The organism is Georgenia satyanarayanai, assembly GCF_900116375.1.
Classification (GTDB): domain Bacteria; phylum Actinomycetota; class Actinomycetes; order Actinomycetales; family Actinomycetaceae; genus Oceanitalea; species Oceanitalea nanhaiensis.
The window spans coordinates 57672-114702 of sequence record NZ_UETB01000008.1 but is presented as its reverse complement, the minus strand read 5'-3'; the positions used below and the strand labels follow the sequence as shown (position 1 = coordinate 114702).

The 57031-nt window shown below is 73.7% G+C and carries 50 protein-coding genes (2 of these 50 only partly in view); 19 read left to right on the top strand and 31 right to left on the bottom strand.

All coding sequences use genetic code 11. The features are described from left to right. Positions 1 to 126, top strand: the 3' portion of a protein-coding gene (locus DSZ44_RS11740) for a glutamate-cysteine ligase family protein (RefSeq protein WP_110852817.1). It extends 1353 nt beyond the left edge of the window; only the last 126 of its 1479 coding nucleotides appear in the window; the start codon falls outside the window, past its left edge; the stop codon is at positions 124 to 126. 96 nt (positions 127 to 222) lie between these two features. Here DSZ44_RS11740 and DSZ44_RS11735 read toward each other — a convergent pair whose 3' ends face one another. The 3 genes from DSZ44_RS11735 to uxaC are packed head-to-tail and all read right to left on the bottom strand — an operon-like array spanning position 223 to position 4552. Beyond that, complete coding sequence (locus DSZ44_RS11735; RefSeq protein ID WP_110852816.1) at positions 223 to 1743, bottom strand: gluconokinase; 1521 nt, start codon at positions 1741 to 1743, stop codon at positions 223 to 225. A gap of 2 nt (positions 1744 to 1745) precedes the next feature. Beyond that, entirely contained in the window at positions 1746 to 3125 is a 1380-nt protein-coding gene (locus DSZ44_RS11730) for a mannitol dehydrogenase family protein (RefSeq protein ID WP_110852815.1), read from the bottom strand. Further along, a complete protein-coding gene (gene uxaC, locus DSZ44_RS11725; protein WP_110852814.1) occupies positions 3122 to 4552 on the bottom strand; it encodes a glucuronate isomerase in 1431 nt (476 codons plus the stop codon). The genes DSZ44_RS11730 and uxaC overlap by 4 nt, the downstream gene beginning before the upstream one ends. A gap of 142 nt (positions 4553 to 4694) precedes the next feature. Here uxaC and DSZ44_RS11720 point away from each other — a divergent pair, with 142 nt between their 5' ends. After that, positions 4695 to 6011, top strand: coding sequence for a nickel-dependent putative hexonate epimerase (locus tag DSZ44_RS11720; protein ID WP_110852813.1), 1317 nt, complete (start codon positions 4695 to 4697; stop codon positions 6009 to 6011). A gap of 79 nt (positions 6012 to 6090) precedes the next feature. Here the strand turns inward: DSZ44_RS11720 and DSZ44_RS11715 are convergent, their stop codons facing one another. The 4 genes from DSZ44_RS11715 to DSZ44_RS11700 form a co-directional block, all read right to left on the bottom strand. After that, a complete protein-coding gene (locus DSZ44_RS11715) occupies positions 6091 to 6387 on the bottom strand; it encodes a glycosyl hydrolase family 28-related protein (protein WP_181424621.1) in 297 nt (98 codons plus the stop codon). A gap of 124 nt (positions 6388 to 6511) precedes the next feature. After that, a complete protein-coding gene (locus DSZ44_RS11710; protein WP_110852811.1) occupies positions 6512 to 9136 on the bottom strand; it encodes a glycoside hydrolase family 3 protein in 2625 nt (874 codons plus the stop codon). 243 nt (positions 9137 to 9379) lie between these two features. Then, complete coding sequence (gene gnd / locus DSZ44_RS11705; RefSeq protein WP_110852810.1) at positions 9380 to 10831, bottom strand: NADP-dependent phosphogluconate dehydrogenase; 1452 nt, start codon at positions 10829 to 10831, stop codon at positions 9380 to 9382. A gap of 96 nt (positions 10832 to 10927) precedes the next feature. Beyond that, positions 10928 to 11959 carry a LacI family DNA-binding transcriptional regulator gene (locus DSZ44_RS11700; RefSeq protein ID WP_110852809.1) on the bottom strand — a complete coding sequence of 344 codons (1032 nt, stop codon included), beginning with the start codon at positions 11957 to 11959 and terminating at the stop codon, positions 10928 to 10930. A 104-nt stretch (positions 11960 to 12063) separates the two neighbouring features. On the opposite strand from DSZ44_RS11700, the gene larE reads away from it, so the two are divergent. From larE to nhaA, 7 genes are all read left to right on the top strand, one after another. Beyond that, positions 12064 to 12918, top strand: coding sequence for an ATP-dependent sacrificial sulfur transferase LarE (larE, locus tag DSZ44_RS11695; RefSeq protein ID WP_110852808.1), 855 nt, complete (start codon positions 12064 to 12066; stop codon positions 12916 to 12918). Then, positions 12911 to 13588 carry a nickel pincer cofactor biosynthesis protein LarB gene (gene larB / locus DSZ44_RS11690; RefSeq protein WP_110852807.1) on the top strand — a complete coding sequence of 226 codons (678 nt, stop codon included), beginning with the start codon at positions 12911 to 12913 and terminating at the stop codon, positions 13586 to 13588. Before larE ends, larB begins: the two co-directional genes overlap by 8 nt. 71 nt (positions 13589 to 13659) lie before the next feature. Beyond that, positions 13660 to 14679, top strand: coding sequence for a TRAP transporter substrate-binding protein (locus DSZ44_RS11685; protein ID WP_110852806.1), 1020 nt, complete (start codon positions 13660 to 13662; stop codon positions 14677 to 14679). A gap of 231 nt (positions 14680 to 14910) precedes the next feature. Further along, entirely contained in the window at positions 14911 to 15930 is a 1020-nt protein-coding gene (locus tag DSZ44_RS11680; protein ID WP_110852805.1) for a TRAP transporter substrate-binding protein, read from the top strand. A gap of 38 nt (positions 15931 to 15968) precedes the next feature. Then, positions 15969 to 16589 (top strand): TRAP transporter small permease, encoded by a 621-nt coding sequence (locus DSZ44_RS11675; RefSeq protein ID WP_110852804.1) that lies wholly within the window; start codon positions 15969 to 15971, stop codon positions 16587 to 16589. Further along, positions 16586 to 17896: a TRAP transporter large permease gene (locus DSZ44_RS11670; RefSeq protein ID WP_110852803.1), complete on the top strand. Its 1311-nt coding sequence runs from the start codon at positions 16586 to 16588 to the stop codon at positions 17894 to 17896. Before DSZ44_RS11675 ends, DSZ44_RS11670 begins: the two co-directional genes overlap by 4 nt. A gap of 134 nt (positions 17897 to 18030) precedes the next feature. Next, positions 18031 to 19245 carry a Na+/H+ antiporter NhaA gene (gene nhaA / locus DSZ44_RS11665; RefSeq protein ID WP_110852802.1) on the top strand — a complete coding sequence of 405 codons (1215 nt, stop codon included), beginning with the start codon at positions 18031 to 18033 and terminating at the stop codon, positions 19243 to 19245. 11 nt (positions 19246 to 19256) lie between these two features. Here nhaA and DSZ44_RS11660 read toward each other — a convergent pair whose 3' ends face one another. Then, entirely contained in the window at positions 19257 to 19643 is a 387-nt protein-coding gene (locus DSZ44_RS11660; RefSeq protein WP_110852801.1) for a hypothetical protein, read from the bottom strand. A gap of 78 nt (positions 19644 to 19721) precedes the next feature. Between DSZ44_RS11660 and DSZ44_RS11655 the strand changes: the two genes are divergently transcribed. The 4 genes from DSZ44_RS11655 to DSZ44_RS11640 all read left to right on the top strand — a co-directional run bounded on the left by DSZ44_RS11655 (position 19722) and on the right by DSZ44_RS11640 (position 23317). After that, the gene (locus DSZ44_RS11655) at positions 19722 to 20951 is read left to right on the top strand and encodes an amidohydrolase (RefSeq protein WP_110852800.1); all 1230 of its coding nucleotides are present in this window, start codon (positions 19722 to 19724) and stop codon (positions 20949 to 20951) included. 126 nt (positions 20952 to 21077) lie between these two features. After that, entirely contained in the window at positions 21078 to 22109 is a 1032-nt protein-coding gene (locus tag DSZ44_RS11650) for a glutathione S-transferase family protein (RefSeq protein WP_110852799.1), read from the top strand. 90 nt (positions 22110 to 22199) lie between these two features. Continuing rightward, entirely contained in the window at positions 22200 to 22547 is a 348-nt protein-coding gene (locus tag DSZ44_RS11645) for a PadR family transcriptional regulator (RefSeq protein ID WP_110852798.1), read from the top strand. 17 nt (positions 22548 to 22564) lie between these two features. Then, positions 22565 to 23317, top strand: a complete 753-nt coding sequence (locus DSZ44_RS11640; RefSeq protein ID WP_110852797.1) for a TMEM70/TMEM186/TMEM223 family protein — start codon at positions 22565 to 22567, stop codon at positions 23315 to 23317. Between the two features lies 1 nt (position 23318). Here the strand turns inward: DSZ44_RS11640 and DSZ44_RS11635 are convergent, their stop codons facing one another. Continuing rightward, positions 23319 to 25043 (bottom strand): hypothetical protein, encoded by a 1725-nt coding sequence (locus DSZ44_RS11635; protein ID WP_110852796.1) that lies wholly within the window; start codon positions 25041 to 25043, stop codon positions 23319 to 23321. A gap of 92 nt (positions 25044 to 25135) precedes the next feature. Here DSZ44_RS11635 and DSZ44_RS11630 point away from each other — a divergent pair, with 92 nt between their 5' ends. Beyond that, on the top strand, positions 25136 to 25468 hold the full coding sequence (locus tag DSZ44_RS11630) for a TlpA family protein disulfide reductase (protein ID WP_220035174.1): 333 nt from the start codon (positions 25136 to 25138) through the stop codon (positions 25466 to 25468). Here the strand turns inward: DSZ44_RS11630 and DSZ44_RS11625 are convergent. Further along, positions 25465 to 26565: a DNA glycosylase AlkZ-like family protein gene (locus tag DSZ44_RS11625; RefSeq protein WP_110852795.1), complete on the bottom strand. Its 1101-nt coding sequence runs from the start codon at positions 26563 to 26565 to the stop codon at positions 25465 to 25467. The two genes, DSZ44_RS11630 and DSZ44_RS11625, sit on opposite strands and share 4 nt — an antisense overlap. 40 nt (positions 26566 to 26605) lie before the next feature. After that, positions 26606 to 27655: a cation diffusion facilitator family transporter gene (locus tag DSZ44_RS11620; RefSeq protein ID WP_110852794.1), complete on the bottom strand. Its 1050-nt coding sequence runs from the start codon at positions 27653 to 27655 to the stop codon at positions 26606 to 26608. Between the two features lie 56 nt (positions 27656 to 27711). Between DSZ44_RS11620 and DSZ44_RS11615 the strand changes: the two genes are divergently transcribed. Beyond that, a complete protein-coding gene (locus DSZ44_RS11615; protein WP_220035173.1) occupies positions 27712 to 28083 on the top strand; it encodes an ArsR/SmtB family transcription factor in 372 nt (123 codons plus the stop codon). Between the two features lie 121 nt (positions 28084 to 28204). After that, entirely contained in the window at positions 28205 to 28576 is a 372-nt protein-coding gene (locus DSZ44_RS11610) for a GntR family transcriptional regulator (RefSeq protein ID WP_110852793.1), read from the top strand. Here DSZ44_RS11610 and DSZ44_RS11605 read toward each other — a convergent pair. After that, on the bottom strand, positions 28573 to 28980 hold the full coding sequence (locus tag DSZ44_RS11605; protein ID WP_110852792.1) for a MarR family winged helix-turn-helix transcriptional regulator: 408 nt from the start codon (positions 28978 to 28980) through the stop codon (positions 28573 to 28575). The two genes, DSZ44_RS11610 and DSZ44_RS11605, sit on opposite strands and share 4 nt — an antisense overlap. Before the next feature lie 163 nt (positions 28981 to 29143). On the opposite strand from DSZ44_RS11605, the gene DSZ44_RS11600 reads away from it, so the two are divergent. Continuing rightward, complete coding sequence (locus DSZ44_RS11600; protein WP_110852791.1) at positions 29144 to 30967, top strand: ABC transporter ATP-binding protein; 1824 nt, start codon at positions 29144 to 29146, stop codon at positions 30965 to 30967. A 100-nt stretch (positions 30968 to 31067) separates the two neighbouring features. On the opposite strand, the gene DSZ44_RS11595 is transcribed toward DSZ44_RS11600, so the two are convergent. The 6 genes from DSZ44_RS11595 to DSZ44_RS11570 form a co-directional block, all read right to left on the bottom strand. Further along, entirely contained in the window at positions 31068 to 31841 is a 774-nt protein-coding gene (locus DSZ44_RS11595; RefSeq protein ID WP_110852790.1) for an HAD-IIB family hydrolase, read from the bottom strand. Positions 31842 to 31870: 29 nt separating this feature from the next. Next, positions 31871 to 32692: an aldo/keto reductase gene (locus DSZ44_RS11590; RefSeq protein ID WP_373681250.1), complete on the bottom strand. Its 822-nt coding sequence runs from the start codon at positions 32690 to 32692 to the stop codon at positions 31871 to 31873. A 191-nt stretch (positions 32693 to 32883) separates the two neighbouring features. Beyond that, positions 32884 to 33855 (bottom strand): NAD-dependent epimerase/dehydratase family protein, encoded by a 972-nt coding sequence (locus DSZ44_RS11585; RefSeq protein WP_110852860.1) that lies wholly within the window; start codon positions 33853 to 33855, stop codon positions 32884 to 32886. Between the two features lie 47 nt (positions 33856 to 33902). Then, a complete protein-coding gene (locus DSZ44_RS11580) occupies positions 33903 to 36563 on the bottom strand; it encodes an alpha/beta fold hydrolase (protein ID WP_110852859.1) in 2661 nt (886 codons plus the stop codon). Continuing rightward, positions 36560 to 37594, bottom strand: coding sequence for a 3-oxoacyl-ACP synthase III (locus DSZ44_RS11575; RefSeq protein ID WP_110852788.1), 1035 nt, complete (start codon positions 37592 to 37594; stop codon positions 36560 to 36562). Before DSZ44_RS11575 ends, DSZ44_RS11580 begins: the two co-directional genes overlap by 4 nt. A 75-nt stretch (positions 37595 to 37669) precedes the next feature. Beyond that, positions 37670 to 38314, bottom strand: coding sequence for a DUF4282 domain-containing protein (locus DSZ44_RS11570; protein ID WP_110852787.1), 645 nt, complete (start codon positions 38312 to 38314; stop codon positions 37670 to 37672). A gap of 115 nt (positions 38315 to 38429) precedes the next feature. Here DSZ44_RS11570 and deoD point away from each other — a divergent pair, with 115 nt between their 5' ends. Both deoD and DSZ44_RS11560 read left to right on the top strand, forming a co-directional pair. Then, positions 38430 to 39146 (top strand): purine-nucleoside phosphorylase, encoded by a 717-nt coding sequence (deoD, locus tag DSZ44_RS11565; RefSeq protein ID WP_110852786.1) that lies wholly within the window; start codon positions 38430 to 38432, stop codon positions 39144 to 39146. Between the two features lie 197 nt (positions 39147 to 39343). Next, the gene (locus tag DSZ44_RS11560) at positions 39344 to 42487 is read left to right on the top strand and encodes an AfsR/SARP family transcriptional regulator (RefSeq protein ID WP_110852785.1); all 3144 of its coding nucleotides are present in this window, start codon (positions 39344 to 39346) and stop codon (positions 42485 to 42487) included. On the opposite strand, the gene DSZ44_RS18320 is transcribed toward DSZ44_RS11560, so the two are convergent. The 13 genes from DSZ44_RS18320 to DSZ44_RS11495 all read right to left on the bottom strand — a co-directional run. After that, positions 42408 to 44051, bottom strand: coding sequence for an NADase-type glycan-binding domain-containing protein (locus tag DSZ44_RS18320; RefSeq protein WP_181424620.1), 1644 nt, complete (start codon positions 44049 to 44051; stop codon positions 42408 to 42410). The two genes, DSZ44_RS11560 and DSZ44_RS18320, sit on opposite strands and share 80 nt — an antisense overlap. Then, the gene (locus DSZ44_RS11545; protein ID WP_258369450.1) at positions 44035 to 44553 is read right to left on the bottom strand and encodes a phage tail protein I; all 519 of its coding nucleotides are present in this window, start codon (positions 44551 to 44553) and stop codon (positions 44035 to 44037) included. The genes DSZ44_RS18320 and DSZ44_RS11545 overlap by 17 nt, the downstream gene beginning before the upstream one ends. 40 nt (positions 44554 to 44593) lie before the next feature. Continuing rightward, positions 44594 to 46540, bottom strand: a complete 1947-nt coding sequence (locus DSZ44_RS11540) for a putative baseplate assembly protein (protein ID WP_110852782.1) — start codon at positions 46538 to 46540, stop codon at positions 44594 to 44596. A 5-nt stretch (positions 46541 to 46545) separates the two neighbouring features. Further along, positions 46546 to 46950, bottom strand: coding sequence for a GPW/gp25 family protein (locus DSZ44_RS11535; RefSeq protein ID WP_110852781.1), 405 nt, complete (start codon positions 46948 to 46950; stop codon positions 46546 to 46548). A gap of 9 nt (positions 46951 to 46959) precedes the next feature. Continuing rightward, positions 46960 to 48789 (bottom strand): VgrG-related protein, encoded by a 1830-nt coding sequence (locus DSZ44_RS11530; protein ID WP_110852780.1) that lies wholly within the window; start codon positions 48787 to 48789, stop codon positions 46960 to 46962. Continuing rightward, a complete protein-coding gene (locus DSZ44_RS11525) occupies positions 48776 to 49543 on the bottom strand; it encodes a CIS tube protein (RefSeq protein WP_110852779.1) in 768 nt (255 codons plus the stop codon). Before DSZ44_RS11525 ends, DSZ44_RS11530 begins: the two co-directional genes overlap by 14 nt. A 9-nt stretch (positions 49544 to 49552) precedes the next feature. Then, on the bottom strand, positions 49553 to 49993 hold the full coding sequence (locus tag DSZ44_RS11520; RefSeq protein WP_110852778.1) for a phage tail protein: 441 nt from the start codon (positions 49991 to 49993) through the stop codon (positions 49553 to 49555). After that, the gene (locus tag DSZ44_RS11515) at positions 49990 to 53631 is read right to left on the bottom strand and encodes a hypothetical protein (RefSeq protein WP_110852777.1); all 3642 of its coding nucleotides are present in this window, start codon (positions 53629 to 53631) and stop codon (positions 49990 to 49992) included. Before DSZ44_RS11515 ends, DSZ44_RS11520 begins: the two co-directional genes overlap by 4 nt. Positions 53632 to 53634: 3 nt before the next feature. Continuing rightward, positions 53635 to 53793 carry a DUF6760 family protein gene (locus DSZ44_RS18315; protein WP_181424619.1) on the bottom strand — a complete coding sequence of 53 codons (159 nt, stop codon included), beginning with the start codon at positions 53791 to 53793 and terminating at the stop codon, positions 53635 to 53637. Continuing rightward, positions 53790 to 54236 (bottom strand): hypothetical protein, encoded by a 447-nt coding sequence (locus DSZ44_RS11510; protein ID WP_110852776.1) that lies wholly within the window; start codon positions 54234 to 54236, stop codon positions 53790 to 53792. The genes DSZ44_RS18315 and DSZ44_RS11510 overlap by 4 nt, the downstream gene beginning before the upstream one ends. Then, complete coding sequence (locus DSZ44_RS11505) at positions 54236 to 54685, bottom strand: phage tail protein (RefSeq protein WP_110852775.1); 450 nt, start codon at positions 54683 to 54685, stop codon at positions 54236 to 54238. The genes DSZ44_RS11510 and DSZ44_RS11505 overlap by 1 nt, the downstream gene beginning before the upstream one ends. Before the next feature lie 33 nt (positions 54686 to 54718). Next, positions 54719 to 56269 carry a phage tail sheath family protein gene (locus tag DSZ44_RS11500; protein WP_110852774.1) on the bottom strand — a complete coding sequence of 517 codons (1551 nt, stop codon included), beginning with the start codon at positions 56267 to 56269 and terminating at the stop codon, positions 54719 to 54721. Positions 56270 to 56399: 130 nt separating this feature from the next. Then, positions 56400 to 57031: the 3' portion of an eCIS core domain-containing protein gene (locus DSZ44_RS11495; RefSeq protein WP_110852858.1), read on the bottom strand. The gene runs 49 nt beyond the window's last position; 632 of the gene's 681 nt are visible here — the last part of the coding sequence; its start codon lies beyond the right edge, outside the window; it ends in the stop codon at positions 56400 to 56402.

Below are 57031 nucleotides of genomic sequence, written 5' to 3'. Positions count from 1 at the left end.
GCCGCCGTCAAGGCCCACGAGGCGCGCGGGAAGGACCGCCGCGACGCCCTGCACCTCATGCTCGCCGACTACGTCCGCCACATGAACCTCGGCGACCCGGTCCACACCTGGCCCCTCCCCTCCTGATCCCCTCCCCCGAGCTGCGCAGCTGGTGAGCTGGCCGACGCGTCGGGTGCGACACCCGTCGGTCGACTCACCACCTGCGACGTTGAGGGGGGAGCGTCAGAGGCGGGGTTGGGTCTCCAGGGTCTCCAGGTAGGACTGGAGCTCGTCGTAGGCACCGAGGAGGTGCGCGGCTCGGGCTCGCAGGCCGGAGTAGGTCGCGCGGTCGGCCTCGGAGACACCGATCGGGTCGGCGACCTCGCCGGCCGGGCTGAGCAGCTCGAGGCCCGCGGCGAGCGAGCCGACCTGCTCGGTGGCGTACAGCGCGAGGATCGCCGAGCCGAGCGCCGAGCCCTCGGCGTCGTCCGTGGGGACGAGCGGACGACCGATCGTCGCCGCCATCACCTGGCGCCACAGGTCGGCGCGGAAGACGCCGCCGGTGCACCGCACCTCGGTGACCGGCGTGACGGTGTCGAGGACGTCGACCAGGCTGGACATCTGCAGCGCGACACCCTCGATCGCGGCACGGATGAAGTGACCACGGCCGTGGCCGTGCCGCACCCCGAGGAAGGAGCCGGTGAGCTCGGGGTCCCACAGCGGCGCCCGCTCACCGAGGAGGTAGGGCAGCATGATGAGGCCCTCGCTGCCGGCCGGCACGCCGCCGGCCATCGCCATGATCTGGACGTCGCGCAGCGGCCCGGCCGGCACGTCCGGGGCGAAGACGTCACCCGCCCAGCGGGCCACGACTCCCCCGTTGCTGATCGCCGCGCCGAGCACCCAGGCATCGTCCGTCAGCGCGTAGCAGAACAGGCGCCCGCCCTCGTCGAGCTTGGGCTCGTCGACGACGGTGCGCACCGCGCCGCTCGTGCCCATCGACAGCCCCGCGATCCCGAGCTCGATCGCGCCGGTGCCGAGGTTGCCCAGCGGCCCGTCGGTCGCGCCCGTGTTGACCGGGATGCCCGCCGGGAGACCCACGCGGCCGCCCGCCTCGCGGGACAGCTCGAGGATCGCCGTCGTCGGGAGCACCTCGGGCAGCTGCTCACGACGCACCCCGGCCAGCGCCAGCGAGGAGTCGGCCCACGTGCGGGTGGACAGGTCGAGCAGCCCGGAGGCGGAGGCCGTCGACAGCTCGGTGACGAGCCGGCCGGTGAGGTGCAGCAGGACGAGGTCCTTGAGACCGATCCAGCGGTGGGCACGGGCGGCCGTGGCGATGTCGTGGCGGGCGAACCACATGAGCTTGACGAGTGGGCTCATCGGGTGGACCGGCGTGCCGGACAGGTGGAGCAGCTCCCGGGCCCGGCCGGCGGCGCGCAGCTCGGCGGCCTCGGCGTGGGCGCGGGTGTCGGCCCACGTGATGATGTCGGTGATCGGGTGCAGGTCCTCGTCGAGCCCGATGAGCCCGTGCATCGCCGAACCGACGCCGATGACGTCGATGGCGCGTCCGGCGGAGGCGGCGACGACCTCGGCCAGCGCACCGTCGACGGCGTCGAGCACCATCCGCGGCCCCTGCACCTGCCAGCGCGGCTGCGGCTCGGCGAGCCGGTACTCGCGGAAGGCAGCCACCCGCCAGTCCGAGGCGGTGTCGACGGCGATGACCTTGGCGGTCGTCGTGCCGACGTCGATCCCGATGACGACACCCATGCTCAGCGCTCCGTGCCGGACTCGAAGGAACGAACCTGGTCGACGACGGCGGCGCGCAGCTCGGCGTCGTCGGCGAGGTCGGGGGCGAGCTCACCGAGGACGCTGCGCACGGCCTGCTCGTCGTCACCGGCCGCCAGCCGTTGCCACCGCTCGGCGGCGACGTCGCTGACCGGCACGCCCGCACCGCGCAGGTGCGCGACCCAGGCGGCGACGGCGACGACGGCGCCCTGCGGCAGCCGGCCGGCGCCGCGCTCGGCCCGCAGCACCGGGACGTGCCGCACCGGCAGCTTCTGGGAGCCGTCGGCGGCGATGCGGCCGAGGACGTCGCGCATCCGGGGGTTGGAGAACCGCTCGCGCAGCGCCTCACGGTAGGCGGCGACGTCCTCGGCCGGGACGTCGAGGCCGGCCTCCGCGTCGTCCCACAGACGCTCGACCCAGGTGCGGACCTGCTCGTCGGCGAAGGCCTGGTCCACGGTCTCGTGGCCGAGGACCGGCCCGGCGTAGGCCATGAGGGAGTGCGCGCCGTTGAGGAGGAGAAGCTTGCGGCGTTCGTAGGGCTCGACGTCGTCGACCAGCATCACGCCGGCAGTCTCCCACTGCGGACGGCCGGCGGGGAAGCGCCCGGCGACGACCCACTCGCTGAAGGGCTCCGTGGCGACGGGCGCGGCGTCGGTGACACCGAGCTCACGCTCGACGAGCTCGGCCGTCTCCGGGCCGACGGCCGGGGTGATGCGGTCGACCATCGAGCTGGCGAAGTCGACGTTCTCGTCGATCCACGGCAGGAGGTCCGGGTCGATGAGGGCGCCGAGGTCCCGCACGACGCGGCCGACGACCTCGCCGTTGCCGGGCAGGTTGTCGCACGGAAGGACCGTGATGGCCCCACCGTCGGCCGCCTGGCGGGCGATGAGCCCGGCGACGATCTTGCCGGGAACGGTCGCGACCGGCGCGACCGGGTCGCGGCGCAGGGTCTGGACATCGGCGAGGACGTCGGCGTCGTCGACGTCCAGCCCGCCGTCGGGGCCGCGCAGGTAGCCCGCCTCGGTGACGGTGGTCGTGACGACGGCGACGGCCGGGTCGCGCAGGTACTCGAGCCAGGCGGCGTGGTCGGCGGCGGCGTGGACGGCGCTGACCGAGGTGACGACCTCCAGCTCGTCCCCCTCCGGGCCGCGCACGACGAGCGTGTAGAGCCCGTCCTGGGGGGCCAGGGCGCGGGCGGCCTCCGGGCGGCGTCCGGTGAACGCGGCGATGCCCCAGCCGGCGCCGTCGGCCGCGTGCATCGTGTACCAGGCCTGGTGGGCGCGGAAGAAGTTGCCCAGACCGATGTGGGCGATCCGGACGGGTGGCGCCACCTCGTCGGGCCGGCGGCTGAGTCGCTCGCTCACAGCTTGAACACCTTCTTCGGGATCGTGGTGACGAGGTCGTTGGCGGTGGCCAGAGCCTCATCCTCGGTGAGCCGGTGCTGCGCGACCAGCTCGGCGAGGTACGCGGCGTCCAGGCGGCGGGACATGTCGTGGCGCGTGGGGATGGACAGGAACGCCCGGGTGTCGTCGATGAAGCCGGAGGTCCGGTAGAAGCCGGCAGTCTCCGTGACGGCACCGCGGAAGCGGCGGATCGCCTCGGGCGCGTCGATGAACCACCACGGCACGCCCACGTGCATCGAGCGGTAGAAGCCCGCCATGGGGGCCAGCTCGCGGGAGTAGACCGTCTCGTCGATGGTGAAGACGACGAGGGTGAGGTTCGGGTGGTTGCCGTAGCGGGCGAGCAGCGGCTGCAGCGCCTTGGTGAACTCGACCGTGACTGGGATGTCCGAGCCGGCGTCGGCGCCGTAGCGCTCGAGGTTGTCCGTGTCGTGGTTGCGGTAGACCGCGGGGTGGAGCGTCATGACCAGGCCGTCCTGCGTCGCCATCCGGGCCGTCTCGCTCATCATGTGGCGGTGGAAGGCGCGCCCCTCCTCGACGGTGACCTCCCCGCGCAGGGCGGCGGCGTAGATCCGCTCGGCCTCCGCCAGGTCGAGCGGCTGGGTGCCGGCGTCGAGGTGGGAGTGGTCGGAGGAGACCGCGCCGTGCTCCTTGAAGTAGCGGCGCCGGTTCTCGAGGGCGGCGATGTAGCCCGCGTAGTCCCCGGTGTCGACGCCGGCCACCTCACCGAGCTCGCGGGCGAGGTCGGCCCAGCCCGGGCGGGCGAGCTCGAGGAAGCGGTCGGGCCGGAAGGTCGGGATGACGCGTCCGGAGAAGGTGGGGTCCTCGGCGAGCGCCCGGTGCGGGGCGAGGTCGTCCAGCGGGTCGTCGGTGGTGGCGAGGACCGAGATGCCGAATCGCTCGAAGAGCGCGCGCGGGAGGAACTCGGGCCGGGTGAGCGCCTCGGCGACCTGGTCGTAGATCGCGTCGGCGGTCTCGGCGCTGGGCACCTGGGTGATGCCGAAGACCTCGACGAAGGTCGTGTCGAACCAGTACTTGACGGGCGTGCCGCGGAAGAGGTGGTAGTTCTCGCACAGGATCCGCCACGCCTTGCGGGCGGCGGCCTCGTCCAGCTCGACCGGCCCGTCGGGCCCGCGACCGAGGTCGCTGAGCTCGGCGCCGCCCGCGTGGAGCATGCGCAGCACGTAGTGGTCGGGGGTGAGGAGCAGCGAGGCAGGGTCCGCGAAGGGCTTGTTGTCCACGAGCCACTGCGGGGGCACGTGACTGTGGGGCGAGATGATCGGGAGGTCCTTCGTCGCGGCGTAGAGCCGGCGAGCCACGTCCCGCACCTCCGGCTGCGTCGGGAGGAGGCGGTCGGGGTGGACGTCGAGGGACGCCTGCGTAGCGCTCATGGCGCCCATCGTCGCGACACCCCCCACGGTCGGCAATGAAGTTGCCAGTGCTTGCCACCAGGTTGCCAGCGGTTGCCACCACACCGCCAGTTCCACGCCCTCCCAGCCGACCACCGACCCGCAGCAGGGCTACCGTCGAGCCATGACGTGGTTCAAGGAGGAGGCCCGGTTCATCTCCCGGCCCCAGATCGAGGCAATGTGCGACCGGCTGCTCGACGAGGCGAAGGAACGGCTCGGCATCGCCGAGTACCGCCGGGTCCTGCTCCTGCCCCCGGACCTCACCCGGGCCCACTCCGGCACCGGCTGGATGACCGAGTACCTCTACCACCGGCTGGACGCCGCGGGCACCGAGGTGCACGTCATCCCCACGCTCGGGCAGCACGTCCCGCACACCCGCGCGGACAACGAGTGGATGTTCGGCTCCATCCCCGAGGAGCGCATCCACGCCCACGACTGGAAGAACGGCGTGACGAACGTCGGCACGGTGCCCGCGGAGCTCGTGCGGGAGAAGACCGGCGGCGCCGTCGACTGGGAGATGCCGGTCGACCTCAACACCATGCTCGTCACCGAGCAGTGGGACCTCATCGTCAACGTCGGCCACGTCGTGCCCCACGAGGTCCTCGGCTTCGCCAACCACAACAAGAACTACTTCATCGGGCTCGGTGGCAAGCGCCTGCTCGGCGCCTCGCACATGGCCTCGGCCGTCTACGGCATCGAGAACAACCTCGGCAACCTCCTCACCCCGGTGCGCGCCTGCTTCAACTACGCCGAGGAGCACTTCCTCGGCCACCTGCCCGACGTCTACCTCCAGGTCGTCATGGACTACGACGACGACGGCAACCTCGCCCACACCGGCGTCTACGTCGGTGACGACGTCGAGACCTACTACGACGCCGCCCGCGCCTCCCGCGAGCAGAACTTCACCCTCTTCGACGAGCCGGCCGACAAGATCGTCGCCGTCATGCAGGCCGACGAGTTCCGCGCGACGTGGGTGGCCAACAAGGCGGTCTACCGCACCCGCATGGCGATCGCCGACGGCGGCGAGCTCCTCGTCATCGCCCCCGGTGTCGAGCGCTTCGGTGAGCAGCCGGAGGTCGACGAGCTCATCCGCACCTACGGCTACCTGTCCCAGGCCGAGGTCATCGACCTGTACCGGACACAGGCCGACATGCAGGACATCCCGCACGGCACCGCGCACCTCGTCCACGGCTCCAGCGAGGGCCGCTTCACGATCACCTACGCGCCCGGCCAGCTGAGCAAGGAGGAGATCGAGTCCGTCGGCTACCAGTACATGGACGTCGAGGAGGCCCTGCGCCGCTACGACCCGGCCGTCATGAGGGACGGCTGGAACACCATGCCCGACGGCGAGCGGGTCTTCTACATCTCCACCCCGTCCGCCGGCCTGTGGTCCACGCGGGACAAGCTCGAGAACCGCGACACCGAGCTGCACGACGCCTGACCGGGAACAACTCAGCGCTCGGCGGGAGGGGCGGGGGCGTCCGACTACCCCTCTCGCCGAGCGCTGAGTTGTTACTCGGTCAGCTCCGGTGGCGGCGCTGGGCCTCGTCGAGGTCGCGGACGGCGCGGGCGGTGACCCGGTAGCCGTCCTTGAGGGGGCGCGAGAAGTGCAGCACCGTGCTGCTGCGGCTCGCGCCGCGGAGCACGACGTTCGACCAGTGCATCCACACCGGCCCGCTGAGGTGGTAGGTCCCCGCGGGGACGAGGACGACGCCGCCGCCCTGCTCGCCGACGGTGCGGACCGCGTCGTTGAAGGCGGCGACGTCGTCGGTCGTGCCGTCGCCGACGGCGCCGAACCGGGTGACGTTCACCGTCACGGGGGGCCGCGGCGTCGGGGCGCCCTGCCAACCCGGGGAGCAGTGATGGGAAGACCGAGAGCCGGACCCCTCCGGCGAGGGATCCGGCTCTCGGCGCACGTGCGGCTCGGCGCGTGGCTGGGGGTCAGCCTCGGGCGCCACCGAAGCGACGCTGGAGGACCAGGGCCGTGCCGAGCAGCAGGACGGTCACCGCGACGAGTGCGAGCACCGTGACCGGCGCACCGGTCCGGGCGAGGTCACCGTCGGCCGTGTCGTCCGCACCGGCGGCGGGCGACGGGGTGTCGTCGGTGTCGTCGCCGTCGGTCACCGGCGGGGTGGTGCCGTCGTCGTCCGGTGTCGTCGGCTCGGGGACCGGCGTCGTCGGCTCGGGCTCGGGCGTCGTGGGCTCCTCGACGTCCGCGGCGTAGGTGAGGCCGTACCCGAAGGGGTACAGGGCACCGTCGTCGGTCTCCTCGTAGCCGGGGGTGTCGCTCTCCTGCTGGAGGATGGCCTCGCGGGTGCCGGCGAGCGCGAAGGGCATCCTGCCCTGCGGCGCGTAGTCACCGGTGAGGACGTCCATGAGCGCGGTGTCGCTCATGCCGAAGCCGGCGAGGATGGCGCCGGCGTCGCGCAGGCCGCTCTCCTCGTCCAGGACGTAGGGCTGGCGGAAGTAGACGTGGAGGATGACCTTGCTCGGGTCGTCGACCTCGGCCATGACCTGCTGGATGGTGTCCAGCGAGGGCACGACCTCCCACGACTCGGCCGCCTCCATGCCGGTGAAGTCGAGGATGCTCGACTCCCACGGGTAGGAGCCGCCGAAGCGCAGGCCGCTGTCCGTGCAGCTCTCGGCTCCCTGCGTGACGCAGGCGTCCGCCGCGCCCCACAGGCTCTCCCCGTCGAGACCGGGGACGCCGTCGATGACACTCGGGTTGACGCCGTTCTCGGGGTCGAGCCCGGACTCGGGGCTGTTGCTCACGTAGTCGCCGGCGTTGGTTCGCGCCGTCATCGAGATGAGGACGTAGTCGCTGTCCTCGGCGCTCGGGCGCTCCTCGCCCTCCTCGACGTTCCCGTCGGTGACGTCGAAGCCGTACCCGGCCACGGTCTCCTCGGTGAAGTCACCGAGGATGTAGACGTCGGAGTCCTCCTGGAGCGGCAGCACCGGACCCTCCTCGGTCTCCTCGTTCTCCAGGAGCACGAGGGACTTGCGCTGCAGGTCCAGGCCCACCTCGCGGTTGGCCTCCGCACCGATCGTCGCGTCGGCGACGGCGGGGTCGACGTAGGGGTTCTCGAAGAGGCCCATCATGAACATCGGCTCGAGCAGACGCTCGGCGGCGAGGTCCACGCGCTCCTCAGAGACGAGCGGCTCACCCTCGGCCGGCTCGACGAGGTCGATGATCGTCTGGACGTCGTTGAAGCCGGACAGGGTGTCGGTGCCACCGTTGATCGCGGCGGCGACGCGCTGCGGCACGGTCGCGTCCTCCAGGCCCCAGGCACGGTCGTTGATGATGCCGGTGTCGGAGTTGACGTATCCGGTGAAGCCGAGCTGCTCGCGCAGCAGGCCGTTGACGATCGAGTCGGAGAACGCGAAGCCGGTGAGCGGGTAGTCGCCCTCGCCACCGACCTCCGGCACGTCCACGGGCACGCCGTAGTACGGCATGATCGAGGAGACGCCGGCGTCGATCGCGGCCTCGAAGGGCAGCATGTGCTCCTCGAAGAAGCCGCCGGGGTAGACCTGCGCCTTGCCGAAGGAGTAGTGGGGGTCCAGGCCCAGCTCCTGCGGGCCACCGCCCGGGAAGTGCTTGAGGGTGAGGGCCACCCGGGTCTCCGGCGTGAGGGCGAGCCCGTGGGTGCTGCCGTCCTCGGGCACCGGGCCCTGGAGGGTCTGCACGAGCGTCTCCATGATCGCCGCGGCGTGCTCGGCGTCCTCGGTGAAGGTCTCGTGGGTGCGGTACCAGCGCGGCTCGGTGGACAGGTCGGCCATGTAGCCGTACATGCCGCGCAGGCCGATGGAGGCCCACTCCTCGCCCATGACACCGGCGAAGTCCTCGACGACGGACATGTCGCCCGTCGTCGGTGCCTCACCCGTCGCGAGCGACTCCTCGCCCAGCGCGGCGGCCGCGATCCCGGCCTCCTTGGGGAAGGCACTGAACGCACCGGCCGACTCGTTGATGCCCGCGCGGGCGTCGGGGTCGATGTGGTTGCGGGCGTTGGACTTGAAGAGTGCCGGGATGCCCAGACGCGTGGCCTCGCTCATCTCCTGCACCGCGTTGGTGAAGCTCGCGGCCTCGCCCGGTGTCACGGAGGTCGAGGCGCGGAAGCCACCACCGGACTCGCCGCACTCCGCGTCCTCCGGACCGGTCACCGTGTTGCGGAAGACGAAGCGGTGCATGTGCTGGGAGTTGATGAAGTTGTCCGCGGACTCCGGCACAGCGCCGCGCACGCCGTCGATGCACGCCGCGTTGAGCGTGTCGATGAGCATGAGCCCGGCCTTCTCCTCGAGCGACATCCGCGCCACCAGGTCGGCGACCCGGTCCTCGACCGGCAGGCGCCAGTCCTCGTAGGCGTCGAGCTCGCCGGTGCCGTTGAGGTCGCGGAACTCGTAGCCCTCGACCTCGATGAGCTCCTTGTCCGACCGCATCTCCAGCACGGGCTGCTCGATCTCGCCCGGGACGGTCGCCGCACCGGCACCGACCGTGAGCGTCAGTGCCAGTGGCGCCGCTGCGGCGACGGCCACAGCGGTCCGCAGCCCCACACGTGGGCTTCGAGACATTCTTCCTCCTCATGTGTACGTCGTCGTTGACGATGTCGTCATCGACGGGGCGTCGCGCCTCTGCGCGAGCCGGCCGGCGACGGCGCGTCCCCGCGCCCGTCGGCCATGGCTGATCGTGGCTGTGGCCCCCGACACCTCACGAGGAGTTGCCGGATGTTGCCGCCTGTCCAGACCAGCGGGCCGAGGAACGCCGACGGCCCCGCCGAGCGGGTGCTCGACGGGGCCGTGAGGAGGCGGGAGGGACTAGCCCTGGTCGCTCTCGCTGCGGTCGCCGGACCACTCGGTGTGGAACACACCGGGGCGGTCGACGCGGTTGTAGGTGTGCGCGCCGAAGAAGTCGCGCAGCCCCTGGACGAGGGACGCCGGCAGGCGCTCGGCCCGCACGGTGTCGTAGTACGCGAGCGCCGCGGAGAACCCGGGCACCGGCACACCATTGGCGACGGCGTGGGCGACGGCGGCCCGCCAGCCGTCCTGGCTCGACTCGAGCCCGGCGGCCACGGAGGGCGCCTCGAGCAGGGTGGTGAGGTTGTGGGCGGCGTACTCGGAGCGGATCCGCTCGAGGAGGCGCGCCCGGATGATGCAGCCGGCCCGCCAGATCTTCGCCACGCCCGCGATGTCGATGTCCCAGCCGAACTCCTCGGAGGCGGTGCGGATCTGGTCCAGGCCCTGGGCGTAGGCGACGACCTTCGAGGCCCACAGCGCCTGGCGGACGTTCTCCACGAGCGCGGCGCGGTCGGCGGCGTCGACGGCGGCGCGGGCGGGACCCTGCAGGGCGGCGCGGGAGGCCTCACGCAGCGCGATGTGGCCCGAGGTGGACCGGGCGAAGACGGACTCGGCGATCGTGTTGACCGGCACCCCGAGCTGGAGCGCGATCTGCACGGTCCACTGCCCGGTGCCCTTCTGGGCGGCGGCGTCGGCGACGACGTCGACGAACGGCTTGCCCGTCTCGGCGTCGACGTGGCGCAGCACCTCGGCGGTGATCTCGATGAGGTAGGAGTCCAGGTCCCCGGTGTTCCACTCGGTGAAGACCTCGGCGAGCTCGCCGGCCTCGAGGCCGGCAGCACGCAGGATGTCGTAGGCCTCGGCGATGAACTGCATGTCGGCGTACTCGATGCCGTTGTGCACCATCTTGACGAAGTGGCCCGCGCCGTCGGGGCCGATGTGGGTGCAGCACGGCTCGCCGTCGACCTTGGCGGAGATGTCCTCGAGGATCGGGCCGAGGGTCACGTAGGACTCGGCCGGACCACCGGGCATGATGCTCGGGCCGTTGAGCGCGCCCTCCTCGCCGCCGGAGATGCCGGCGCCGACGAAGTGCAGGCCCTTGTCGCGGAGGTAGGCCTCCCGGCGGCGGGTGTCCTCGTAGTGGGCGTTGCCGCCGTCCACGATGATGTCCCCCTCCTCCAGGAGCGGGATGAGGGACTCGATGACGGCGTCGGTCGGGCCCCCGGCCTTGACCATGATGATCATCTTGCGCGGGCGCTCGAGGCTGGCGACGAAGTCCGCCAGCTCCTGCGACGCGACGAAGGTACCCTCGTCGCCGTAGGCCGAGACGAGCTCCTCGGTCTTGGCGAAGGTGCGGTTGTACAGGGCCACGGTGTAGCCGTGACGTGCCAGGTTGCGGGCGAGGTTGCTGCCCATGACGGCGAGTCCGATGACTCCGATCTGCGCGGAGGCAGTCGCCTTGTTGTCAGTCACGTGCTGGTCCTTTCGTCGGCGGCTTGTGAGGCTACGGCCCCCAGTATGGCGGCAGGCCCGCGCCCGCCCGCAGTGGTGTCCACGAGTTGCCACGCCTCAGGACCGCATCAGCCGGCCCCTGCCCACCCGGGCGGTGGAGTCCCGTGCAACGAGCTTGACCGGCAGCACGACGGGCTGCTCGCTCGACCGTGCCCCACCGATGATCGCGATGAGGTTGCGCACCGCCGTGGCGCCCTGGAGGGACAGCGGCGAGGCGACGGAGGTGAGCGCGGGGACGGTGAGCGCACCGGTGCGGCTGTTGTCGAAGCCGACGACGCTCACGTCGGAGGGCACCGACACCCCCAGGGCGCGCAGGCCACGGACGAAGCCGACGGCCATGACGTCGTTGAAGGCGACGACGGCGGTGCTCGGGTTCTGCGCCCACCGCCGGGCCGCCTTGGCCCCGCCCTCGACGGTCGGGGAGTTGGGACCGATGCGGCGGACCCGCAGCTCCAGCTCCAGGCCGGCCTCCTCCAGCCCGCGCCACCGCACGCCGTCGGCCCACGACGCCTCGGGACCCGCGACGTAGGTGATCTCCCGGTGCCCGAGCTGCCCGAGGTGCTCGGCCGCGCGGCGCACCCCGCGCGCCCCGTCGGTGAGCACGCTCGGCAGCCCGCTGACGACGCGGTTGAGGACGATGACCGGCCGCTGCTTGGCGATGGCTCGGATGCCGGAGTCGGACAGCCGCGGGCTGGTGAGGACGAGCCCGTCGACGGCGCCGAGGAACGTCGAGGCGGCGTCCCGCTCCCGGAGGTAGGACTCCTGGGCGTCGAAGAGCAACATCGTGTAGCCGGCCGCCTCCGCGGCGGCGGACGCGCCCCGGATGACGTCGACGAAGAGCGGGTTGCCGATGTCCGCGACGACCATGGCGAGCATCCGCGTGTTGACCGTGCTGAGCACGGGGGCCACCGACGAGCGCCGGTACCCGAGCGCGGCAGCCGCGGCGCGGACCTTCTCCGCCGTCGCCGCGCTCACGCGCCCGGGCCGGGCCAGGGCCCGCGACACCGTCGACGGCGCCACCCCGGCCGCCTTCGCGACGTCGTAGATCGTCGGCGCACGACCGGTGTCGCCGCCTCCCTCGCTGTCCATAGCGGCCAACGGTAAGGTCACAGGGCAACCAGTGGCAACGAGTTGCCACGGCGCTGCCCGGCCTGTCCACACTGACAGCCCACGTTGCACGAAGGAGCAGCTCCATGACGACGACGACGGCGGTACCGGGCCTGACCGGGCCGGCGGCGCAGGCCGCGGCAACGGTCGCCGAGATGCTCGCCGGCCACGCACCGCTGGGCGTGGCCTACTCCGGCGGGGTCGACTCCGCCACCCTCCTCGCCCTCGCCGTGCGCACCCTCGGGGCGGGCAACGTCGTCGCCGTGCTCGGTGTCTCCCCCAGCCTCGCGACGGACGAGCGCGCGCGGGCCCACGAGACCGCCGCCGTCATCGGGGCGCGCGTCGTCGAGATCGAGACCCACGAGGGGCAGTCGGCGGCCTACCGCGCCAACGGGCCGGACCGCTGCTTCCACTGCAAGGACGAGCTGTTCACCCGGATCTCCGACGAGCTCGTCGCCGAGCTCGGTCTCGCGGCCGTCGCCTACGGCGAGAACGCCGACGACGCCAAGCGGCCCGACCGCCCCGGCTCACGCGCCGCGACCGACCACCGCGTGCTGCGCCCGATGGCCGAGGCCGGGATGACCAAGGCGATGGTCCGGGAGGTGGCCAGGGCCCTCGCCCTGCCGGTCGCCGACAAGCCCGCCGCACCGTGCCTGGCCTCGCGCATCCCGCACTTCGAGGAGGTCACCCCGGACAAGCTGCGTCAGGTGGACCGCGCGGAGGCAGCCCTGCGCCGTCTCGGCTTCACCGACTGCCGCGTGCGCCACCACGGCGACGTCGCCCGGATCGAGCTGCTGCCCGAGGAGCTCCTCACCGCCGTCCAGCGGCGCGAGGAGGTGGACGGCGCCGTGCGCGACGCCGGCTTCCGCTTCGCCGCCCTCGACCTGCGCGGCATCCAGTCCGGGGCCTTCACCCTGCCGCTGGTCTCCGTCCGTGGCTGAGGGTTGGGAGCCGGGCCCCGAGCTGGCCCGCATCGCCCACCTCGACCACGACCGCGCCGCCCGGCGCGGCTACCCCGAGGCCGTGCTCTGCGAGCCCAAGAGCGTCGAGCAGGTCGCACTCATCGCCGCCGAGGTCGCGGCGGCCGGTACGCCCACCCTGTTCACCCGCGCGACGCCCGAGCAGGCGGCCGCCGTCCTCGCCGCACTGTCCGACGCGCACCACGACCCGGTCGCCCGGGTGGTGGCCTGGCCTGCCGCGGCGCCGGAGCCCACCGGTGGCCTCGTCGTCGTCGTCAGTGCCGGCACCTCCGACCTGCCCGTGGCCCGCGAGGCCGAGCTCACCGCCCGCTACCTCGGCCGGCGGACCCAGCTCGTCGTCGACGTCGGCGTGGCCGGCCTGCACCGGGTGCTCGGGCACCTCGACCTCCTCCGCTCGGCACGCGTCGTCGTCGTCGCCGCGGGGATGGACGGCGCCCTGCCGAGCGTCGTCGCCGGACTGGTGAGCGCACCGGTCGTGGCCGTGCCGACCTCCGTCGGCTACGGCGCCGCCTTCGGTGGCGTCGCACCGCTGCTGTCGATGCTCAACGCCTGCGCCCCCGGGGTCGCCGTCGTCAACATCGACAACGGCTACGGCGGTGGCCACCTGGCCGCCCAGATCGCCTCCTCCTGAGGGGCGCACGAACGACGCCGATGGGCGAGAATCGACGATGAACGGGCCTGTGCCCGAGGGGGAGACACGGAATGTCCCGACGACTCACCACCGCTGCCGCCGCCGGCCTGGTGCTGACGGCCCTCGCGGCCTGCAGCCCCTCGCTCGAGCCGGGCACCAACGAGGGCGACGTCCTGCACCTCGCCCTGAACCAGACCGAGTCCCACCCCTCCTACATCGCGCTCACCGCCTGGGGCGACCACCTGGAGGAGCAGACCGACGGACGCTGGAGCATCGACGTCTACGCCAACGAGACCCTCGGCGCCCAGGCCGAGGCGATGCAGCTCGTCTCCGACGGCTCGGTGGAGATGGCGATCGTCTCCGGCCCGCAGCTGGAGAACCTCAACCGGGACTTCATCGCCCTCAACCTGCCGACGACCTTCGACGACATCGACCACCAGATGCGTGTGGTCCACGACCCCGCCATCGTCGGGGACCTGTACACCTCGCTGGAGGAGACGAACAACGTCACCGTGCTCGGCGGCTTCACGCAGGGCTCACGCAGTGTCTACACGACCTACGGGCCCGTCGAGACGCCCGCGGACCTCGCCGGCCAGAAGCTGCGGGTGCAGGAGTCCGAGCTCAACGTCGCCATGGCGCAGGCACTGGGCGCCTCCGCCACCCCGATGGCCTACGGGGAGCTGTACACGGGCCTGCAGTCCGGCGTCGTGGACGCCGCGGAGAACAACGAGGTCTCCTACGCCTCGCAACGGCACTTCGAGGTGGCGCCGCACTGGAGCTCCACCAACCACCTCGTGGGCCTGGACTACATGATCATCAACACCGACATGCTCGCCTCGATGACCGAGGAGGACAGGGCGGTCTTCGACGAGGGCTGGGAGCTGGCCCGCGCCGAGCACGTCGAGCTGTGGCTGCAGGCCACCCAGGACGCCGTCGCCACCGCTGAGGCGGGGGGCGCGACCTTCCACGACGTCGACGACGAGGTCTTCTTCGAGGCGCTCGAGCCGCTGGCCGACCGCTTCCTCACCACCGACGAGCAGTGGGCGATCTACGACGCGGCACGGGCTGCGTCGGCCGAGTCAGCGGACTGAGGAGGCGGGCCTGTCACGGCGGGGTCACGGACGGCAACTGGTGGCAACCGCTGCGTGCCCGAGGCCCCGACCTGAGTGAATGAGGCCACCCGAACGGGACCCCCCGTCGGCCGGCACGCCTCACGACGAGGCACGGCAGCGCCGCCCAGCCCAGAGGCTGGACCCCTCCCCCACACTGCACTGCGCAGCGCCGGACGACGAGGTCACTCAGACCGAAGGACGGAACACGCCATGAGGCACCGGAAGAACACCGTGGTCATCGCCGGAGCGACTGCTGCGACCCTGCTCCTCGCCGCCTGCGGCGGGAGCGACGAGGGCGGCGAGTCCGCCGGTGGCGGCGAGGGCCAGAGCATGCGCCTGGCACTCAACCAGACCGAGGAGCACCCCTCCTACATCGCGCTCGACAGCTTCGGGAGCTACCTCGAGGAGAACACGGGCGGCTGGGACATCGACGTCTTCCCCAACGAGACGCTCGGCGCCCAGGCCGAGGCCCTCCAGCTCGTCTCCGACGGCTCGGTGGACATGGCCATCGTCTCCGGCACCCAGCTGGAGAACCTCAACGAGGACTTCGTCGTCTTCAACCTCCCCCGCGTCTTCGACGACGTCGACCACCAGATGAGCGTCATCCACGACCCCGAGATCACCGGTGACCTCTACAGCTCGCTGGAGGAGTCGAACAACATCACCGTCCTCGGCGGCTTCACCCAGGGTGCCCGCTCCGTGTACAGCAGCGCCCCGATCGAGACCCCGGCGGACCTCGCCGGCCAGAAGCTCCGCGTCCAGGAGTCCGAGCTGCACATCGCGATGGCCGAGGCCCTCGGCGGCGCCGGCACCCCGATGGCGTACGGCGAGCTCTACACGGGTCTGCAGTCCGGCGTCGTCGACGCGGCCGAGAACAACGAGGTCTCCTACTTCACCCAGCGCCACTACGAGGTCGCTCCCTACTGGAGCTACACCAACCACCTCGTGGGCCTGGACTACATGATCATCAACACCGACCTCCTCGAGAGCATGTCCGAGGAGGACCGCGCCGCCTTCGACGAGGGCTGGACCGCCGCGCACGAGGAGCACACCCAGCTCTGGGCGGAGGCGACCCAGGAGGCCATCGACGGCGCCACGGCCGGCGGCGCCACGTTCTCCGAGGTCGACGACGCCGCCTTCGCCGAGCCCCTCGAGGCGCTGGCCGCGGAGTTCATCACCACGGAGTCCCAGCAGGCGCTCTTCGACGCGGCGCGCGCCGCAGCACGCTGATGAACCGGCCGAGCCACACACACAACTGGAGGTGAATCGTGGATAGCGCCAAGAAGGTCCTCGACACGGTCCTGTACTGGATCACCGTCGTCCTCTTCGCGCTGCTCGTCGTCATCGTGGTCTGGCAGGTCTTCAGCCGCCAGGTCCTGGGTGACCCGAGCACGTGGACCGAGGAGGGGGCCCGCCTCACCTTCGTGTGGCTCGGCCTGTTCGCCGCGGCGTTCGTCTTCGGCGAGCGCGGCCACATCGCGGTCGAGTTCGTCGCCCGGAAGTTCCCGCCGCGCGCCGAGACGGTGCTGGCAGTGGTCGTCCAGCTGATCGTCCTCACCTTCGCCGTGGTCGTGCTCGTCTGGGGCGGCTGGCGCGCGGCGGAGAACGCCTGGCTGCAGAACCTCTCGGCCCTGCCGTTCACGCTGGGCCAGATGTACCTGGCCCTGCCGATCTCCGGCGTGCTCATCGCGTTCTACGCCGTGTACTACGTCCAGGGCCTGGTCCGGGGGACGCGCTCCCCCTACCTCGAGCTCGAGGGCGAGGAGGCCCTGGCCGCCAACCCGCAGATCCAGGCCGACCGCCTCGGTGGCGAGCCGCTGCTCGTCCAGTCGGCCGACACCCCCGACAGCCCCGGGAGCTCCCCGGCCGGCCCGAAGACGGAGGCATGATGGACCCCGCAACCCTCGCCGGACTCATCCTTCTCCTCGGCGTCGTCGTCGGCATCGTGTTCTCCGTGCCGATCGCGATCGTCATCGGGAGCGCGACCTTCCTCGCCGCGATCCCGCTCCTGGGCATGGAGCAGGCCGTGCTCGTCACCGCCCAGCGCATGTTCACCGGGATCAACTCCTTCCCGCTGCTCGCGATCCCGCTGTTCGTGCTCGCCGGCGTCATCATGAACAACGGCGGCATCGCCGCCCGGCTCGTGGACGCGGCCAAGGTCCTCACCGGCCGGATGCCCGCCTCGCTGGCCCAGACGAACATCGTCGCGAACTCCCTCTTCGGCGCCGTGTCGGGCGCGGCAGTCGCCGCTGCGGCCGCCGTCGGGAACGTCATGAACGGACGCATGGTCACCGAGGGCTACGACCGGCGCTTCGCCGCAGCGGTCAACGTCGCGTCCGCACCCTCGGGCATGCTCGTCCCGCCGTCGAACACGTTCATCGTGTACTCGCTCGTCTCGAGCACCTCGATCGCGGCGCTGTTCATGGCCGGCCTGTTCCCCGGGCTCCTGTGGGCGATCGCCTGCATGGTCGTCGTCTACCTCTACGCCCGCAAGCAGCCCGGCAAGCTCAAGTCCACCGAGCGGGTGAGCGTCCGACAGGGCCTGCGCATCATCTGGCGCGCGGTCCCCTCCCTGCTCATGATCGTCATCGTCGTCGGGGGCATCCTCGGCGGTCAGTTCACGGCCACGGAGTCCGCGGCGATCGCCGTCGTCTACTGCCTCCTGCTCTCGGCGCTCTACCGCACCATCAAGGTGCGGGAGCTCCCCGGCATCCTCCTCGACGCGGGCCGCACGACCGCCATCGTCATGCTGCTCGTCGGCGTGTCGACGGCGCTGTCGTTCGTCATGTCCTTCGCCCGGATCCCCGACATCATCTCCGACGCCGTGCTCGGCTTCACCGACTCGAGCGTCGTCGTCCTCATCCTCATGATGGTCATCCTCATCGTCGTCGGGACCTTCATGGACCCGACACCGGCCATCCTCATCTTCGTGCCGATCTTCCTGCCGATCGTCACCGAGTTCGGCATCGACCCGGTCCACTTCGGCGCCATGGTCGTGATGAACCTGTCGCTGGGGGTCATCACACCGCCGGTGGGCAACGTGCTCTTCGTCGGTGCCCGGCTCGCGAACCTGCGGATCGAGCCGGTCATCACCAAGCTGTGGCCCTTCCTCCTGGCCATCCTGCTGGCGCTGTTCGTCGTCGTCTTCGTCCCCCAGATCTCCCTGTGGCTGCCGCAGACGATGGGGCTCATGTAGCACCACCGGTCCCCGTCGCACCCCGCTGTGGCCGGGAGGGCACCCGCCCTCCCGGCCACAGCGCGATCCGGGCACACCCGCCCGTAGAGTGACTCGCGGCCACCGCCGCGTCCGACCCGAGAAAGGCACGCCCCATGTCCAGCGCGTCCACCACCGCCAGCGGCCCGTTCGCCGCGTACCGCGAGAAGCTGGGCAACGAGACCTTCGCCGGGATGGTGCTGCTCGTCGGCGCCCTCGTCGCCCTCGTGTGGGCCAACTCCCCGTGGCGGGACGCGTACGTCTCCCTCTCGGAGGTCACCGTCGGCCCGGCGGCGCTGCACCTGGACCTCACGCTGGCCGCCTGGGCCTCGGACGGTCTGCTCGCCATCTTCTTCTTCGCCGTCGGCCTCGAGCTCAAGCAGGAGTTCGTCACCGGCTCCCTGCGCGACGCGCGCACGGCGGCCGTGCCCGTCATCGCGGCGTTCTTCGGGGTCGCCGGACCGGTGGCCGTCTACCTCCTCGTCCAGGCCGTCACCGGCTCGGGGATCTGGGACGGGTGGCCGGTGCCGGTCGCCACAGACATCGCCTTCGCCGTCGCGCTCCTCGGCATCTTCGGCCGAGGCTTCCCGGCGGCGCTGCGCCTCTTCCTCCTCACCCTCGCCGTCGTCGACGACCTCATCGGCATCGTCATCATCGCCGTCGTCTTCGCCGACGGCCTCAACTACCTCCTTCTCGCCGCCGCATTCCTCGCCGTCGTCGTCTTCGCGGTGCTCGTCCGCCGCCGGATCACCGCCTGGTGGGTGCTCATCCCCGTGGGCGTGGTCGCCTGGGCGTTCATGCACGCGTCCGGGGTTCACGCGACGATCGCCGGCGTGCTCCTCGGCATGGTGGTCCCCGCCGTCGCCCGGGCGGGCGAGGACGAGGACCTGTCCCACCAGTTCGAGCACAGGATCAGCTGGATCTCGGCCGGCTTCGTTTTGCCGGTCTTCGCCTTCTTCGCCGCCGGCGTGAACGTCGTCGACTCCGGCGGCCTGCTCGGCATCGTCACCGACCCCGTCTCCATCGGAATCTCCCTGGGGCTGCCGCTCGGCAAGCTGCTCGGCATCTGGGGCGGCACCGCCCTGCTCGTCACGCTCACCCCACTCGCCCTCGGCAAGGGGCTCAACCTCAAGGACATGGTGGGGATGAGCCTGCTCGCCGGCGTCGGCTTCACCGTCTCCCTGCTCATCGCCCAGCTCGCCTTCGAGCCGGGCTCCGTCGAGAGCAGCCACGCACGCGTCGGCGTGCTGCTCGGCTCGCTCCTCTCGGCCCTGCTGGGCGGCCTCGCGCTGCGGGTCCGGGCGCGCACCCGCGACGACATCGAGACCTGAGCCCGGCCGGCTCAGTACATGAGCCGCCCGATCCAGCCGGCGATCGCGACGATGAAGGCGTAGACCCCGACGGCGAGCGCGGCGACAGCCGGCCAGCGCGGGAGGACTCGCTGGGCGAGTGCGACTATGCCAAGGACGAGGGAGCCCACCGCGAGCACGAGGACGAGCATGAGCCCGATGGACTCGTAGGTGTCCCTGTTCGCCACGCTCTCCACGGTGATCGCGTAGACGACCTGCCAGGCCGTGAGCAGCCCCGCGACGGTGATGGCGATCCACCCCAGCCGGCTGCGCTCGCCCCGCTGCGGCTTGCGCGACTCCCGGCCCGCCGCCGAGCTCCCCTGCGGGCCTCCGGGTGCGCTGCCCTGTGACGTCGTGCTTCCCGTCTCACGTGCGGCCATGTCGCGCCTCCTCCCGAGGCGGCACCACGCCGCCTCGCTGCCAAGCCTGCCACCCCCGGCGGGTGATACCACTGGAACATGACGACCTCTTCCCAGCCCCGCCGCACGTCCGCCGCCTCCGTCGCCGTCACCGGCGGCTACGTCGTCCCCGTGGACGGTGAGCCGATCGAGAACGGCACCGTCCTCGTCCTCGACGGCGTCATCTCCGCCGTGGGCGCCGACGTCGAGGTCCCCGAGGGGGTACGCGTCGTCGACGCGAGCGGCTCGTGGGTGCTGCCGGGCTTCGTCGAGTCGCACGCCCACATGGGCGTCCACGAGGAGGGCGAGGGCTGGGCCGGTGCCGACGTCAACGAGATGACCGACCCGGTGGGCGCGGGCCTGCGCGCGCTGGACGCCATCAACATCGAGGAGGAGGGCTTTCGCGACGCCCTCCTCGGCGGGGTGACCTCCGCCGTCGTCAAGCCGGGCTCGGGCAACCCGATCGGTGGCCAGACGGTCGCGATCAAGACGTGGGGCGGGCGCACCGTCGACGAGCAGCTCCTCCGCGAGCGGGTGTCGGTGAAGTCCGCGCTCGGGGAGAACCCCAAGCGCGTGTACGGGGACAAGAAGGCCCTGCCCTCCACGCGCCTGGGCGTGGCCAAGGTCATCCGCGACGCGTTCGTCCGCGCCCAGAACTACGCCGCTAAGCGCGACCACGCGCTGTCCGAGGGCAAGCCGGTGGAGCGCGACCTCACGCTCGAGACGCTGGCGGCGGTGCTCGACGGCGAGCTGATCTGGGACCAGCACACCCACCGCCACGACGACATCGCCACCGCGATCCGGCTCGCCGAGGAGTTCGGCTACCGGCTCGTCGTCAACCACGGCACCGACGGGGCCCGCGTGGCGGACGTCCTCGCCGAGAAGGACGTGCCGGTGATCTTCGGCCCGATGTTCACCAGCCGCTCGAAGGTCGAGCTGCGCGACCGCGACATCGCCAACCTCGCCCGCCTCGCCGAGGCCGGCGTCAAGGTCGCCATCACCACCGACCACCCGGTCGTCCCGATCAACTTCCTCGTCCACCAGGCGTCGCTCGCCGTCAAGGAGGGGCTGGACCGGGGAGTCGCGCTGCGGGCGCTGACGATCAACCCGGCCGAGATCCTCGGGCTCGACGACCGCGTGGGGGCGCTGCGCCCGGGCCTGGACGGCGACGTCGTCATCTGGTCCGGCGACCCGCTCGACGTCTTCTCCCGCGTCCAGCGCGTGCTCATCACCGGCACCGAGGTGTACTCCAGCGAGCACGGGGTCCACGAGCGCAGCGAGCGCTTCTGAGGACGCGCCCGGGCCGGCGGCCCGCCGCGACGACGCGTCGTCCCTTCCACTCCTCCCAGGGCGACGGAAGGGGCGACGCCTGAGCGGAGAGGGCGGCCCGTCGCGGACGGGGATACGGTCGAGGGCATGGACGACGCGCACTCGACCGCCGGCAGCTACGTGACCTCCGGGCAGGAGTTCACGCGGGACACGAACTACATCACCACGCGCATCACCCGCGACGGCGTGGACGGCTACCCGGTCGAGGCCGGGCGCTACCGGCTCGTCGCCGCGCGGGCGTGCCCGTGGGCGAACCGGACGATCATCGTGCGCCGCCTGCTCGGGCTGGAGGGCGCGATCTCGCTCGGTCTGCCCGGACCGACGCACGACGCCCGCTCGTGGACCTTCGACCTGGACCCCGGCGGTAGGGACCCGGTGCTCGGCATCGAGCGGCTGCAGGAGGCCTACTTCGCCCGGTTCCCCGACTACCCCCGCGGGATCACCGTCCCGGCGCTCGTCGACGTGCCCACCGGGCAGGTGGTGACCAACGACTACGCCCAGATCACCCTCGACCTGTCCTCGGAGTGGCGCGAGCACCACCGCGAGGGTGCCCCGGACCTTTACCCCGAGCACCTGCGCGAGGAGATCGACGCCGTCAACACGCGCGTCTTCACCGAGGTCAACAACGGGGTGTACCGCTGCGGGTTCGCCGGCTCCCAGAAGGCCTACGAGAAGGCGTACGACCGGCTGTGGACCGCCCTGGACTGGCTCGAGGAGCGGCTCACCGGTCAGCGGTACCTCGTGGGCGACACGATCACCGAGGCGGACGTGCGCCTGTTCACCACGCTCGTGCGCTTCGACCCGGTCTACCACGGGCACTTCAAGTGCAACCGCACCACGCTGAGCGAGATGCCGGCGCTGTGGGGCTACGCCCGCGACCTCTTCCAGACACCCGGCTTCGGCGACACGATCGACTTCGTCCAGATCAAGCAGCACTACTACGTCGTCCACACCGACCTCAACCCGACCCAGATCGTGCCGGTCGGCCCGGACCTGTCCGGCTGGCTCACCCCGCACGGCCGCGAGGAGCTCGGCGGACGGCCCTTCGGTGACGGCACGCCGCCCGGGCCGGTGCCCGAGGGCGAGCGTGTGGACCCCGCCCACACGCCCCTGGCCTGAGCACGCGGCGGGCGCCCGCTCGCCTGCCGCCGTCCTACTACTCAGAGGGTCTACCTAGACAACCTGACTAGTTAGTGCCACGATCTACTCATGAGCGTGACACCCCACCGCAGCGAGTGGCTCCGCGGAGTCCTCGAGCTCTGCGTGCTCCGCACCCTCGCCGGCGGCCCCACCTACGGCTACGCCATCGCCGCCGAGCTCGCCGAGGCGGGCTTCGGCGACATCAAGGGCGGCACGCTCTACCCCCTGCTGGGCCGGCTGGAGAAGAACGCGCTCGTCACCGTCGAGTGGCGAGCGGGCGACGGCGGTCCCGGCCGGAAGTACTTCGCCCTCACCGACGCCGGGCGCGCGGCCCTGGAGCAGGGCACCACCCAGTGGCGCACCTTCGCCGCCACCGTCGAGTCCCACCTGTCCCCCACCCCGGCCGCGAGCCGGTGACACCTCAAGGAGACACCATGGAAAGCACCACGAACGAGGTCTGGCACCGGCCCTTCGTCAAGGAGCACCAGCAGTGGTGCGACGACTTCGTCGTCGAGCTGCGCCTGCTCGACGTGCCCGGCCCGGTGATCGGCGACCGGCTCGCCGAGGTCGAGGCGCACTGCACCGACACCGGCGAGAGCCCCGCGCAGGCGTTCGGCGACCCGGTCGGCTATGCGCGCAGCCTGGACGTGGACCGGTCACCCGCCCAGGCCGCCGGCGTCCGGCGAGTGGCCGTCGTCTCCGGCGTGCAGGTGCTCGCGCTCCTCGTCGGCACGTCGGCCGCCTTCGCGTGGGCACGCGGCGAGGACCTGTCCTACAACATCGTCCAGGTGGGCGCGACGGTGCTGTTCATCGGGGTGCTGCTCGCGATCCCGGCCCTCCTGCGCCACATCATCACCCACCCCTGGGCGGTGGGCATGCCCCTCATCGCGGTCGAGATGCTGCTCGGCGGCGGCGCCGCCCTGGCGGGACGGCTCGACCTGCCGGCCCTTCTCGCGCTGCCCCCTGCCGCGCCCGCGGTCGGGCTGTTCGTCGTCGTCGTCGCCCTGGCGGTGGTCGAGTACCGCGAGCTGACGAAGGACGGGGACGAGGACCTCGTCACCTCGCCGCTCAGTCCGGCTCCCGAGGCTCCCGCACCACGTCGCCGGTCCCTGGTGACGTTGATGCCGGCCGTCATGGTCCCGGCCTCCTACGTCGTCCTGTCGGTCCTGCCGTGGGTGGTGTCCTGACCTACTGGTAGGTGATGAAGTGGGGGACGGGGTCGACCTGGGAGATGGTCTGCTCCGGGGTGAGCATCGGGACGTCCTCGTCGTAGAAGTTCTTCCACCCCCACCACTGGATGTCCGGGCCGTACTCGTGGAGCGTGCGCCAGGTGTCCTGCTTCGCGCCCTGGCCGCCCTGGCCGTCGGCGTGGACGAGGACGGCGAGCTCGCTGCGCGACAGGTCCACCTCCGGCACGGTCTCGATCATCCGCACCTGGAACTGGTGCAGGACGAGCATCTTCTGCGGCAGGTTGCGTTCCCGGGTGAAGTCGGCGAGCCAGTCGACCACCTCGTTGACCTCCTCGGCGGTCACCGAGCCGATGCGCACCATGTGGTGCTCGTCGGGGCCCAGGTTCCACTCCGGGTCCAGCGCGAGGCCCACGTGGGGCAGCTCGAGGAGCTCGGCGTACAGCTGGGCCTGCTCGAGGAAGGAGGAGCGGCCGGGCTGGAGGTCCAGGACGACGTACTGGCCCGCCTCCCCCGCCGCCTCGACGAGCGGACGCAGGTCCTCGACGGGCCACTCGTTGGAGTAGTTGCCGTCGTCGCCGGCACTGGAGGAGGCGACCGTCGCGATGATCTCCAGGGCCGGCACCACCGTGTCGTCGACGAGGTCCTCGTACGGCTCGGCGTGCTCCTCCGCGCGGGCGATCGTCGCCTCGGTGCCCTGCTCGCCCAGCACGCCGAGCGCCGGCGTCACGGGGCTGCCGTACAGCGCGACGTAGCGCTTCCCGGGGAACACGAGCTGGCCGCCGCCGGGCAGCTCCACGCCGCTCGCCGCCGTCGCCGCGCGCCAGGCGAGCGTCTCGTCGTCACCGAAGGCGTCCCCGAGGCCGACGACGTGCTCGGCGCCCGCCTCACTCAGCGCGGACACCGACTCGCTCGTGGCCCGCGGGTCACCGCCGGGGACGACGGCGACGTCCGCCCCGGCAGCGCGTGCCGTCGCCGTCGCGAGCAGCTCCGCAGGCGCCCCCGTCGTGAGGGCCAGGGTTCCTGTCACGGGCTCGGGCAGCTCGGTCGCCGGCAGCTCCTCGTCCGCCGGCTCGGTCGTCGCCTCCGCGCTCGCGTCGTCCGTCGCCTCCGCGCTCGCGCCGTCCGTCGTCTGCTCGGCGGCGTCGTCCGCCGCCGCGTCCGTGGCGGCGGCGAGCGGGGTGAGCTCCCCGCGCTCGAGCCCGACGACGGCGGTCACCTCCTCGCCCTCGGCCACCTCCACGGCCTCGCCGACGGACAGGCCGAGGTCCTCGGCGAGCGCGGCGTCGTCGGCCGGCGCGGGGACGATGACGGCGTCGCCCACGTCCTGCGGCACCGTGGCGTCACCGACGGTGAGCACCCAGCCCGCCTCCAGGCGGCCGAGCTCCTCGGTGAGGGCGGCGGCGTCGTCGTCGAGGAGGACGGGTGCCCCGAGCGCCAGGCCCGCGGTGCTCGCGCGCAGACGGGAGGCCGGCTCGGCGTCGTCGGCGAGGACGACGACGGGTGCCTGGGTGAAGAAGGTGCGGCTCGCGGCCAGGGCGAGCTCCCCGTCGGCGCCGGTGAGGACCACGGCGGTGCCGGCGGGCTGCTGGACCTCCCCGCGCTCGGGGCTGGGCTCGGCGGTGGGGCTCTCGGAGTCGTCGGGGCCGTCCTCGCCGGAGCAGGCGGCAAGGACCAGGCACGCGCTCACGGCGAGGGCCGCGGCGCGGGTCGGACGTCGGCTCACGGGGAGGCCTCCAGCTGTCGGGTGCTCGACCACACTACGTGGGGCGCCGGGCCGCGGCGCGGGGCGGTGGGAGGCTCCGTAGAATCGGGAAGGTGACCTCCTCCCCTCTCACCGCGGACGCGCTCGGCCTCACCGGCCCGCTCGGTGAGCGGGCGACCCTGCTCCAGATCTCCTCGGGCTTCTGCGCGCCGTGCCGGGCGGCGCGCGGCCTGCTCGCCCGGGTGGCGGAGACGACGCCCGGCGTGCGGCACGTGGACGTCGACGTGGCACACGACACCGATCTGGCCGCCCGCCTCGCGATCACCCAGACGCCGACCGTCGTCGTCCTCGACGCCCACGGCACCGTCGTCACGCGGTACGAGGGCGTCCCGCGGCTGGCCGCCGTGCGCGAGCTGATCGACCGGCTCGCGCCCGCCGGCGCCTAGGCACGCTGGACGATCGCCCGCAGCGGCCGCTGGAGGAGCTCGGCGAGGCGGGCGACCTCGTCCTGGAGCTGTGGCGTGGGCGGCGGACCCGCGTCCACGTGCCAGGTGACGGTGACGTCGTCGGAACGGATCGTCCACGTCCCGGTGACGACACCGCCGGCGAGGACGAGGTTGGCGCCACCGGTGACGGCGGGGCGGCGGGCCGACGGGACGACGTGCGCGTCCGCGGTGCCGGGGCCGAGGACCCACTGGTCGTGGCCCGGGAGGAGACGGACGGCGTCCGTGGGCGCCGTCGCGCGCAGGTCCTCGAGGTCCTCGGCGAGGACGGCGGCACCCTCGCCCCCGACGTCCACGGTCGTCACGCCGTCGAGCCCGGCGAGCCAGTCACGCACCCGCCGGCGGCCGGCGCCCAGGCCCTCCCCGATCCAGTAGTGGACACGCTCGGGGGTGGCCGGGCCGTAGCTGCGCAGGTAGGCGCGCACGGCCCGGGGACCGGCGTCCTCCAGGTCGGGCAGGCCCGGCCAGCGGGGGTTCGCCTCGAGACTCGCGAAGGTGACCCGGCCGCCGCGCTCGGGTCCGAAGCACAGCACGCCCTGCCAGGCGAGCGGTTTGAGGAGGGTGTCGTTGCCCCGGGCGATCGAGGCGTGGAGCTGCGCGAAGGCCGGGGTGGCGGCGACGGCGTCGGCGAGCTCGGCGCGGGTGAGCGGTCCGTCGGCGAGCGCCTCGCGCACGACGTCGCGCAGGGCGGGCCAGTCCTCCGGCGCGAGCCCGTAGTACTCCTGCCAGCTCGGCAGCTCCCACATGCGGCTCGCCGTGCGCAGCGCGAGGTGGACGGCGGCCTGCTCGGGGGTCATGAGGTGGGTGGCGCCGCGGAAGGCGTAGGTCTTGACGAGCCGCCCGTCGGCCAGCGCCGCGACGAGATCGCCGGGTTGCGAGTGCTGCAGGCGCAGGCGGACGCTCAGCTCGGCGGCACCCAGGTCCTTCGCGACGACGGCGCCGAGCCGGCCGACGACGTCGTCCACCGTCCCGGCGCCGACGGGATCGAGAAGCTGTCGGCGCAGGCGCCAGGCGAGCGCCTGCGCCCAGGTGAGCGACATGGCAGCAGGGTAGGGCGCGGTCACCGTCGCGGCCGCCGCTTCACCCCGGCGGGACGGGGGCGGTGTCCTCCTCCTGGGCGGACCGCACCGCGGCCACGATCCGGACCGCCGCGCGCTCGAGGTGGGGCACTCGCGTCCGCAGCTGCTCATCGACCGCACGTGCGACGTCGATGCCGCGCGAGAGGGTGAGGTCGCTGCCCACCATGATCTCGATGTCGGCCTCGAGCCGGTGGCCAGTCCACCGCGCTCGCGCCGCGTCCACCGCGACGACCCCCGGCACCCTGGCTGCCTCGACCTCGAGGAGGTCGAGGGTGTCGGGCTCGACACCGTCCATGAGCCGGCGGACGACGGTGCGCATGGAGCTGACGAGCACTGCCACGATGACGGCCGCGATGACGAGACCGACGACCGGGTCCACCCACGGCAGGCCCACCCACGCTCCCACGACGCCGATGACGACGGCGAGGGACGTCAGCGCATCGGTCCGGGCGTGCTGCCCCTCGGCGACCAGCGCCGCGGAGCCGATCCGTCGGCCCGCACGGATGCGGTAGATCGCGACGACCTCGTTCCCGGCCGCGCCGACGAGGGCGGCCGCGAGCACCCAACCCAGGTGCGTCATGTCGCGCTCGGCACTGAGGGCGCGGACCGACTCCCACACGATGAGGACCGCGGACAGCGCGACGACCAGCCCGATGAGGAGCCCCACGAGGTCCTCGGCACGGCGGAAGCCGTGGCTGTAGCGCCGGGTCGCGGGCCGCCGGCCCAGCCGGAAGGCGATGATGAGCGGGATGGTCGTCGCGAGGTGGCCGAGGTTGTGGAGGGTGTCGGCGAGCAGCGCGACCGAGCCGCTGAGCCAGACGATGAGCAGCTGCAGCACCGCGGTGGCGCCCATGCCCGCCAGGCTCACCCACGAGGCGCGGATGCCGACGGCGCTGGCCTCCTCGGCGGTGCGGATGGCCTCGGAGTGGTCGTGGCTGTGCGGGACCAGGGCGTGGCGCAAGCGAGCCAACGGCCCGCTGTGAGCATGGCCGTGGCCGTGGCCGTGGCCGACGTGCGGGTCGTCGACCCCTGGCTGCAGTGATGTGTCCATGTTTTCAAACTACCTGCTCATCTATGCAGATAACGACACGGCGTTAGGGTGGTGACGTGCACGACGAGCCGGTACGTCCCGTCCCAGACGACGAGCACGCGCAGATCGCGGCGGACCGTTTCCGCATGCTCTCCGACCCCACGCGCGTGAAGATCCTCTGGGCCCTCTTCCAGGGCGAGTCCAACGTCAACACCCTCGCCGAGAACGTCGGGGCGACACCGGCGTCGGTGAGCCAGCACCTGGCGAAGCTGCGGCTCGCCGGCCTGGTGAGGACGCGGCGCGAGGGCACCTTCGTGTACTACTCCGCCACGGACACCCACGTCCACCGCCTGCTCGCCGAATCCCTCTCGCACGCGGAGCACGTCACCGGCGTGGCCGCCGGAGCTGACGCCCACAGCTACCGGGCCGCCGGCCCCGTGGGCCGCTAGGCGCAACGACGCGGGCGGGACCGCACCCCCACGAGCGGCTGAGCCTGCTGGCACCACCGCGGCCCGAGCCCTAGCGTGTGAGCGTGCCCCCTACAGCCCACCTTGCCCTCGCGAGTGCCGCATGACGTTGCGCCTGGACGCCGCCTCCCCCGAGCCGCCCTTCGCGCAGCTGCGCGCCCAGCTCACCGCCCAGATCGGTGACGGGACGCTGCGCCCGGGCGACCGGCTGCCCACGGTGCGGGCGCTGGCGGACGAGCTCGGCATCGCGCCCAACACCGTCGCGCGGGCCTACCGGGAGCTGGAGGACGACGGCCTCCTCGTCGGCCGCGGCCGGGCCGGCACCTTCGTCACCGACCCCGAGACGTCGCGCGGATCATCCGACGACCACGCGGCGGCCGAGCGGGCCGCCGCGGCCTACGCGGAGGCGGTGCACGCCCTCGGCCTGGACCCGCGAGAGGCGCTCACCGTCGTGCGCAGGGCGCTCGGCGTCTAGTCGACGAGCAGGCGCAGCAGCCGCGCGAGCTGCTCGCGCTCGTGCGCGTCGAGCCGACCGAAGAAGGCCTCGGCCTCCGCGCCGCGCAGCCGGTCGGCGGCCTCGTGGACCTCGCGCCCCTCGTCGGTGGCGACGACGAGCACGGCCCGCCGGTCGGCCGGGTCGGGCTGCCGCGCGACGAGACCGCGCGCCTCGAGGGAGTCGACCACCTCGGTGGCCGAGCGCGGGGCGATCCGCAGGTGGGCGGCCACCTCGCTGAGGCGGGCGCCGTCGTGCGCGCAGACGGTGCGCAGCGCGCGCGCCTGGTGCGGGGATAGCTCCCAGTCCTCCAGCGAGGACCACATGCGGCGGCGCAGCGCGCGGCTGGCGTGCATGAGTGCTTCGCTGAGCTCGGGGTCGGCCATGGCGTCTACAGTAGCGCGCACCCACATAGTGAGGTAACCTCGCTATTGCGTGCGGCGCGACGGTCACGGCGAGACATCGCGGGCCGGTCCCGCGCCCCGCCCCTGTACCGGTCCGACGGCACCCATCCTCCGCCGTCGCCTTTGAGAAAGCGAGGTGGCGCTCATGTCGAGCCCCTCCTTCCGCCCCCACGGCCCCGTTCGCCGCGACCCGGCCGACACGGCCCAGCTCGAGTCCCACCCCGTGAGCCTGCGGCGCATCGCGGCGCTCTTCGCGCCGCACCGGCGCCGGCTGCTCCTCGTCGTGGCACTCATCGCCGCCAGCTCCGTCATGGGCCTGGCCACCCCGTTCCTCACCCGGCACGTCATCGACGTCGCCCTGCCCGAGCAGGACGTGCACCTGCTGCTCGTGCTCGTCGGAGCGATGCTCGTCGTCACGGTGGTGACGGCGGCGCTCGGCGTCCTGCAGACGTGGCTCTCCACCGACGTCGGCCAGCACGTCATGCACCGGTTGCGCACCGACGTCTTCGTCCACCTCCAGCGTCAGCCGATGTCCTTCTTCACCCGCACCCGCGGCGGGGAGGTGCAGTCGCGCCTCACCCACGACATCGGCGCCATGCAGTCCGTCGTCACCGGCACCGCGACCGCGATCACGGCGAACGTCACGACGGCGATCGCGACGATCGTCGCCATGGTCGCGCTGAGCTGGCAGCTGGCCCTGCTCTCCCTCGTCGTCCTGCCGCCCGCCATCTGGCTCACCCGCCGGGTCGCGCAGCTGCGGCGAGAGGTGACGGCCCAGCGCCAGTCGGCGCTGGCCGGTCTGCACGGCCAGGTCGAGGAGTCCCTGTCGGTCAGCGGCGCGCTCCTCGCCAAGACCCTCGGTGCCGGCCCCGAGCTGAGCCGCCGCTTCGCCGACTCCTCCGAAGAGCTCGCCGACCTCGAGCTGCGCTCCGAGCTGGCCGGCCGCTGGCGGATGGCGACGACGAGCGTCATCTTCTCCGCGATCCCCGCGCTCATCTACCTCGTCGCAGGGCTGCCCGGCTCCGGCGACATCACGATCGGCACGCTCGTCGCGTTCATCGCGCTGCAGTCCGGGCTCTTCCGTCCCCTCATGGGCGTGCTCAACACCGGCGTGCAGGTCACCGCGTCCCTCGCGCTGTTCAGCCGGATCTTCGAGTACCTCGACCTGCCCGTGGAGATCGACGACCCGGTCGCGCCGGTGGCGCTACCCTCCGGCGGCGGCCCGGGCGCCGTGACCTTCGAGGACGTCTCCTTCCGCTACCCCGACGCGGACGCCGACGCCGTCACCGACCTCGACCTGCACGTGCCCGCCGGCACCCGGCTGGCCCTCGTCGGGGAGTCCGGGGCGGGCAAGTCGACGATCGCGGGCCTGGTCGCGCGGCTGCAGGACCCGACGTCCGGACGGGTGCTGCTCGACGGCGTCGACCTGCGCGACCTCACCCTCACCGACCTCGCCTGCCAGGTGGGTGTGGTTTCCCAGGAGACCTACCTCCTCCACACGACCGTGCGGGAGAACCTGCGCTACGCGCGGCCCGAGGCGACCGACGAGGAGATCGAGGCCGCGGCCCGCGCCGCCCAGGTGCACGACGTCATCCTCGCCCTGCCGCGCGGCTACGACACCGTGGTGGGCGCGCGCGGGCACCGCTTCTCCGGCGGTGAGAAGCAGCGCCTGGCCATCGCCCGGACGCTGCTGCGCGACCCCCGCGTCCTTGTCCTCGACGAGGCGACTAGTGCGCTGGACACCCGCACGGAGCACGCGGTGCAGGAGGCGCTCGACGTCCTGAGCCGCGGACGCACGACGATCACCATCGCCCACCGCCTGTCGACCGTCCGCGACGCCGACCTCATCGCCGTCGTCGACCACGGCGAGCTGGTCGAGGTCGGCAACCACGAGGACCTCCTCGCTGCGGACGGCCACTACGCGGCCCTGGTGAGGGCGGCCGAGCGCCAGCCCGCCCTCGTCCCCTGACCCCACCCCCTTATCCGCATATGCGCGACGTCTGCAGCGCGAAGCGCGGCTGGGCCGCAGATGTCGCCCACATGCACACCCGGGGGGCGCCTGGCTGGTGTCAGGCGTGGGTCGGCTCGAGGTTGGCGACCAGTCCCCGGACCGTCTGCGCCGTGGCCTCCCAGCCGTCGACCGCGATGCACGGGACTCCCATCGCCTTGACCGGGTAGTCGTTGCCGCCCTCGTCGAGGCGGTCACCGATGAAGATCATGTCGGCGAGGTTGATGCCGGTGTGCTCGGCCAGGCGGGTCATGCCGTAGGCCTTGTCCACGCCCTGGCGGGTGATGTCGATCGACGTCGAGCCGCCGGAGCGGACCTCGAGCTCGGGCAGGAGCGGCGCGACGGCGGCGCGGAGCTGCTCCTTCTTCTCCCCCGTCGGGTCCCAGGCGCGCTTGGCGTCCAGGGGCGCGTGCTGGCCGAGGGCGGAGAAGGTGATCTGCGAGCCACGGTCCTCCAGGACCGGGCCCCAGGTCTCCTCCTCCCACAGGCCCAAGCGGCGCGCCTCGCGCTCGACGACGGCCAGCGCCTCGGCGCGCTCCTCGGCGCTGAGGTCGTGGGCGTAGACCTCACGAAGCTCGCCGCCGTCGTCGTCGTAGCGGTAGTAGCGCGTGCCGCAGGTGGGCATGAGGTGCAGACGCGAGCGCGCGTCGTCGTCGAGGTCGAGACGGTCGGTCACCTGCGTGGTGAACTGCTCGAGCTGCCCGCCCGAGATGATGCACACCGGGACGACGCCGAGGAGCGCGGCGAGCGCCTCGGCCATCTCCGCGTGGATCGGGGACTTCGAGGGCGTGAGGGTGTCGTCGAGGTCGAAGGCGACCAGGCGCGGAGCGGGCATCGGCTCAGGATACAAGCGCACCCGCGGGGTCAGAACTCCTCGTGCGAGTCCGGGTCGTGGCTCTGCCGGCCGCGCTCGAGGCCGCTGATCTGCGCCATCTCCGACTCGCTCAGCTCGAAGCCGAAGACGTCGAGGTTGAGGCTCTGCCGGTCCGGGCTGGCCGACTTCGGGATCGGCAGGACGCCGAGCTGCACGTGCCAGCGCAGCACCACCTGCGCGGTCTCCACCCCGTGATGGTCGGCGATCTGCTCGAGCGCGGGCTCGGTGAGGAGCGAGGCGCTGCGCGCGAGCGGGCTCCACGACTGGGTGAGCACCGTGCGCTCGGCGTCGGCGGCGCGCATGTCGGCCTGGGTGAAGTAGGGGTGCAGCTCGATCTGGTTGACCGCCGGCGCCACGTCGGTCTCGGCGATGATCCGGTCCAGGTGCGAGGCGGTGAAGTTCGAGACCCCGATCGAGCGGACGACGCCGTCCTCACGGAGCTTGACCAGTGCGCGCCAGGAGTCGACGTACTTGTCCAGGCGCGGCAGCGGCCAGTGGATGAGGTAGAGGTCGACGTAGTCGAGGCCGAGCTTCTTGCGCGAGGTCTCGAAGGCGCGCAGCGCCTCCTCGTAGCCCTGCTCGCTGCCCCGGAGCTTGGTCGTGACGACGATCTGCTCGCGCGGCACGCCGGACTCGGCGATGCCGCGGCCGACGGCCTCCTCGTTCTCGTACTTCGCAGCGGTGTCGATGAGGCGGTACCCCATCTCGAGCGCCGTCCGCACGGCCTCGGGGGCCTCCTCGTCCATCGGCCAGCTGCCGAGGCCGATCGCCGGGATCCGGTTGCCGTCGTTGAGCGCGAGAGTCGGGATCATGGCGTCCATTGTGGCGGTGGTCCGCACTCCCCCGCACGCCGCGCTCTCTCGTGCCGCGAGCGCGACCTCCCCGGTTCTCCTCATGGCGACGCGCTCGGACAGGGGAACTCAGAGGACAACCGGGGAGCTCACGCGGCGCGGCAGGCAGGCGGGAGCCGGCAATCGGCGATGGTGAGGGCCGCGCCGTCGCCTCAGGTGCGGCGGTAGTGCTCGGCCAGCCTCGCCACGCCCTCGTCGATGCTGACGGCCGGCTCCCAGCGCAGCACCTCGCGGGTGCGGCGCTGGTCGAACCAGTGCGCGGTGGACAGCTGCTCGGCGAGGAAGCGGGTCATCGGCGGCTCGTCGCGGCCCGGGCGCACCGCCCACACCGCCTCGACCAGTCCCCCGGCCACCTTGGCCAGCCGCGCCGGCACCCGCCAGGCCGGGGCCGGCGCCCCTGCTGCGAGCGAGATGCCCGCGATGAGGTCCCCGATCGCTCGCGGCTCCCCGTTCGTCACGACGAGTGCCTGCCCGTGGGCCTGCGGCGCGCGCTCGAGCGCGGCGACGAGCGCGTCGGCCGCGTTGTCGACGTAGACGGAGTCGACGAGCACGGCGCCGTGGTCGAGCAGCGGGAGTCGCCCGGCGCGGGCGCGCTCGACGATCCGCGCGACCAGCTGCGTGTCACCCGGCCCCCACACGAGGTGCGGCCGGACAGCGACGACGGCGAAGTCGGGCCCGTCGGCCTCCAGCGCCAGCAGCTCCGCCGCCGCCTTGGTCCGCGCGTAGTTGCCGCGCGCGTGCTCCGGCTGCGCCGGGCCCGCCTCCTCGCCGACGAGCGAGCCTCCCGTGTGCGCGACCGACGGCGAGGACACCTGGACGAAGCGCCGCACCCCCGCCGCGCGGGCGGCCGCGAGCAGCGTGCGCGTGCCCTCGACGTTGACCTGCTCGTACTCCTGCCGCGGCCCGCTCACCGACACCTTCGCGGCGAGGTGGACGACGGCGTCGCGCCCCTCGACGGCGCGCGTCACCGCTTCCGGGTCGGTGAGCGACCCGAGCGAGTCCTGGGCGCCCCCGACGCCCGCCGGACGCCGCTGGAAGGTACGGACGTCGTGACCGGCGGCGACGAGCCGCTCCGCGGTGCGCCGTCCGAGCATGCCGCTGGCCCCGGTGACGAGGACGCGCAGCCGCCGCGAGGCGGCCTCGGCGGTGGCGGGCGCGTCCACGCGGCGGCTCACGGCTCGCCCATCCGCCCGCCCGCCAGGGCCCGCTCGGCCCACCGCCCGATACGCCCGCGCTCGATCTTCGCGTTGTGCCGCACGTCCGTGGGCAGCTCACGCACGCGCAGGACCGCGGCCACCGGGACGTCGCACGCCTCGGCGACGGCGCGGCGCACCGCGCGGGTGAGGCCGGGCGTGGCGAGCGAGGCGCCGGCGCGGGCACGGCGGTCGACGGCCGGGTCGGTCTCGAGGACGACGACGAGCTGCTGGGTGCCGGCGGGACCGACGCCCACGGCTGCCGCGCGCCGGACTCCGGGCACCCGCTCCGCGGCGTGCTCGACGGCGACGGGCGTGACGACGCCCCCGGGCGCGGTGACGATGTGCGACAGGCGCCCCTCGACCCACAGCCGCCCCTCGGCGTCGAGGTGCCCGACGTCGCCGGTGCGGTGGCGGCCGGGGTGGTCGGCGCTCGCCTGCTGGGTGGCCCACAGCCGGTCGTAGGTGCGCTTGAGGTGCGGCGCGGCGACGAGGATCTCGCCCGTCACGCCGGGTGCGTCGGTGGGCTCGCCGGTGGCGGCGCCGTCGTCGTCGAGCGGGAGGATGGTGACCTCGGTGCCGGGCACCGGGCGGCCCACGCAGGTGCCGCCGCCTGCGCCCGCCACGGTGCCGACGTCGGCGACGGCGCGGCGGATCTCCGCGAGGTCGATGTCGGTGACCGGCAGGACCTCGGTCATGCCGTAGGGCGTGCGGGCACTCGCGCGGGGCATGACCTCGGCGACGCGCGCGAGCAGCTCCGGCGGGATCGGCGCCCCAGCCGACAGGAAGAGCCCGACTCCGGAGAGCGCCTCACGGTGCTCGGCCGTCAGCTCCCCCGCGGTCGCGAGGACGTTGCGGAGCGCGGCGGGCGAGGTGAAGACGGCGGTCGCGCGGCCGGCGCGGACCGCCTCGGCGAGCGCGGCGGCGGTGAGGGTCGCCGGCGCGGTCACGTCCATGTCGGGGACGACGGCGAGGGAGCCCATCGCGGTGCCGAGCAGCGCGAACGGGGCGAAGCCCGCGACGAAGGAGGAGTCCGGACCCAGGCCGTAGGTGGTGGCGAGGGTGTCGCGCATCCCGGCCAGGCCGCGGTGGGTGTAGACGACACCCTTGGCGGGACCGGTGGAGCCGGACGTGAAGAGGATGGCGGCGTCGTCGTCCGGTCCGGGCAGGGGCGGCAGGTCGGTTCCGGCGCCCTCGAGCTCGGCACCGCGGGCCGTGAGCCCGGGCAGGGTGTCGGTGACGCCGAGCGCGCGGGCCTGCGCGGGCGGCAGCTCGCTCACCGCGACGCGGCGGCCCGGCCACGACAGGACCCGCGCACCGACGAGGCCTCGCTCGATGCCGATGACGACGTCCGGGGACGCGCCGCGGATCGCGCGGCTCATGCCGCGCAGGCCCAGGCCCTGGTCGGCGATGACGGCGACGGCGCCCAGGCGCAGGCACGCGAAGAGGGCGGTCGTGAGGCTGACGCCCGGGGTGACGAGGAGGCTGACGCGCTGGCCGGGCCGAACCCCGGCGTCGTGCAGGCCGAGGGCGAGGTGGCGCACGCGGGTGGCGAGGTCGCGCCACGTCACGGTGTCGGTCCCGCCGGGGTGGAGGGCGACGACGGCGGGGGCGTCGTCCTCGCGGCGCTCGTCGAGGACGGCGGCGAGCGGGCGGGCGGGAAGTGCGCTGTCGGCGGGAAGTGCGCTCTCGGCGGGAGGTGCGCTCTCGGCGGGAAGTGCGCTCTCGGCGGGGAAGGTGGACCGGAGCCAGCGGATGATGGTGCCGGCGACGTCGACGTCCTCGGCGAGGAGGTGGCCGGCGCCCTCGAAGCGGTGGACGTCGGCGTGCGGCAGGCGGCGCAGGAGGTCCTCGAGGTAACGGCGCTGGAAGACCGGGTCGCGCGGGCCCCACAGGACCAGGGCCGGGACCTCGAGGCGGGCCACGCCGGCGGCGACGGCGTCGAGGGCGGGGCGGCTGGGATGGCCGGGGTCGGCGGGGATGTCGGCGACGAAGTCAGCGACGGCGCGGCGGTCCTCGTCGTAGGGCGCGAGGTAGGCGGCGCGGACCTCCCGGCTCAGCGGCGGGTGGGCCAGGGCGAGGGTGGCGCGCAGGAAGGTGCGGGTGCCGCTCGTCGCCCAGCCGTGCACGCTCGGGTTGCCCGCCAGCCGCAGCAGCGCGGGGATCTGCGAGTCGTCGTCGTGGTGGACGGCGGTGTTCGTGACGACGACGCCGGCGAGCAGCTCGGGGTGCTGGACGGCCCAGCCGAGGGAGACCACCCCGCCCCAGTCGTGCCCCACCGTGACGACCGGGCCCGTGAGGCCGAGGTGGTCGGTGAGGTCGCCGAGCTCGGCGACACGGTCGGCGAGGCGGCGGAAGCGTCCGTCGCGCTGGGAGAAGCCCATGCCGAGCTGGTCGACGGCGACCACACGCCAGCCGGCGGCGGCTGCGGCCGGCAGCAGCGAACGCCACAGGTAGGACCACGTCGGGTTGCCGTGGACCGCGAGCAGCGTGCCGCGGACCTCGCCGGTGAGGTCGGGGGCGTTGTCGAGCAGGTGCCAGGTGACCGGCGGGTCCTCCCCGGTGCCGGGGACGGTGACGCGGCGGCTCCAGCGGCGGTCGAGGCCGGGGAGGTCGGGCAGGTCGCTGCCCGGGCTCACCACTGCAGCTCGAGCATCGCCGTGTTGAGGCCCGACCCCACCCCCAGGCACAGCACGCGGTCCCCCGGTGCGAGGGAGTCGGCCTGGGCCGCCAGGGTCATCGGCAGCGACGCCGGACCCACGTTGCCCCAGTAGCCGAAGCTGATCGGCACGCGGTCCTCGGGCAGGTCGATCGCGTCGATGACCGCCTTCGTGTACGGCGTGGAGATCTGGTGGGTGACGTAGCGGTCCATGTCGCCCCACTGGAAGCCCGCGCCGTTGTTCGCCTCGGCGAAGGCGGCGGTGACGAGCGGCAGACCGCCGTCGAGCAGGCCCTTGGTGTCGGTGAACATGCCGTCGAGGCTGCCCACGCACAGCTCGTGGTGCTCGGTGCCCGCGCGGGTGACACCACCGACGATGCGGTGGCCGCCGGGGTGGAGGTCGGCGCGGCCGATGACGGCGGCCGCCGCCCCGCTGCCCAGGGTGAGGGAGGCGAACTCGCGGCGGTAGTCCTCACGGGTGACCTCGGGGCCCGACAGCCGGCGCAGGGTGGTCTCCTGGGTGCCGCGGGCGTCCTCGCTGTTGACGATGACGGCGTAGTCGATCTGTCCCGCGTCGATCATCGTCGCCGCGAGCATGATGCCGTTGACGAAGCCGAGGCACGCGTTGGCGATGTCGAAGTTCAGCGCCGAGCTCGGCAGGGACAGCCCGTGGTGGATGCGCACCGCCACGGAGGGCTCCAGGTGCGTGCGGGTCACGGAGGTGTTGACGAGCAGTCCCACCCCGGCCGGGTCGACCCCGGCCTCGGCCAGCGCCTTGGCACCGGCCTCGATGGCCGGGTCGTCGAAGCGGGTGCCCGGCTCCCACCACCGCCGCTCGACGACCCCGGAGACCCGCTCGAGGAGGTTGTCGGGAAGACGCAGCCGCCGACGCGTCGGCGCCAGCTCCTCCTCGAAACGCGACGACGGCACCCGCACGGGAGCCTCGATGTGCGTGACAGCAAGGAGTGCCGCGTTGGAGTAGCGGAAGGTCGCGTTACCAGCGGGAGTCACCAGACGACTTTATCCGGAGCACGTCACGGGGCGCACACCGGGGCGACGGCCCCCGTCAGTGGGACCGCTCACCCCTCAGCGGCGCTCCTCGGCACGGTCGAGGAAGTACTCGAGCCAGAAGCGGGCGAAGGCGACGAGCACGAAGGCGCCGAGCGGTCCGGTGGCGAGGAAGAACAGGCCGTACAGGGTCCACTGGCTCCCGCCCATGAAGGGGTTCCTCGCCATCCCGAAGGCGCCGATCGCGCCGATGATCGCGACGATGAGGCCGAACAGCGCGAGGACGAGGACGGCGACGTAGACGATCCGTGCGAGGCCGGGCGTGATCCGGCGCGTGAAGCCGAGGTCGGCGAGCCCGCCGAGGCCGGAGGGGCGCTGCTGCGGCTGCGGGTAGCCCTGCCCCGGCCCGGCCTGCTGCGCCGGGTAGCCCGGCGCGTACCCCTGCTGCTGCGGGTGACCGGGCTGCTGCGGGTGACCGGGCTGCTGCGGGTACCCCTGCTGCTGCGGGTAGCCGGGATAGCCACCGGGCTGCGCCTGGCCGGGAGCCGCCTGGCCGGGAGCCGGCTGGGCCGGCTGGCCGACGGCCGGCTGACCGCCGGGCGGCTGACCGCCGGGCGGCTGACCGCCGGGCGGCTGACCGCCGGGCGGCTGGGCGCCCCAGGGCGCCGGCGGCGGGGGCGCCGAGCCGTCCTGGGGTCGGTGCTCGCTGTGCTGGTCGGACATCGTTGCCCCTGTCGTCGGCGGGTGGAGACACGGGCGAGCCTAGCCCCGGTCCCCCACCGCCGTGCGGGCGGCGTGGCAGCATGGGCCGCACCCGTCCGTACCCCTGGAGGTCCACGTGCCCACGCCCCACATCGCCGCCGCCGCCGGCGACTTCGCCCCCGCCGTCCTCATGCCGGGCGACCCCCGGCGGGCGCAGCGCATCGCCGAGCAGCTCATGCCCGACGCCCGCCTCGTCAACGACGTGCGCGGCATGCTCGGCTACACCGGCACAGTGGACGGCAAGCCGCTGAGCGTCATGGGCTCGGGCATGGGCCAGCCCTCGGCGACCATCTACGCCACCGAGCTCTTCCGCGAGTACGACGTCCAGCGCATCATCCGTGTCGGCACGGCCGGCGGCATCTCCCCCGACGTCCGCGTGGGTGACGTCCTCGTGGGCCTGGGCGCCCACACCGACTCCGCCATGAACCAGCACCGGATCCCGGGGATCAACTTCTCCGCCGTCGCGTCCTTCGAGCTGGCCGAGGCGGCCGTGCGCGCCGCGCGCGAGCAGGGCATCGAGCGCTACCACGTGGGCACGATCGTCTCCCGCGACCACTTCTACCTCAAGGTGCCCGGCCAGACGGAGGCGCTGGGTGCCTACGGGGTGCTCGGCGTCGAGATGGAGGCAGCCGCCCTGTACGGCGTCGCCGCCGAGCTAGGCCGGCAGGCGCTCACCGTCCTCACCGTCTCCGACCACCTCCTCGACGGCTCGCAGGACATGAGCGCCGACGAGCGCGAGACGACCTTCCAGGGCGCTCTCTCCCTCGCCGTCGCCGCCGCCCTGAGCGACTAGCCGAGCCCCGCGGGTCCCACCCGGTCCCGCCCGGTCCCGCCCCCAGGCTCCGCAACTGGTCGGGTGACCGACGCCGACGACGCCGGAACCGTCCCCCAGCGCACCAAATGCGACGTTGGGGGGCGGGCTGGCTCCTAGACTGACGTCCACGACCGGGCGGTAAACAGGGACGGGGGGTCCTGATGTGCCCGACGGGCGTGGAACCCGACGGCGCCGCTGGCGCCGCGCTCCCGCGCGCCAGCACGGCCGTGCCTCAGGTGAACGGGCTGCGCCGCCCCCAGCTGCTGCGGGCGCTGGACGCCGTCGCCCGCGAGCGGATGGGGCTGGTGGTGGCGCCGCCGGGCACGGGCAAGACGACGCTCATGGCGCAGTGGGCCTCCGCCAGTGGGCTGCCCGTCGCCTGGTGCCGGCTCGACGCCGGGTCCACCGGCCGGATCGTCCCCCTCCTGCACCGGGCCCTGGTCCCTCACCTCCCGGACGACGACGCACCGGGCACGCCCGAGCAGCTCGCGATGGCCCTCGAACGACTGGCCGACCCCGTGCTCCTCGTCCTGGACGACCTCCACGTCCTCGCCGGGCTGCCCGCGGAGGCCGAGCTCGAGCAGGTGCTGCTCCTGGCCCCGCCGCAGCTACGGGTGCTCATCGGCTCGCGACGCATGCCGGGCTTCAACCTGGCCCGCAGCGAGCTCGCCGACCTCGTCGTCCTCACGGGCGAGGACCTGCGCTTTCGCACGTGGGAGGTCGAGACGCTGTTCCGGCAGGTCCACCACGCCCCGCTCCCCCCGCACGACACCGCCGCGCTCACCCGGTACACCCAGGGCTGGGCCGCCGCCCTCCAGCTCTTCCACCTCTCCACCCTCGACAGCCAGCCCGCCGACCGGCGCCGCGCCGTCCACGCGCTCGCCGGGCGCGCCCGCTACGCCCAGGAGTACCTCACCGCCCAGGTGCTCGCCGGCCTGCCGCCGCAGACGACCGCGTTCCTCCTGCGGACGTGCGTCTTCGACGCCCTCACCGCCGACCGGTGCAACGCCCTCCTCGGCACGACCGACGCCCAGTGGACCCTGCGGGACCTCGTCACCCGCCAGGCACTGACGACGACGGCGGACGGCGGGGACACCTTCAGCTACCACGAGGTCCTGCGCCGCCACCTCGAGACGGCACTGCGTGAGGAGCTCGGTCCCGCCGGGGCGGCCGAGTGGTACCTCCGCGCGGCGGAGATCCTCGAGGAGGAGGGCGACCTCGTCGAGGCGCTGCGCGCACGTGCCCGGGCGGAGGACTGGCCGGGGGTGCGCGCCCTGCTCCACGAGTCCGGGACGCGTGTGTTCGCCTCCCCCCACCAGGCGCTGTCCCGCGACCTGACCTGGGCGGCGCTGCTGCCGGCGTGGCTCACCGCCTCCGACCCGTGGTGCTGCCTGGCCGACGCCCGGCGGCTGCTCGGGGACGGCCGGCTCGACGACGCGGCCGCGGCCGCGGAGCGCGCCCGGGCGCAGTTCACCGACCCGAGCGCGCAGCGGCTGTGCGACGAGCTGCGTGCGAGCGTCACCGCCTGGCGTGGGGGGCAGGTGCCGCCACGACCCCGGTGGCCCGACCTGCTTCTCGCTGCCACCCGGCGCCACCCGCTCGACGTCGCCCACCGTGCCGCCGGGGCGGAGGACGCCGCGGTACGGGACGTGGCCGGCTTCGCCCACCTGCTCGGCGGGGACCGCAGGACGGGCAGCAGGGAGCTGCGCACGCTCGCCGAGGAGCCCGAGGGCACCGCCCCGGGACTGGCCCTGGCTGCGCGGCTGGTCCTCGCGACGCTCGGCGCGATCATCGCCGGGGGCGCGAACGCGCGGGCCGAGGTCCGCGCCGGTCCCCTCAGCTCACCGCAGGCCTCACCCTTCGACCAGATCTACCTCGAGGCGGAGCGCCACGGCCTCACCTGGCTGGCCCGCCTCACCTCCGCGATCGCCGTGGCCGGCCACTCGGGCGACCGCCGCCCGATGACCGCCGTCATCGGGGACCTCGACGCCCGCGGCGACCGGTGGGCGGCCGCGATCGTCGCCCTCGTGTGGTGCCTCATCCGTCTGCCGTCGGGCGCCGTGGACGCCCGCACCCTGGACCAGCTGCGCCGTCGGCTGCGTGAGCTCGACGCCGGCGTCCTGGAGGCGTGGGTGAGCGCGGCCGGCGCACTGCTGGCCGCGGCGCAGGAGCTGCCGGACGCCGCCGAGCAGGCCCGCCAGGCGGAGGCGCACACGCGGTCCGCCGGGGTGCCTGGCGCCGCGGCCATCGCCTACGCGGCCCTGGCCGCGACGCGTGCCGAGGACCGCGACGAGCTCCTCACCCTGGCCCGCACGACCGCCAGCACCACCGGCCTGGACTGCCGGCCGTGGGCGTGGCTGCCGGACATGTCCCCCTGGTCGCGCGATCCCGCGGTCGCGCGGCCCACCGACGCGGATCCTCTCGACCCCGCCGGCCCCACCCCGGTCGCCGCTTCCCCGGCCGGTCCTCCGGCGAGCGGCCCCTCGGCCGCCAGCCCGCCCGAGCCCGACTCACGTCCCGGCCCCGTCCTCACGGTCCGCTGCTTCGGCGAGCTCCAGCTGCTCGTCGACGGCCAGGCGCCCGACCTCAGCGGCATCCGCCCGCGCGCCCGGACCGTGCTCCGCTTCCTCGCCGTCCACGCCGGGCGCCCCGTCCACCGCGAGCTCATCGCCGACGCCCTGTGGGGCGAGCTCGACCCGGCGGCGGCCATGCACAACCTCCAGGTCAGCGTCTCGAGCCTGCGCGCGGCGCTGGAGCCGGGCGTCCCGGGGCGGCACAGCAGCCTCGTCGTCCGCGACGGCGAGTCCTACATGCTCGCCCTCGGACCCGGCTCCACGAGCGACGTCGTCGTGGTCGACGAGGCGCTGGCCGCCGCCGCGCGCGCCGCCCGCCGCGGCGACGTCGCCGGCCAGCGTGCCGCGCTCGGTGCCGTGCTCGCCGGGTACACCGGGGACGTGCTGCCCGAGGAGGGCCCGGCCGACTGGCTGGTGCCCACCCGCGAGCGCTACCGCACCCGGGTGGCGGAGGCCGCCGCCCTGCTCGCCGAGCTGGCGCTCGCCGCCGGTGACCACGCCGAGGCCGTACGCGCCGCGCAGCGCAGCGTCGACATCGACGAGTACCGCGACGACGCCTGGCGCACCCTCGTCGCCGCGCTCCGCGCGGCCGGGGAGCCGGCCGCCGCCGAGCGCGCTGCGCGTTCCTACTCGCAGGTGCTGCGCGAGCTCGGTGTGGCCGAGGACCTCAGCCCCGCCCCTGGAGCTCCACCTCCGCCAGCGCGACCGGCGCCCCCAGCTCCTCCCCGTACACCGAGAGGATCGTGAGGCGGACCCGCTCGACGTCGCTGAGCCCCACCGACACCGGTTGTGGCTCCCCCGTGTCGGTGAGCTCGACGTCCTGGACCTCCTCCCCCGCCGTCGTCGTCATGGTGAGCCGCACCTCTCGTGGGCGCGCCTCCAGCAGCCGCTGGTCCTCCTCCCCGCCGTTTCCGGCGGTGACGAGGACGGTGACGAGGCGCACGGGCTCGGACAGGACGAGCTCCACCGACTCCCCGATCCCGTCCCCCTCGGGGGCCCACGAGCGGTCACGGATCCCGTCGCGCACGTACGCCGCGGGGCGGTCGGCGCGCGCACTCGAGGCGGTCACCTCGGCCGGGTTGACGGGGTCGTCGCCCGCGACCCGGTCCACGACGGCGTCGTAGGCGCCGGCGAGGGAGTCGCGCGCGTACCAGGCACCGGCTCCGAGCAGCCCGAGGACGACGATCGTGACGACGAGCGCCGTCGGGAACCGCCGACGACGGCGCGAGCGGGGGCGCGTGCCCGCCGCGGGACCCGTCCGGGGCTCGGAGCGTAGCAGGCGCCGCCACCAGGACCGCTGCGGCTGGACAGGGGCGTCGGCCAGGTCGGCGCCGCAGCGGCGGCAGAAGTGCCGGTGCGGCGCGTTGCCGGCCCCGCAGGCCCCGCAGACGAGCTCACCCGGGCGCGGTGGCGGCTCCTCCTCCTGGGCCTGCGGCACCGGACGCCGCTGGACCGGCGCGCCCGGCTTGCGGGCCGCCGGCTGGCGAGGTGCCGGCTTCGCGGGTCGGGTGGGGCTGGGCTGCGCCGGGGCGGCCACGGGCGGGCCGTCGACCTCCGCGTCACGCGGCCGCGCCGACGCGTCCCGTTCCCGCGTCCGCCGCTCCGGCGCCGACGGCGCAGCCGTGGCAGCCCCGCCGGCCGCCGCCGGGGCGGTCGCCGCCGGGGCGCGCGCCTCCCGGGCTGCCCCAGCCGCCGCCTGGGCGAGCGAACCACCCCCGGCCGCCCGCGCCGCCTGGTCCACCACCGCCCGCCCGGGCGACTGCGTGACGCTCCGCGTCTGGGAACGCGCGCGGGAGGCGGTCCCGCTCGCCGTCGACACCGCGCCGCCGGTGGCCTGGTCGGCGGCCCGTCGCGCGGCACGCGCAGCCCGACCGCCCAGTCCGCCGAGCACCCCCGCTCCCGGCGCAGCCGCCGCCGCGGGACCGGCGACCGGCTCCGGCTCCTCGGCCGCTGCGCGAGCCCCCACGGCCTCCTCGGCCGGCGCGGCACCGACGTCCGGCGCGGCGTCCTGCGCCCGCGCGGGAACCGGCGGCCGCTCGTCCGTCGGCCTCTCGCTGACGGATCCACGTCCCGCCGGGCTCGGGACCTCTGCGGGTGGGCTCCCGCTGTCCCCGCCACTCGGGGCGGTCCCACCGGCAGCGGCGTCGTGGTCGACGTCGGCGGCACCGTCGCCCGCCCCGCCGTCGTCGGGGCCGGCGCCGCCGGCCGCCGACGCGGCCTGCGTCTCCTCCCACTCGAGGTAGGTGCCGCACGTGCCGCAGAACAGCTCACCGTCCTCGTTGCGGCTCCCGCACTCAGGACATGTCTGCATCGGAGTCCTCCACGACGTCGATGGTGTGGGCCACGTGCGCCGGCTTGACGGCGGTGACGACCCGGTCCAGGCGGGTGCGGTCGACGGCGCCCGGGTCCGGCACGCGCACGACGACCCGCAGGAACTGCTCCGCGCTACCCGGCAGTGCGGCTCCGGGCTCGGCGGACCAGGAGCTCGCACCGTTCTCCTCGATCTCGACCCGCCCCCCGACGACGAGCCGCACGGCGTCGACGATGCCCGCCGCGGTGCCGCGCAGCCGGTGGATGGCGGCGGCGGACCCGACGATCTCGCGACGGCGCTCCACCGACCACGTGTCGTCCACCTCGATCCCCACCCACTCCGCGAGCCAGTCGAGGAAGTCGGGCGGGGCGAGCTCGGGGTCGACGTAGCAGGACAGGGTGTCGAGGGTGAGGAAGAGCGGGGCGAACGCCGCGTCGAAGGCCGAGACGAAGCGCTGGAGGAACTCGTCCTCCTGGTAGACGGCCGGGAGCCGGTGCGCCACGGGCGCGACGCTGGGCAGGTGAGGGACTGTGCCGCGCACGTCATCGCCCCCCGACGACCCGCACCTGGTGCTGGTAGGAGAAGACCAGCCCCTGGGGGTCGACGTCGATGCGCTGGACCGGTTCGCCGCGCTTGCCGGTGATCGGGTCCGCGCCGAAGAGCTTGACGTCCTCGACCATCTCGGTGCCGCGCAGCGCCTGGAGGACGGCGTAGACCTCCCCCGCGTGGACGGGACGGCCGAAGGGCCAGCCGTCACCGTCGGGCCCCCCGGACACGGGGTTGAAGTAGCTGTTGAGCGCGGCGACCGCCTCCCGCTCGAGCCGCTCGCCGTCCGCGCGGGGACGGGCCGCGAGCCGCGCCACGATCGTCACGCCCTGGTAGAAGGGCGGCTCGACGAGGAGACGGGCGCCCACGGGCCGGCGGCGGTCGAGGTGCTCGGTGATCCGGGCGAGGGCCGCCTCGCGGGGCACGAGGTCCTCGAAGCGCAGCCGTCCGGCGTCGTCGGGAACCGCCGTCGGGACGATGAGCAGGCGGACGCCGCCGGACTCCTCCGGTGTGGTCGCCGGCACGCAGCGGACGCGGGCCACGGACGGCTCGGCCCGCAGCGCGAGCTGCTCGTAGTCCTCGGCGGTGATCGCGCGGTCGCGGGTGCGCAGGAGCAGCGGGCCGCGCTGCCTGGCCTCGGCGACCGACTCCCCGGCCACCCCGCCGAGTGCCGGGCGCCGGTTCTCCACCCGGTCGACGAGCGGGATGGGCGTGCGCATGTCGGTGATCGTCCGCGCGGACACGTTGCCCCGCGGCCCGCCGCCGGTGCGGTAGACCGGCACCCGCAGGGGGGCGCCCTTGGGCGGCACGGCGCCGTAGGAGCGCAGCGTGCCGTCGGCCTGGCGGACCGCCGGCCCGAAGTGCACCTCGCCGGTGGCCCGGTCGAGGAGGAAGACGCGGTCCTGGGGCCCTGCGGAGGCGAAGGAGTCCACCTCCGTCCACTCGTCCCAGCCGCTGCCGCCCGCCACCTGGACGACGACGTCACCGCCGGCGACCACCGGGCTGCGGTCGAGGTGGAAGACCTGGGCGGGGACGCCCTCGGACAGGCCGAGGATCTCGTCGCGGACCAGCTCCGCGTGGCTCGCGGGCACGGTCCCGCCCATCGTGAAGGCGACGACCGCTCCGATCGTCGGTGAGGCGCTGTAGCGCGGGTAGCCCTCGGGCGGGTCGACGACACGGCAGCGCAGCCAGCCGGCGCGCTTGCCGTCGATGATCGAGGCCCGGTGGTCGGTGGGCACGTGGAGGACGACGTGGCCGGACCGGTTGAGGCCGCCGGTCCCGTCGGAGTCGACCTCGCAGGCCCGCCAGCCGGTCCCGGTCCACGCCTCCCAGGTCAGCGGCGGGAAGCGCGGGTCCACCCCCACGCCGCGGACCTCGCTGTCGAAGCGCAGGACGACGACGCACGACGGCGCGGCGTCGTCGAGGCCGAGCAGGACGACGTCGTCGAGCGCGGGGGTGTCGGTGAAGACGGCGAAGCGCTCCCCGGCCCGCAGCGCGTCGCCCCGGTCGACGACGTCGCCGCCGAAGCCCTGCGTGAGGACGAGGGACAGCGAGCGCGGCGGGACGACGAGGTCGCGGGTGGTGCGGAAGACGACCGGCTCCTCGGTCTCCGTGCGCGGCGTGACCGCCTCGGACTGGGCGGGCACGACGACGATCTGCTCCTGGGGCGCCGAGAGCCAGTAGGTGAGGTCCGCGGACGCGGCCGTCGGCGGGTGCAGCGTCATGCCGAGCAGGTCGAGGAAGGAGACGTAGAGCTTGTCCGGCACCCGGTTGAGCCGGTAGGAGAGCTGGTCGACCATGAGGGCGAAGGTCTCCACGAGGGTGACGCCCGGGTCGGAGACGTTGTGGTCGCTCCACTCGGGGCAGGTGGCCTGGATGTGGCGCTTCGCGTCGTCGACGAGCTGCTGGAAACGGCGGTCGTCGAGGTTCGGGGCGGGGAGCATGGCGACTAGCCCTCCTCGTGCTGGGGGATGACGTAGAACGGGAACACGAGGTTGCGGGGGTCGTTGGTGCCCCGCAGCGAGTACGAGATGTCGATGTAGAGCACGCCGTCGTCGATCGCCTCGAAGCGCACGACGACGGCGGCGAGCTCGATCCGCGGCTCCCACCGCTCCAGCGCGACCCGCACGCTGTAGGCGATGTCCCCGGCGGTCGCGGCGTCGGCCGGGGCGAACACGTAGTCGTGGACGGAGCAGCCGAACTCGGGGCGCATCGGACGCTCCCCGGGTGAGGTCGCGAGGATGAGCCGGATGCTCTCCTCGATCTCCCGCTCGCCCGCGACGAGCGCGATCCGGCCGGTGGCGTCCGTGCGCAGCGGGAAGGCCCAGCCCCTGCCGACGAACTCCTGTCCCATGCGATCCCCCTAGTTGATCTTGACCAGGGAGCCGCGGACGGTGGTGACGCCGGAGCTGGCGAGCTCGGCGGTCCCCGTCCCGTCGACCTTGACCGTCGCCCCGGTGAGGGCAGCGCTGGCCTGCGCCTCGGCGCTCAGCTGCGCGGCCTTGAGCGCGAGCTTCGCGCTCGCCTCGATCGTCACGTTCATCGCCTTGAGGGACAGGTCCCCCGTGCTCGTGGTGACCGAGACGTTCCTCTTCCCCGTGACGGTGACGTCCTGCTCGGCGGTGACCTCCAGGGGCCCCTGGGAGACGAGGATGACGCCCTTCTGCCCCGTCTGGGTGAGGGTGAGGTGCTGGGCACCGTTGTTGGTGGAGACCGTGAGGGCGTCCTGCTGGCCGTCCTCGAGGAACTCCACGACCATGCCGCTGCGGGAGGTGAGGGCGCGTCGCTTGACCGTGCCGTCGCTGTGGACGTGGGCGTTCCACCCCTTTCCCGCACGGTCCTTGCCGTTGTACAGGCCACCGAGCACGTAGGGCTCGTCGAAGGAGCCACCGAAGGCGACGAGCACCTCGTCGTTGACCTCCGGCAGCCACGACACCCCACGGTCAGCGCCTGCGCCGAGCTGTACCGGCCGCGCCCACCAGCTCTCGTAGCCGTCGGCGAAGGGGAACTTCACCTTGACCCGCCCCATGCCGTCGGGGTCCTTGACGTTGGTGACGAGAGCCGTGGTGACCTTCCACCCGGCGGCCGCCGGAGGCTGACCGCCCGCGATGACGCCGTAGACCGACCTGTCCGAGACGTCCGCGGCGGTGAAGGCCGTCACGTAGCCCTGCCGCTCGTCGAGCTCGTGCCGCACGGTCGTGAGGACGTACTTGCCGCTGAACTCGGGGCCGACGTCGACGACGTGCACCGCCGTCGCCGCCCGCAGCCGCGGGTTGCCCCGGACGACCCCCTCGATCTCGGCGAAGCCTCCGGCGCGGGCCGCGGCGCTCGCCCTCGCGGCCGCCTGCGCCGCGTCCTGGGTGGCGAGGCCGGACACCGGCAGGAGGTGCTTGGTGCCGTGGGCCGCCGTGGCGAGCGCGGACGGCGTGGACGGGAGGACCGCCGCCGTCGTCTCCACCCTGCCGGGGGCGACGACGTCCCGCTTGGTCGTGTAGTCCCAGCCGCGGGCCTCGACCTCCGGCACCTGGGTGGACGCGGTCAGCGTCGCCCGGAAGGAGAGGAGGTTGCGCCCCCCGGAGACCACCTCGGCGGTCGAGCGGGGGTCGGTCCCCGACGGCGCCGTGCTCGCCGTCGTCGGGGTGTCGAAGTGGACCGTGCGGCCGCGGACCCACACCGCGGCACCCACCGTCCGCGCGAGGCGGCAGAGCAGCTCCCAGTCCGACTCACCGTCCCGGGCCAGGTGCTCGTGCTTCCGGGCGAAGGAGCCCACCCGAGCCTGCAGGCCCACTCCCTGCACCACCTTGGTCACGATGTCCGAGACGGTCATCTGCGTGTACGCGGTGACGGCGGCTCCGGACTGGAGCCGGTAGCGCACGTCCAGGGCGCGCACCGTGGTGAAGGCGCCGGTCTGGTCGATCTCCTTCTCCAGCGCGGTGACGTCACCGTCGAAGAGCGGGACGGGAGCCCCCTGGCCGCTCTGCTGCACCGCGACCGTCACCGGGTCGCCGACCTTCGCGCCGATCGTGCCGAGGACGTCGTGGTGGGGGTCGCTGAAACGCAGCACGGCCATGCTCGGCACGTGGACGGAGTCGTCGACGTAGGCCGCCGCGAGCATCGCCGTGACGGCCGGCGCCAGCGCCGTCCCGTTGACCGAGACCACGACCTGGCTGCTGTGCTCCTCACCGAAGGGCATGGGACACCTCCCCGGCCACCGGGGCGAGCTCCTCGACGGCGGGGAGCATGACGGCGGTGCCGAGGCGCACCCGGAAGGGGTCGTCGATGCCGTTCGCCGCGGCCACCGCGCGCCACAGGTCCGGACGGCCGTACTCGCCGTAGGCGAGCGCGGGCAGGGTGTCCCCCTCCGCCATGACGTGGACCCGGCGCGGGACCAGCCCGCCGGAGGTGGGGTTCTGTCCCGGCGGCTCCCCCGACAGCTCCTCGAGCACGACGGTGACGACGGCGCGGATGGGCACCCCGCCGCTGGTGAACAGGGTGTACTTCGCCGACACGCTGGAGATGTAGGAGAGGAAGCCGGTGATGCCGCCCCAGCGGAAGACCGCCCACGGCGGGGAGTCGCGCTTCTGGTCGTGGGACGTGCTCGTCGGCACGCAGCACCCGAGGAGCAGGTCCACGGCCTTGACCACGGAGTTGTCCTGGGTGTCCGAGGCGTCGAGGAACATCTCGAGGTTGAGCTTGGAGGGCTGCGGGCCCTTGTACTGGGGCGGTCCGCTGCTCTTGTTCCCGCTGCCGGTGGCCCGGGCCCAGCTCGCGGCCTTGGCGATGGTCAGCTCCTTGGGGTTGAACTGGAACTCGACCCGCTGCAGCGGGGCTCCGGGCTTGGCCAGGGAGCCGTCGCGCGAGGGCTCGTACAGCTGCAGGTAGGCCTTCTCGAACTTGCTCGCGGCGCCGGCCGACGCGGTCGCCGCCTCCAGCCCGGGGTTGACCATGGCGCTGCCCTACTTCCCCGAGTCCAGGAAGCCGTGGTGGGCGAGCTCGAGCGTCTCGGTGAGGACCTTGCCCTGGTCGGACGTGAGCGAGGGGCCGGTCCACCGCACGGGGACGACCCGCTTGAGCTTCCACTGGGCGACGAGCGTGCCGGCCGTCGTCATCGCCTTGATGGTTCCGGTGACCTCCTGGTAGCCGTTGGCGACGCCGGCGATCCAGGCTGCGATCTTGCTCGTGTCGGCGCCGAGCGGCCGGCTGAGCTTGATGTTGGAGTACTTGATCCGGGTGGGCAGCTGCCACACGAACCGGTTGTTGCCGCCCTCCTCGCGCGTCTCGAGGACGAACTCGCAGCCCAGTCCCTCACAGCTGCTGAAGGAGCCGAGGTTGGCGTGGTCGATGGTGACGACGTAGCGCACCGACACCGCGGTGTCGGTCTCCGCCAGAACGGTCATGGCCACCTCCGGTCGGTCCGCAGCCCTCGACGTTCGCGGTCGAGGAGGATCTCGTGCCGCATGCGTCGCAGCAGCGGCGGGACGAGCGCGTCGACGAGCCCGGCGAGCTGTGCCGGGTCGGGCGCCGCGGACGCCCCGGTCGCGGCCGCGGCGGGTGCCGCCTCGGTCACGACGACGTCGGTCGTCGCCGGTGGCTCCTCCCCGGGCGGCTCGGGGGCGACGACGGCGGGCGGCGGCTCCGCGACGACCTCGGCGGGCGGGGCGGGGGCGGTCCGCCGGTGGTCACCGAGGGGGCGACGGCGCCGTCCACGGCCGCTCAGCTCGCCGGGGACGAAGTCTCCCTGCACGGTCAGGCGGTCCGCGGCACCCGGTGGGACGTGGACAGGGCCGGTGGGGCGGGCGACGAGCGGCACGGCACCGTGCGGCCCGGCCGCCGCGGCCGTCGCCGGGCCGCCCGACAGGGTGTCCACGGACCCGAGCCCGGAGAAGGAGCCGAGAGGCCGCGCCGGAGGCACTCCGACGAGCCGACTCACGGGTGGCGTGCCGACGGCCCGGTCCGTGAACGGCGTCGCGACGGCGCGACTCACGAACGGTGTCCCGGCGCCCTGACCCGCGAACGGGCTCGCGGCCGCCCGGTCCACGAACGGGGTCGCGCCGGCTCGGTCCGCGAGCGGGGTCGCGGCGCCCCGGTCCGCGAACGGCGTCCCGACGGCCCGCTCCGCGAACGGCGTCCCGACGGCCCGCTCCGCGAACGGCGTCCCGACGGCCCGCTCCGCGAACGGCGTCCCAGCGGTCCGCTCCGCGAACGGCGTCGCAACGGCGCGACTCACGAACGGTGTCCCGGCGCCCTGGCCCGCGAACGGCCTCCCGGCGGCCCGGCTCGCCGACAGCGGTCCGACGGCTCGGTCTATGAGCGTGTCGGCAGCCTCGCCCGTGACCGGAGCACCGATCGGCCCGTCCCCCGACAGCGTTCCCACGGGCCCGCCCACCGACAGCGGGTCGACGGACCGAGAGGTCGGTGCGTCGTCGACGGGGCGGACAACCGGTGAGTCGTCCGAGGGGCCGGTCACCGCCGGGCCGGCGGCGGATCGAGCCACGGCCGGGAGGGCGACGGGCCTGGCCACGGCGTCGACGGTCCGGGCAGGGGGCGACGCGCTGCCGGGCCGGCTCGTCAGGGGCGGGCCCGAGAGGGAGAGCGCCGGCACGTCGCCCGACGGCAGGGAACCGGCCGTCGCGCCGCCGAGGGCCGGCCGCGCCCCGGGAGCGCTCGCAGTGGTCGGCGGAGCTCCTGGGAGCACCGGGCCGGTGCGGTCACCGAGTGAGCGGGGGGTGGTCGATCGCTGCGCCGCGAGCGCAACGGAACCGTCGTCGGCCCGCGTGTCCACCGTCGGACGCGCCGGGGTGCGCCACGGCAGCGGGAGGGCCCCACCGTCGCCGGCCACCCGGGCGACGAGAGGTCCCGGTGGCCTCCCGTGGTGGCCGGGCTGCCCGGACGGCGCGAGGTCGCCACTGCTCGTGGTCGTCGAGCGCTCAGCACCCCTCGCCTGCCCGGTCGGCTCCGCGAGAGTCGGGTGCAGCGCCCGTCCGGACTCCGCCTGGTCCGGCGAGAGTTGGCCGACGTCCGCGCGCGCCACACCCACCCCGGCCGCCGGGTGGTCCGCGGCGGCCGCGGCCGCGCTCGGCTCGGCCGGAGCGACGGTGCGCTGGTCGGCCGGAGCGACGTCCTCCTGGGTGTCGGCGCGGGTGGCGGCGACGGGCTGCGGTGGGGCGTCGGCGTCCCGGCCGCGCGGGACCGGCACGACGGGCATGCTCGCCTCGACGCGCTGGGCAACGGCGTCAGGGCCCGGCGCTGCGCTGCCACCGTCCCTCACCGCGGCGGTCGGCGTCGCGCCCAGCAGACCGGTCGAGCGGGCGTCGTCCACGGGTGCAGCGGTCGGTGTCTCGTCCGGCAGGTCGCTCGACGGGGCGTCGTCCGGCGGCGAGGCGGTCGGTGTCTCGTCCGGCAGGTCGCTCGACGGGGCGTCGTCCGGTGGCGGGGCGGTGCTGCCAGGTGCCGCTGCCGTGCCCTCGAGCGGCGTCTGCGGCGACGACCCCGGTCCGGTCGTCCCGGACCCGTCTCCGTCGGCGCGCTGGAGGGGGACCGTCGTGCTCGCTCCCGTGGTGCCGGACGCACCGGAGGGCAGTGGCGGCTCACGACCCACCGTGGGTGCCGGCGCGGTGGTCGCGCCAGACGACTGTGGTGGCGCTGGCGCCTGCGCGGCACGACCGACGGTCGGCAGCGGCGCGGTCGGGCCCGACGGACCGGGTGGCGCCGCGTGTGGCGTCGGGAAGCTGTCAGCACCGGACCGAGCCGCCGGTGCGGCCGTCCGGCTCACCGTCGGCGGCGGGAGTGCGGCGGAGCGGCTCACGGGGAGCGACGGTGCGGCGCGTCCAGTCCCGTGCGGCGGCACAGCCGCGCTGCTGACGGGCGGGGGCACGGTGCTGCCACCGTTCCCCCCGGCCGGTGCGCCTGCACCGGGAGGCTGCTCCGCCGCACCGAGGGTGCCGACGGTGTCCGTCGTCGCGCCGTCGTGCGGCGCGGCTCCCGCGGTGGAAGGCGGGGACGGTTCGCGCACCGCGCCGGTCGCCGCCGCCGGACCGGTCTCCCCGTCGTCACTCGGCGCGGCCGCGGCCCCGGGCGGCTCCGCGGCCCGCTGCACCGCGTGCGACCGCAGAGCGTCGCCGCCGGGTACCGCGGCGCCAGGACGTGCGGCGGCCTCGCCGGAGGACGCGGCCCCAGCGCCCCCTCCGGGCGACGAGGCGTCGGGAGGTGCGCCACCGTCACCGGCAGAGGCAGCAGGGCCGGGGCCGGCATCGGTCCCGCCGGCCCGTCCGGCACGCGAGGCGTCGCCGGCCGGGTGCCGCACGGGCAGGGCAGGTGTGCTGCTGAGCGGGGCGCCGAGGCCCAGGCGCCGGTCGCCGCTGCGCTGCACCGGCGGCCGGGTGCCGCCGGCGGCGGGTGGAGCCGTCTCCCCGGTGCTGCGCTGGACCGGCGGCGCGTCGAGCGGGCGGCCGGCGCTGAGCGGGATCTCGACGACCGTGCCGTCACCGAGCGCCACTTCGGGGTTGGTCCAGTCGGCCGGCGGCTCCTCGGTGACGTCCGCGTCGACGTGCGTCTCCTCCCGCCGCTGAACCTGCGGCCTCTGCGCCGGTGGCGGTGGCCGCAGCGGTCCGGGCGCCGGCGCGTATTGCACCACGGGCACGCCCGGCGCCGTCGCCGCGCGCGTCAGGGAACCACCGGCGGTACCGCCCGTCGGTGCCGCCGTCGGTCCGGCGGACGGCAGCCCGTCGGACGTGGCGCGTGCGGCGAGGACGAGGCCCCCGCCGTCGCCGTCCACCACCCCTGACCACGACGACGCACTGACCAGGTGCGACATCCGCCCGGTGAGGCCGATGTCGCGCCCGGTGGCCGTCCAGCCCGCCGCGGTGCCCTCGTGGACGCTCGGCAGGGGCGTGATCGTCCGTTGCAGCGGCGGGTGGAAGGCCCAGCCGCTCGGGCTCGGGGCCGGCTGGGCGGGAGCCACCCCGGTCCCGGCGGCCCGGGCCGCCGCCTCAGCGCCGGCGGGCTCCGCCGCGCGCCGCTCCCAGGGCCACCGCATCGCTCACCGCTCCTCGGACAGTCGCGTGTTGATCTGCGCGATCTCCCGGACGTACCGCAGCCGCTGGGCGTGCTCGAGGTCGAGGATGTCGTCGAGCGGCCAGTGGAAGTGGTAGGCGACGTACGCGACCTCCTCGTAGATGCTGTCGGGCGCGTACGTCACGATTCCCCCAGGCGGCCACCGGCGAGGTCGAGGGTGAAGCGGTGGGAGCACTCGGGGCAGGTCACCGCGGCGCGGGTGTGCCCCTCGGCGTTGACCCGGCGGTACAGGTCCTGGAGGAAGGCGACGTCGGAGGCGAACATGTTCTCCACGACCGACCCGTCCACCGTGGTGAGCGTGCCGAGCCGGGTGATGACCCGCCCGAGGAGGACGACGGTGGTGTAGGCGGCGTTCTCCTGCACCCGCGCGTCGTACAGCGGCAGCAGCTCGTCGCGGGCCGTGGCCAGGCGCATGGTGCCGGACCGGTGGAGCACGCCGTCGGCGTCGAGGTAGCCGCGGGGCAGCTCGAAGTCGAACTCGGTCCGCAGCGTCTCGCGCCCACCCGGGGCGGCCGTCTCCTCGACGGCCGCCTCGGGCAGCACGAGGCCGGGGGATCCTCGTCGCATCAGGCGAACTCCATCTCGTCCCAGCAGACCGTGAACGTCTCGGTCATCGGCTCGGTGGACCCCGCCTTCAGCGTCCCCCCGACCTCGACGTCCTTGATCCAGCAGTTGCGGTAGTTCAGCGTCGTCACCGGCGTGCCGTCGGAGGACATGATCTTCACCGCGGCCGTCTTGCGGGCGCCGGCGAGGTCGCCCTGCATGATCTTCTTGAGCCAGTCGGTGATGGTCTTGGAGTCGGTCAGGCCGCGCTTGACCTTGAACTCCCCCGGCTTCTGCCGGCCCATCATCTGGCGGGTGATGAACTTCCCGCTCTGGTCCTGGTGCTGGTAGGAGATCTTGTCGACCTCCGACTTCAGCCCGCTGACCTCCATCACGTAGGGCACCTGCACCCCGTCGATCGTCACGCTGAACGAGTACGCCGGGGCGAGGTCCATGGCGTCTGGGAGAGGCATGGCGTCTTCACTTCCTTCTCAGTCGGTTCTGGATCACTCGGAGACGAGGCTCGTGCCGCCGGAGAACTGCGCGAGCTGGAAGATGACGAACTCGGCCGGCTTCACGGGGGCGACCCCGATCTGGCAGGTGACCTGGCCGGCGTCGATCCCCTCTGCCGGGTTCGTCTCGCGGTCGCACTTGACGTAGAACGCCTCGTCGGGCGTAAGCCCGAACAGGGCTCCCTTGCGCCACTCGTTGACGAGGAACGCCGAGATCGTCCGCTCGATGCGCGACCACAGGGCGTCGTCGTTGGGCTCGAAGACCACCCACTGCGTGCCCATGAGGATGGACTCCTCGAGGTAGTTGAACAGCCGCCGCACGTTGAGGTAGCGCCACGCGGGGTCGCTCGACAGGGTGCGCGCACCCCAGATCCGGATGCCCCGGCCGGGGAAGCTGCGCACGCAGTTGATCCCCACGGGGTTGAGGAGGTCGTGCTCGGCCTTGGTGAGGTTGGTCTGCAGCGCGATCGCGCCGCGGATGACCTCGTTGGCCGGCGCCTTGTGGACTCCGCGCGAGTCGTCGTTGCGCGCCCACACGCCCGCGACGTGCCCCGACGGCGGGACGAAGCGGTTGCTGCCCGTCGCCGGGTCGAAGACCTTGATGTACGGCCAGTAGAGGGCCGCGTACTTCGAGTCGTAGCCGGCGCCGTCCACCCGCCAGTCCTTGATCTGCTGCGGGGAGAGGTTGGGCGGCGGGTCGAGGATCGCCAGGCGGTCGCCCATGAGCTCGCAGTGGGCGATCATCGCCAGCTGCACCGCCTGGACCGTCTCCAGGTCGATCGCGCCCTGCTCGTAGGCCGCCATGAGGTCGGGCACCGCGAGCATCGTCACCTCGTCGACCGCCTCGAGGCCGGCGAAGCCGGTGCGCTCGGCGGCGTCCCCGACGTAGTCGTCGGCGCCCAGCCGCTCGGTCGTGACCGGTGCGGGCTCCGGGGCGGGGGCGACGAGCTCGGTCTCCCCCTTGTCCGGCTTCATCAGGGCACTGCCCTGGGCGACCTCCTCGATGAGCACGACCTTGGACTCGGCACTCACCTTGGTGGCGAGGTTGTCCCCGCCCTTCTTCGTGGTGAGGCCGTCGAAGGTCTCGGCCGGCTTGCCGTCGACGTTGACGACGAGGCGGAAGCGGTCGTCCGGCGCCTTGTCGTCCTCCGGCGCGGCGACCGAGACGGTGATCTTCTTCGTCCCGGCCGACTTGGCCACCACCCGGTAGCCACCGACGAGGGCCTCGGGCTTCCCCGTGACCTGCTTGCGGCCGGCGCCGGACTGCCCGTTGCGACCGCCGTCGGCTCCGACCCGCACGACGTAGCAGTTGCCACCGCCGTTGAGGAAGTAGCCGTAGACGCTGTGGGCGAGGTAGGAGCCAGGGACGAAGTCGCCGAAGGTCTCGGCGAACTGGGTCCAGTTGGACACGAGCGTGGGCTCGTTGACGGGTCCCTTGGCCGCGAGCCCGACAAAGGCCGCGACAGCGGTGCCTACGCCCTCGATCGGTCGAGACCCTGCCTCGACCTCCTCGACGTACACACCTGGTGACAGATAGGTCGGCATGATCGTTCCTCCAGGTACCGGCAAGCGTGTGGGTGCAACAGTGCGGTGGGTGCGCCGGCCGCCCGTAGTACACCGGGCCGCCGTCGCGGGTAGGCCGGGCTGCACGATGGGGCACGCCCGGAGGGCAGGCTCAGCCCGGATCGGCGCCCAGCTCCTCCTCCTCGGCCGCGTCCCGCTGGACGAACGCGCCCTGCAGCTCCTCCTCGTCCTCCTGCCGCTGGAGCGGCGCCTGTGCCGGCGCCTGTGCCGGAGCCGACATGGCGGTCTCGGCGGTGGCGGCCGCCTCCCGCTCGAAGCGGTCACCGGGGTCGGAGACCCGCACACCGGTGCCGGTGTCCGTCCCGTCCACGGGCCCGCTGCGCTGCTGGACCACGTGGGTGAGCTCGTGGGCGAGCATGGTGCGTCCCGTCGTCGACGAGGGGTCGTAGCGCTGGAAGACGACGTCGGAGCCCACCGTGTAGGCGTGGGCGCCGACGGCGCGGGCCGAGTCGCTCGCGGCACCGCCGGTGTGGACGCGGACGTCGGTGAAGTCGGCGCCGAGGCGGGCCTCCATGTCCTGCCGGACCTCGGGCTCAAGCGCCTGCCCGCCGCCGGACCCGACGACGTCGAGGACCGGGGACCGTTCGGGCGCGAGCGCCTCAGCCGTCGCCTCGTTGCCCACCAGCCGCTGCAGCTCGAGCAGGCCCTCCGCCCCGAGGACGTCCGGGCGGTGGGCGGTCGCGGCGCGCAGCAGGTGCGGCTCTGGTGCGGCCGGCCGGGAGG

What these genes read in the sequence shown, in the direction of transcription:
- DSZ44_RS11670 (WP_110852803.1), top strand. Translation starts at nt 16,586, where the DNA reads ATGATGGACCCCGCAACCCTCGCCGGACTCATCCTTCTCCTCGGCGTC.
- DSZ44_RS11685 (WP_110852806.1), top strand. Translation starts at nt 13,660, where the DNA reads ATGTCCCGACGACTCACCACCGCTGCCGCCGCCGGCCTGGTGCTGACG.
- DSZ44_RS11530 (WP_110852780.1), bottom strand. Translation starts at nt 48,789, where the DNA reads ATGCCCTTCGGTGAGGAGCACAGCAGCCAGGTCGTGGTCTCGGTCAAC.
- nhaA (WP_110852802.1), top strand. Translation starts at nt 18,031, where the DNA reads ATGTCCAGCGCGTCCACCACCGCCAGCGGCCCGTTCGCCGCGTACCGC.
- DSZ44_RS11605 (WP_110852792.1), bottom strand. Translation starts at nt 28,980, where the DNA reads ATGGCCGACCCCGAGCTCAGCGAAGCACTCATGCACGCCAGCCGCGCG.
- DSZ44_RS11710 (WP_110852811.1), bottom strand. Translation starts at nt 9,136, where the DNA reads ATGTCTCGAAGCCCACGTGTGGGGCTGCGGACCGCTGTGGCCGTCGCC.
- DSZ44_RS11535 (WP_110852781.1), bottom strand. Translation starts at nt 46,950, where the DNA reads ATGGGACAGGAGTTCGTCGGCAGGGGCTGGGCCTTCCCGCTGCGCACG.
- DSZ44_RS11645 (WP_110852798.1), top strand. Translation starts at nt 22,200, where the DNA reads ATGAGCGTGACACCCCACCGCAGCGAGTGGCTCCGCGGAGTCCTCGAG.
- DSZ44_RS11700 (WP_110852809.1), bottom strand. Translation starts at nt 11,959, where the DNA reads ATGGACAGCGAGGGAGGCGGCGACACCGGTCGTGCGCCGACGATCTAC.
- uxaC (WP_110852814.1), bottom strand. Translation starts at nt 4,552, where the DNA reads ATGAGCGCTACGCAGGCGTCCCTCGACGTCCACCCCGACCGCCTCCTC.
- DSZ44_RS11610 (WP_110852793.1), top strand. Translation starts at nt 28,205, where the DNA reads ATGACGTTGCGCCTGGACGCCGCCTCCCCCGAGCCGCCCTTCGCGCAG.
- DSZ44_RS11505 (WP_110852775.1), bottom strand. Translation starts at nt 54,685, where the DNA reads ATGCCTCTCCCAGACGCCATGGACCTCGCCCCGGCGTACTCGTTCAGC.
- DSZ44_RS11515 (WP_110852777.1), bottom strand. Translation starts at nt 53,631, where the DNA reads ATGCGGTGGCCCTGGGAGCGGCGCGCGGCGGAGCCCGCCGGCGCTGAG.
- DSZ44_RS11590 (WP_373681250.1), bottom strand. Translation starts at nt 32,692, where the DNA reads ATGATCCCGACTCTCGCGCTCAACGACGGCAACCGGATCCCGGCGATC.
- DSZ44_RS11540 (WP_110852782.1), bottom strand. Translation starts at nt 46,540, where the DNA reads ATGCTCCCCGCCCCGAACCTCGACGACCGCCGTTTCCAGCAGCTCGTC.
- DSZ44_RS18320 (WP_181424620.1), bottom strand. Translation starts at nt 44,051, where the DNA reads ATGCAGACATGTCCTGAGTGCGGGAGCCGCAACGAGGACGGTGAGCTG.
- DSZ44_RS11735 (WP_110852816.1), bottom strand. Translation starts at nt 1,743, where the DNA reads ATGGGTGTCGTCATCGGGATCGACGTCGGCACGACGACCGCCAAGGTC.
- DSZ44_RS11640 (WP_110852797.1), top strand. Translation starts at nt 22,565, where the DNA reads ATGGAAAGCACCACGAACGAGGTCTGGCACCGGCCCTTCGTCAAGGAG.
- DSZ44_RS11500 (WP_110852774.1), bottom strand. Translation starts at nt 56,269, where the DNA reads ATGCCGACCTATCTGTCACCAGGTGTGTACGTCGAGGAGGTCGAGGCA.
- DSZ44_RS11625 (WP_110852795.1), bottom strand. Translation starts at nt 26,565, where the DNA reads ATGTCGCTCACCTGGGCGCAGGCGCTCGCCTGGCGCCTGCGCCGACAG.
- DSZ44_RS11525 (WP_110852779.1), bottom strand. Translation starts at nt 49,543, where the DNA reads ATGGTCAACCCCGGGCTGGAGGCGGCGACCGCGTCGGCCGGCGCCGCG.
- DSZ44_RS11600 (WP_110852791.1), top strand. Translation starts at nt 29,144, where the DNA reads ATGTCGAGCCCCTCCTTCCGCCCCCACGGCCCCGTTCGCCGCGACCCG.
- DSZ44_RS11570 (WP_110852787.1), bottom strand. Translation starts at nt 38,314, where the DNA reads ATGTCCGACCAGCACAGCGAGCACCGACCCCAGGACGGCTCGGCGCCC.
- DSZ44_RS11520 (WP_110852778.1), bottom strand. Translation starts at nt 49,993, where the DNA reads ATGACCGTTCTGGCGGAGACCGACACCGCGGTGTCGGTGCGCTACGTC.
- DSZ44_RS11620 (WP_110852794.1), bottom strand. Translation starts at nt 27,655, where the DNA reads ATGGACACATCACTGCAGCCAGGGGTCGACGACCCGCACGTCGGCCAC.
- DSZ44_RS11660 (WP_110852801.1), bottom strand. Translation starts at nt 19,643, where the DNA reads ATGGCCGCACGTGAGACGGGAAGCACGACGTCACAGGGCAGCGCACCC.
- DSZ44_RS11720 (WP_110852813.1), top strand. Translation starts at nt 4,695, where the DNA reads ATGACGTGGTTCAAGGAGGAGGCCCGGTTCATCTCCCGGCCCCAGATC.
- DSZ44_RS11510 (WP_110852776.1), bottom strand. Translation starts at nt 54,236, where the DNA reads ATGCGACGAGGATCCCCCGGCCTCGTGCTGCCCGAGGCGGCCGTCGAG.
- larE (WP_110852808.1), top strand. Translation starts at nt 12,064, where the DNA reads ATGACGACGACGACGGCGGTACCGGGCCTGACCGGGCCGGCGGCGCAG.
- DSZ44_RS11680 (WP_110852805.1), top strand. Translation starts at nt 14,911, where the DNA reads ATGAGGCACCGGAAGAACACCGTGGTCATCGCCGGAGCGACTGCTGCG.
- DSZ44_RS11595 (WP_110852790.1), bottom strand. Translation starts at nt 31,841, where the DNA reads ATGCCCGCTCCGCGCCTGGTCGCCTTCGACCTCGACGACACCCTCACG.
- DSZ44_RS11650 (WP_110852799.1), top strand. Translation starts at nt 21,078, where the DNA reads ATGGACGACGCGCACTCGACCGCCGGCAGCTACGTGACCTCCGGGCAG.
- DSZ44_RS11655 (WP_110852800.1), top strand. Translation starts at nt 19,722, where the DNA reads ATGACGACCTCTTCCCAGCCCCGCCGCACGTCCGCCGCCTCCGTCGCC.